Source organism: Marinomonas piezotolerans, from assembly GCF_003362755.1.
Lineage (GTDB): Bacteria > Pseudomonadota > Gammaproteobacteria > Pseudomonadales > Marinomonadaceae > Marinomonas > Marinomonas piezotolerans.
In genome coordinates, this window is sequence record NZ_QKRA01000002.1 from 576,036 (window position 1) to 632,271 (window position 56,236).

Here is a 56,236-nt window from a genome sequence, read left to right on the forward strand (position 1 = left end):
TCGTTACAAAGTCAGGGTGCTCATATCGAAGGGGAAGCGGGAATTGGCTATCAAATGCAGCCTGGGTTTTGGTTGCCACCACTGATGTTTTCTGAACAGGAAATTGAAGCGTTGGTGCTGGGCATGCGTTGGTTGAAGCGTAATACTGACCCAGAGCTGGCTAACAGTGCTTCCTCATGCATGGCAAAGGTACTGGATGCGCTCCCCGCTGAAGTCGTCGATCAAGTGCACCACAATACGCTGTTGGTGGGGAGTAGACAAAACACCGACCCGCAAGCGAGCCATGAATTGCGGCAAGCCATCCGCACAGAGAGCGTGATTGAGTTCGACTATCAAGATGCGCAAGGCGCGCTGACGACCCGCCGCGTATGGCCGTTTGCGATGGGTTACTTTTCTGAGGCAACGGTATTGGTAGCGTGGTGCGAAACCCGCAACGCCAATAGACATTTCCGAGTTGATCGCATGCAAAACCTCATCATCACCGCAGAGCGTTACCCAACCAGCAAGCGTCTGTTAGCTAAGCAATGGCGTGTTGAGGAGGGGATTCCTGAATCATGGCCAATATAACAAGACCAGCCGAGACAATAATCATGACGTGATGCGTCGCTACTGACAAAAGTTGTCAGTACGTGGCGATACACTCCTTGAGTCCATTAATCAAAAGGAGATAGGTCATGAATCTTGCCGGTTCGGTGTTATATGTTGCGGACATCCCAAAAAGCGTCGCGTTTTATCGAGATCTTTTCGAGCGGGAACCTGCCCATTTAGGGGATGTTTTTGCTTTGTTTGAATTGGAAGGGGGCCAATTGCGTCTTTGGCAACAAGAAGACGTCGAGCCTGCGGTACCTGATGCAGGCAAGTTAGGTACAAAAGGCGGCTGTGAATTGGCTTTTGGTACAGGTGGTGAAGAGGCGTTGCAACGCCTATTCGATAAAGTGACCACTATGGCTGATGTGATACAGGCTCCGCGTCAACTGTCGTTTGGTAAAGCCTTCACAGCGCTTGATCCAGATGGTCATCGGTTACGCTTTATGCACGTAGAAAGGTAGACGATTAGGCGTTGCCTGTGGGGAGTATCGCGCTAGCGGTGCTTCCCTAATCTCTTCGCTCTAAGACGGCTTTCTGACGTTTACATCGCTCAGAACAGAACTTAACGTGAGGCCAATCACGCTCCCATTTTTTGCGCCATGCGAAGGTTCGCTCGCAGACTGGGCATATTTTCTCAGGTAAATGGGGTTTCTTATGTGCCATGTCTTCCTCTGCCACAAATCATCGTCTGGATTGCATGCCGTGGCGCTGCAACACGTTTTTGCTGGCGCTGCGCACATCGCTGCGACTGCGGAAGCTCCATAAACGCTCGCGAGCGGCTTTTGCCGCACTGTCTAAATCGACCATAGGGAATGGGTAATCGTCGCCCAGTTTGAAGTCGTTGAAGATGGCTTCCATAGGCGGTTGTTTCCAAGGTTCGTGCAGGTATTCATCGGGTAAGTGCTCTAGCTCGTGACACCAGCGACGAATGAACACGCCGTCAGCGTCTTTTTCCATGGATTGTTTGATTGGGTTGTATAAGCGGATGGTGTTGATCCCTGTGACAGAGGCTTGCATTTGTACCTGTGGATAATGAATACCAGGTTCGAAATCAAGAAAGTACTGCGCTAGGGGTAAGCTGGCTTCTCGCCAGTGAATGTTCATATGGTGCGTCATAAAGCTAATCAGCATCGCCCGCATACGGAAATTGATGTAACCCGTTTCTTTCAGGCAACGCATACACGCGTCGATTAACGGAATGCCTGTTTGGCCGGCCTGAAAGCGTTCAATGTCGTCTGCGACCTGATTATCGGTGCGATAGCCAAAGGCCTGATACGCGCTGTTTTGAGGTAGAAACTCCATTTGGCAGTCACGCTCGAACTTTTGCATAAAGTGACAGTGCCAATGAATACGGGATAAAAAGGCGCGCATTGGTTTCTTCCAGCCATATGGCGCGTCTTGCAGAAAGGCTTTGGTGGCTTGGTATACCTGTCGAACGCTGAGATTCCCCCATGCTAAATAGGGCGATAAACGGGAGCAATGCTCTTGGCTCAAGCTCGGGCTGGAGATGCCTTTTTGATAGCCTTTACCACGGGTACTAAAAAAGCTGCTCATTATTTCTCTGGCGGCTTTTGGACCTCCCTGCTGAAATTCTGCAGTGACGGTCGTATACGCTGGGTCAAGTTCGGGAGGTTGGTAGTCTTCCAGTGCTACCGGCTGCAAACGAGACCAATCTGGTGTTACTTGCTTCCCCTCCATCACGTGATACCAATGTTTACGCCAATCAATAGACTGCGTCGAACCACGGATGACCGCGCCCGTTGCGAATTCGTGCCATGCAATATTCTGTTCTGCTAACCAAGCTTTGACGTCTAAATCGCGATCAAATGTATTTTTCAAGCCGATTTCTTGATGGCTATAGAGTGCTTGAATCTCAAATTGTTGATGCAAAAAAATGAGCAGACGGATCATGTCTTGGTTAAAGATCCAAATGCGAGCATGGAAGCGAACCAGTTGTTGATTAAGATCGTCAAGAGATTGGCACACAAAGCGCCAATGTCTCGCCGTATAGTGTTCATCTGCGAGTAGCATCGGCTCAAAGTTATATAGCATTAACGTGGGATAAGGTGAATCAAACGCTGCCGCTAAGGGCTCGTGGTCCGATAACCGTAAGTCACGTTTGAACCATACCACATTGATTTTTGTGCGCATTCGGATCCTCAATCACTCCTAGCGAGTTTGATTCAATACGTCCGCAATGCTGTCTTGGATTGGTGCTTGATACGCTAATCAAGCAGAGGAGGGAAGTGCGCCAAAAGATGTCGTAATCCTTTGGCGCATCGTATCTCTAAAGCAAATCGGCTTTAATGATATAAAGTTGGTTAGCATCAACTTGGTCTGTACTTAGGTACTTTTGCTCAAGTTGACCATTTGTCGACCACGTAGCAAAGTCGTCGTCGTTAAGGACGCCCAAATGATGGTGGTCAATGACCCATAGACCTTCCATTTTGTCATGTGGGTAAGACACTTCTTTGACCATATCGACGACTAACGATTTACTCACAGGTTGGATGCCATATTGGGCCAAAGCGGACCAGCCATTTTGCTGTGCATATTGCTCTAAGGTTAGGCCCTCAATCATCAAACCATGGTTCGGATCGCGTTTAACGGAATCCGATAGTGCCACCTGAGACAAGGGTGTTCCGGTGCTTAGGTCGATGCGGTATACGTGTTTTTGGGCGTTAGGGTTCGCCTTTTTGGGACCACCGAGCAGAAAGCTGCCATCTCGCTCAATGACTAAAAACTGATCCTGAGTCAACGCGGCGATTTCGGAGTTTGAGTTTTCATTTTTTTCTTGGCGATACAGATATTGTTCGGTGTCGCCAGTTTTCAAATTGACGGTCACAATACGTGTTAAGTTGCCTTTCTGAGCCGCTTTATCCGGGTTCTTCATTGTGGACTGCATGATGCCGACGAGTGTTGTTTCATCGGGTGTAATAGCAAGCCCTTCCATGCCGCGGTTGGCTCGACGATGTTGAAAGACGGCAGGTAAGTAATGGGTGTTACGAGCATCTGCTTGGAACGCATTGATACGGCCGATCTCGATGCCGTTAGCATCATAATGAACGATGTGTGGACCGTATTCGTCGCTGATCCAGAAGCTACCATCTTTCAGCGCGACCAATCCTTCGCCATCTAATCCATAGTCATCCAGTTTAATGGGGTTACTTTGTTGGTTATAAGGTTGGCTATCGTCCATGAGTACTGGCATACCATTAGCGTGATAAGGCGTTTCACCTGTTCCGCCCAATGCTGAAGAATTAGGTAAGCCTGAGATCAAAGTACCATCTGGACGGTGCAGCAAGATCTGCTTCACGAGGGAGACTTGTCCGTCGTCAGCGACCTCAAACAAACCAATACGGGGCGTGTAGTCGGCAACTGGGAAAGTTTTTCCTTTGCCGTAATCACCCGTGTAATTGGCATTTGGGCCGCGGTCCGTTAATGCATAAAACTGATTGGATCGCGTTGGATGAGCGGTCATCGCTGAGCCAAACCCACCATTGCGCACTTCAAAGGTTTCGTTGGTTTTTCCGTCTACTAAATCATCTCGCAAGACAGAGTACGGTAGTGTTGTGCCGCTTTTTGGGAAGTCATCTAAGAAGCTAAGAGGCTGCTCGGAAGAGGTGGTCGTTTGGCTCATACAGCCTGCTAACACGACGGTAGAGACTAGCCCTACTAAAATAACTTTGTTCGTAATCATTATTATTGCCTTTAACAACAGTGTTGGGATGTTTCTATAGCGTAGGGCCCAACCATGACGCTTTCATGACCTTTCGGTCACTTCGCATAAGGCTTTTCATTGATCGATCGGCTTTTGAAGGTAACGAGGAAAGTGGTTTTCTGGAAGCCGTAACGACCCTTTGGGTAGCATGGCATCATTATTGCTTTGAAATAGGCTAGATAAATGAAATCAGTAGGATGACTCCCTACAAGGCAAAGGCGCCTGAATCCGCAGCTTGACTGGTGCAATGGATTCAGGCGCTTTTTTTTGGGAGTGCCGCTAAAGGAGAGATGGATATGAAGTGGCTTAGCTACCCAGCATTTTTGTTGCTGCATACATTGGGCATGACAGGTGTTGTGCGGACCTTGATCGGACTGGTCGTGATGGCCGTGACGATAGAGTGGTGGATGTCATCATGGTTGACGACGGCATGTTGGGCGGTGCTGGCGTATTTTTCGATCGCAAGTTTATGGTTACTGCGCCAAGAGATCGCCCAGCTACAGGCATATTGTGAGCAGGCCGCCGAGCAGAATGATCAAGCGACTGTTAGTGCGAGTCACAGTATCTTGTTACAGCCCCTCAATCGCGGGTTTCAGCAATGGTTGAGCCGCGAACAGCGTCAACAACAGCTGCTACAGCAACGTCTTGATGAAATATCTCATTCGTCCCATGAGCTCAAACAAAGTGCTGCGCTGGTAACCCGTAATGCTGAAGGGCAAAGCGAGTCAGCGACGGTTGCGGCGGCCGCGGTAGAAGAGCTGAATGTGAGCATCGTCGAAGTCGCTAACTTAGCAGAACAGTCGCGGCAAACTGGCGTTGTGGCCAGCGAACAGTTGGACGATGGCATCACCCAACTCACTAATCTGGTGCAACAGGTGTCCGAGATGGCGCAACAGTCTATCGCCACCAATGAACTGATTCGGCAATTAAACAACAACTCACACACGATCAATGAAATGTCGGGCACGATCCGCAGCATTGCGGACCAAACCAATCTTTTGGCGCTGAATGCCGCCATCGAAGCAGCACGTGCTGGCGAGAGTGGTCGAGGCTTTGCGGTCGTGGCTGACGAGGTGCGCCGCTTAGCGCAGCACAGTCAGGAGTCGGCGGGAGAAATTAGCCGCAACATAGATTTGGTGCAAGGGAATATCAGCGAAGCCACGGTTCAAGTATCAGGGTTGACGGACATGGCGCATCAAAGTGCCGAACGTTCCGAAGCGGTTCGAGCGCTGCTCAGCCAAGTGCAAGCCCATACCCAGCAACTGACAGGGCAGGTTGATCAAGTCGCGGTCAGTACGGAGCAGCAAGGCAAAGCGGTGGCAGAAATCGCCGAGCTAGCGGACCAAGTACGTCGTGGGAATGCAGATAACCTGCAAGCAGCCGATCAGGCGCGCACTATCGCTCAACATTTAGCTCAACTAACGGGGTAACTATTATGGATAATATGTATGAACTGTCGATCCTACTTCTAGTTCTGTTGCTTCTGGCTGCAGTGTTTTTCGTCTTGCATCAGCGACTTAAGCGCAAGGCGCGCCGACATATTCAGTCGAACATTCAGCAACTGGCGTTGCTAAGAGGCCTGATTGCCGGATTTCAACGGCACCGAGGGTTGAGTAACGCGTTGCTTTGTGGCGACACCAGTATGGTTAAGGAGCTTGAATCCACAAGACAGACGTTGGATCAGAAGATTAGCGCCGCTCAATCTCAGCAAACGACATTTCGAGACGCATGGAACAGTTTGATTGATCATTGGTCCCGCTTGCGAGAAGGCCATAAAAATGACCCCGCCAACAATTTAAAACAGCATAATTTGATAATCCGTCACTGCATCTTTTTGATGGAAGATGTAGCAGGGGAGATCGATCTAACCCAAGGTCAAACGGAGCTAGAGTATTTGTCATGCATCTGGCACGAAGTGATTCAAGCGGCAGAATGGGCAGGGCAAGCTCGCGCAATGGGCACCGGTATCGCCGCTGCAGGGCATAGCAGCGCAGAGCAACGGGTCAGGATGCAGTTTCTATATCAGAAGATTGAGGGGCTTTCTGGTAAGGCGTTTGCCACCTTGCAACAACATACTACGAATAACCCCCAAGCGACCGCATTTCGACTGCAGCACAGTGAGCAAGTCGTGACAAACTTTTTATGCTGCATCAAACAAGAGTTGCTGGGGTTGGAGTCACCCAAGATTGCCGCGAAAGCCTATTTCCAACAGGCCACCCAATCCATCGATGAACTGCTCGGATTAGTGGATGTTGCGTTGGAGCATTTGCAGTCACGGCAACAAAGGTAAAGCAGTATACCCCGCAATGATATTGGCAGGTTTGTGAACCTATCCCGCGCTAAGGCGCAGGATAGGTTGGTTTGTTGTAACCCCTGCCTGCAATGGCTTCCATAATAGTAGAGTAAGTCGTTGTACCTACGGTTTTGTCCATGAGATCAATTGATACTGACACATCCGATTCATCGGTGAGCGCATCGGTGTCAGGGATGCCGTTGGTTACGTCTATGTCTTTGTCGTATACAAATCCGCTGCCTGCGGCGTATGTACAAGAATTAGTCGGTGCATAGGTAATATTGCTTGAGGCCGCGCTACTGAGTTCATAGCGTTGGTCGGTCGCGTCATAGGTCAGGAATTGGCGCTGGGCGTAGTCATGCCGAGTGGCTGTTTGTCCAGGCCCCGCCCAGTTACAGTAAAAGCCAAGGATGTCCCCTGAGGTCGAATTCTGAACCTGATCGCCGTATCCATAGTAGGCTTCGCCATTGTTGTTATTGCTATTGAGGCCAACAAATAAGATCCGCGCTGCACTATCATTGTCTCCTGCTTGCCAGGTGTACGCATAAGAGCCGCTCATGTCAGATTTGTCGAAATCAGACGTTAGGATGGTGAAGTTGTTTTTCCAAGCGCTGTTCGGCGCGACATGTTTAAGTGTCATGCCTGTGATCGATTCCGATAAGCCATCTTGATCATGGCCACATAAGCCTGCATAGCGGTGCTGAAAGTTGATGTCATCGCCATTACGTTTGTAATGCAACGAGCCATTATTGGTCGTACTAGAGCCCCCATGGGTATCAGCCGTGCAGTTACCGGACGGGTTGAAGTAGTCATCCATTTTGTAATTAATGACGCCTTCATAAGCGGAATTCGAGGTGCCTGGATGATGCTCCATCGACAACGAGATGGTTTGAGGTGTGGTCGCGCCGGTAGGCGGTGTTGGATCTGTGTATTCAAGGACTAATGTGTACGACCAAACCCCCGTAGCGCTTTTGGCCAATGTTGCTGTTGTGACACTGATACTGCTCGGTAGTCGGGCGTCCAACTCAGATGTTAAGGAAATACTATTGCCCGCTGTCGGAAGAGAGATGCCATTTGCTGAGGCCGTTGCCACCATGCCTGCGAAACTGACCATAGACATAAAGACTCGGCTCGCCGCGCCTTTCATTTGAGAGTTCAATTGGGCCGCCGCACATGCTTCGGTGGTTGTACCGTTGGCAGCGGTCCAAATCCCAACATCGCCAGAAGGGAGAGCAGGGAATGATCGATCGGTTAGATCCGCTGCGTCCGTGCCGTCTGGATGGTTGTCGTAAGCCACTGGTGGACCGAAGCATTCGGCATCGACGACGTCACCAAAGAAATAGGCAGGATCAAAGCGACTACTAAAGGTGGCCGCCGCTTCACCTGCGTCTTCCACTGCCTCAGACGCTTCTTTAAAACTGGCTCCATCCGATAGCTTGCTGGCTGAGACACGCTGAGTCGGCGATGTCACCATCATTCCGGTCGGGAAAATACCGTTCAGAGCGTCCTTCGTTGAGCTGGCGCTGGTGTCAGAATCTGAATCGCTGTTACAGCCTGCAATGGCGGCCGTTATCGCGAGGTAAATAACGGTTTTTTTCATCTTTCTCTCCCTTTGTGCACGCTTGGTTTTTTTCTATATTAGTCCCTTTATCGACGAAGATGTGGCTTTCTTCAGTATTATTGATGGTTTTTATAGGATTTTTTGATCTTAGTTTATGGTTTAGATGAGGCTCTTTGTGCACAATTTAGTCTTGGGGTGGCGTTATCAGTACGTTTTGGTACAGAGTCCATTTACGTTCAACGTCCGCCTATGTTCACTGCCATAAAAGCCATTTTCTGAATGATGACGAGTGCTTCAAGTTGGATTTTTATCTGCCAATTAGCTTTTTCTAGTGGTGGTAGGAGGGCTGGTTAAACGGCCTTGGTACTGTTTGGGTGTGGCGGCGGTGAAATGGACAAAGTGCTTGTGAAACTGGCTTTGGTCTTGATAGCCAACCAGTAAGGCGACCTCAATCAGAGGCATACCTTGTGCGATAAACTGTTTGGCCAGCTCGATGCGCTGGTTATGCCGCAGTGCGAGCGGGGATAAGCCTGTCTGACGTTTAATGGCCCGAATAAACCCTTCCTGACTCATGCCTTGTTCCGCGGCCAGAGCCTGAATGCTCTGCTCACTTTGAGTAATCCGGTCTAAATGGCGTGGCGAGGCGGGGGTAAGATCTCCCGCGTGTTGGATGATTGCAGTGAGGGGGGTGAGGTCATCATATTGAGGGTTAGAGAAGTCGTCTAACCATGCTTTGAGCGAGGCAAAAAGCGTTGCATCGCGCAGGACATGCTGTTTGGTTGTAAATACCATCTGGTCCGGATTTGCGTTGAGTACTTCGACACACCACTGTTGATCAATATACAACATGTGATAACTGCGGTGACCCGTTTTAGGATTGCAGGCATGTGCGCAATGCGGTGGGATCAGCACCATGTCGCCCGCCTGTAGGTGGTATTCGCTACCGTTAATGGTGCTCCGAGTAGTCCCCTCTAGCACAACGCCCAATGAAACGGTCTCATGCTGATGCGTTTTATACGCTAAGCCACTGTTGAACGTGGAGCGCAGCGTTAAAAAGGGCAAGCGAGGGTGGTCGATAAAGTGTTGTTCCTGCCGTGAAGGCACCATTCTCTGTTCATCCTCTCTGGGTTATGAATGAGTGACGCATTAAGCAGGGTCAATTTCTGACAATCATTACTGAATGCGATTTCTTATGATGCCGTCTCTGACACGGAGACCGCAAATATGATTGAACAGTTTATTCCGCAAACCTTTTTCGTGCTAGCACTGGCGCATTGGTTAGCGTTGTTGAGCCCTGGCCAAGACTTTGTCCTTCTTATTACCCAGACATTACGCTTTGGTCACCAACGAAGTCGTTACGCAGTCATTGGCATTGCGTTGGGAAATTTACTGTATATCGCCTTGGTGATCGTTGTTGGTGCCACGCTACGAGAATACCCCATGATATTTAATGTGATTCAATGGCTGGGGGTAGTGTATTTGGCATGGATCGGCGTCAATCTATTGCGCGCGCAGCCAGCTTTGATGGAGGTGACGGTAACTCGTACGCGGTTGTCGAATCGTTGGCATACCTTTTTTCTTGGACTGGGGTCGGCGGTTCTGAATCCCAAAAATGCATTGTTCTATTTAAGCTTAATGAGTTCAATCTTAGGAGAGCAGGCAACCGTGCTACAGCAAACCGTCGCGGGTGTATGGATGTTCCTCGTTGTGCTTGTTTGGGATTGGGTGTTGGTGCTTTGGATCGCTCAACCCGCGTTTCGTCAACGTGTACAGCGCTATTTACATTGGCTAGAGCGGGTTTGCGGTGGGATATTTATTGGTTTAGCGGCGGTGTTAGCGGTTTGGCGCTAAGGTGGCGCTAATGGCTTCTTCTAGCGGGGTATGCGGTTCTTCTCCGAGCAGCGACACCAGTTTTTCATTGCTCATTCTTAATGGATACTGCCATAAATAGCGCATCTCAAGAAGCTCCTTAAAGGTCTTGTTAAACGCTGATGCGACGTAAATGCTCCACCAGGGAAAGGCTTGTAGGCGCGGCGTATGGCCTCTTTGGTCCGCAATCACTTTGGCGGCCGTGTTGGCCATTTGTGTGCCGTCATGGTCCCAGTGTCCATTCATATGAAAACGAGCGAAACGAGGGAGCTCTTCGCGGCGTAAGATCAATTGCATCATGGTTTCGGCCACATCTGGAAGATAGGCCCATTGATGTCCCACACCTCGCTTTGCGAGGGTAAACAGTCGTTTACTTGTAATGCCTTTGGGGGCGATGCCTTGTTCAAACCAGCCACTAACGCTGGTCGGCCCAAAAAAATCTCCGCAACGCAGGAGAATGCATTGGCCTCCTTGTTGTGTGAACGCCTCCAATTGCTGCTCCATCGATACTCGTACTTTCCCCTTTTTACTGGTGGGCTGTTGAGGTGCGTCTTCATTGATATGGGTGCCGGCTTGGGCACTAAAGTTGTAAATATTACCCGGTACGACGACACAGGCTTGTTGATGTTGCGCAGCGTGCAAGGTACTGCACAGCATGGGGATGACGAGCGTTTCCCAGTCACGGTAGCCCGCTGGGTTGACGGCATGCACGATTACTTGGCATCCCTGACTGGCATTGAGCACGTCCGCTTGATTAAGGGCGTCCCCTTGTTGCCACTGAATCGGAGAGTTAGAAGGTACATTCGAAAGGTCCCGTTTCAGCGCTGTCACCTGCCAGCCTTGCTGCAGGAGTTGTTGAGTAATGACGGAGCCAATACCTCCCGTTGCACCCAGCACCAAGGCTCTATTTGAGTTTGAGTCTGTGTGGCTGACGGAGGTTGCGGTGGATTGAAAAGCGGATGGAGAAGTCATGATATTGCCCTGTTGTAGTGGTGGTATAGGGATAGATTAGCTATTCTTTTTGTTATATAAAATTGTCTAAAATAGCTTATCGGGTATTCAAAAATTTATGGATGAGTCAATTAACTGGACGCTGTATCACTCCTTTCTGGCGGTTATGGAGCATGGCTCGTTATCGGGCGCAGCGCGTGCCACAGGCTCGACTCAGCCTACCATCGGTCGGCATATTTCGGAGCTAGAGAAAGCATTGGATGTCAGCTTGTTTGTTCGTACGCAAACGGGGTTTGTCGCGACGGATATTGCGCATGAATTATTGCCTCAGGCGCAGCAAATGGCCAGTATGGCTGCTTCAATCATACGCTTGGCACAGCGGGCAGGGGACGCTATCAGTGGCACAGTGCGTATTAGTGCCAGCGAGGTGGTTGGGGTAGAAATTCTGCCAGCAGTGCTTGCAAAACTTAGGCAAGCCTATCCTCAACTCGTTGTAGAATTGGTTATCTCAGATGCGCCCCATGACTTGTTATACCGCGAGGCGGATATTGCGCTGCGTATGTTTCGTCCTACTCAACAAGCGTTAATCACGAGACGGCTAGGGCAACTTGAATTAGGTTTTTTTGCCCATCGCCGCTATCTTGAACAGCACCCTGAACCGCAGACAATTGCAGATCTAAGCCAGCATACGCTGATTGGGTTTGATACGTTGTCAGATTATATTCGCAACCGTGTCGACAAGATGCCATTCAAGATCGACCGCCATGTATTTCAATACCGCTCAGATAACAGCTTGGCGCAGTTGGCGATGTTGCGAGCAGGCGTGGGGATCGGCGCTTGCCAAGCCGCGCTGGTTGCTGATGATCCCGATATCATCTCGGTATTGCCTGGACAGCTCGATCTCAGCCTTGAGATGTGGCTTACAATGCATGAAGACTTGAAACGCAGTCGGGTGTGTAAAGCGGTGTTTGACTTTTTGGGGGCTGAGCTCGTTAACCAAGCGCAGTAATAGACGGCCTTCCAGCGCCGAATTTTAGCTATAGAAATAGGTGTCGATTTTATCCGTCATCAGACGTTTGCATTCAAATTCGTCAGCGCTCACGATGAGGTCATACAAGCGTGGAGCAAGAGTGATAAAGTGATTAATCGTTATTAACGCTCTACGAGTAAAGTCCATTCGCTCTGCCTACATTGAATCAACAACTTGATAAGTCCAGCCTATGCTGACAATACGAATTGGCGCATTGTTAGCATAGGCTGGATTTTTTGGTCTATTGAACAAGGCTAACGGAGAAACCTTATGTTTTGCTTAAGGTATTGGGTTAGACGTTTTACGTTAGTGCTTCATGGTAAAAAAGAGGCCAGCGACTAGCGTCTTGTGCTGTATACGCCGCCCGGTACTTTGTAATCCCAAACGGTCCATTTTTGTTGGGCGACCGTTTCTTTGGCTTGAAATTGGGATACTACCGTCGCTTGAACGCGGCGGTTTCTCTTTCGGTCCGCCTCTGAATCATTTGGTAAAACAGGGCGTGACTCACCGTAACCCAGTGCCACGATGCGTTCGATATCAATTTTAAACTTTTCTGACAATACTTTGGCGATGGATTGAGCGCGCTTTTGCGACAAGAGTTTGTTGGCGGCCGCATCGCCAACATCATCGGTATGGCCTGTAATAATGGCGATGGTGTTTGGGTTTTTCTGTAGGAATTTCCCGAGCCGCAGTAAACCTGAGTAGAAGCTTGGTTTGAGTTCATGCTCTCCTGTACCAAAGTGGACATCAAGCTCCCCAGAGAGGTAGTGAACATCGTGTTCTGGGCACCCGTTATTATCGATGACGCTATTGGGGGCCGTGTCTGGGCAAAGGTCTCTGGCGTTAATCACACCATCTTTATCTTGGTCTTTTAGGCGTAGAGAGATGTCTGGAGCGTTGTATAAACTGCTGGCATTCGCAGCGGTAAGAAAAGGTAACGTGAGTAGAGAAATGCATGTGTGTTTGATCATCCTGTACATTGTTTAGACTCCTGTCAAAAAATAATGCCGGACGATTCTACCAATCCATGATCGAAAAACAACCAAACGAGGAAAAAATAATAAGATTTTGTTATAGAAGGTTAATGACACACAAATCGTCATATGGGTGTGTTAATCAAACTTGCTTATTTCGTAGGTCTTATTGTCGGTTAATGTGATCACCGTTCAACGGCAAAATAAGAGGGTTTGTTTACTCTGGATTTGCGATGCGTGCGGTGTTTACGTTGAGATTAATGCATGTGAGTTGAAGACATTTATAGGCGTGTTTTTGCAGGTATTAGGGTAAACTTGACGCTAACGCCTATTTGGAAAGGGTTGTTTTCAATGTTTTTTAGTTCTTTGCGTCGACCAAACAATCTCTCCCAAAAAGTGATGCGAGTGATTTTCTCCATCTATTTAGTGGTTACTCTGCTCATCACAAGCTTACAGTTTTTGGGAGAATACCTAAAAACTCAAGACGCCATTGTCAGCGAGTTAGAGCAATTAGAGGAAACCATACGCGGTCCGATTGCGACCAGCTTATGGCAGTATAATCAAAGCCAATTGAATGCGCTGGTCTCAGGCGTGATCCAATTACCCATTATCGAAGGGGTGGACGTGTTCGATGAAAATGAGCAATTGGTCACTTCAAAAAGAATTTATGAAAACAACGCAACGCCTATCTCGCTATTTAATTCGACATCTGCATTACATTGGTCGATGAACGACGAAAACATCCCACTAGGGACCTTAGTGCTTTATTCCTCTTCAGACGTTGTATTTGAGCGAGTTTGGTTTGGTTTCACCTTGATAGCCGTGACGGCCTTTATAAAGCTCACGATTTTATTCTGGTTATTTATTTGGGCGTTTGACCGCTACTTGGCGGCGCCGCTTAGGGAGCTGATGTCGCAAGTTGATGAAGTACAAAAAAGCCAAGATGTCAGCAAGCGTATTGAGTTATCCAACACCGAAGCGAATGAACTGAGCCGATTGCAGAGCCATATGAATACGATGCTCAGCACTATTTCGACAGACCGAACGCGCTTGATAAATGATGAGCAAGCTAAGCGAGATTGGCTGGAAGACGCCGTCGCGAAGCGTACCGAAGATCTAGAAACATTGAACGAAAAGTTGAAACACTTAGCGACAAGAGATTCCCTAACACATGTGTTAAATCGCGGCAGTTTTTTTGAAGCAGCACAGCAGCAGCTCGCTCTTTGTCAGCGCCAGCAATCGACCGTGACATTTATCTTAATGGATCTTGATTACTTCAAGCGTATTAATGACACCTATGGGCATTATGTGGGTGATAAAGTGTTGATTCATTTTACCCAAACGCTGCAAACCTTTTTAGGCGAGTCTGATCTTTTGGGAAGAGTTGGTGGAGAAGAGTTTGCCATATTGCTTATCGAGACGGGATTAGACGACGCATTTGAGATCGCTGATAAGATACGCCAAGCGATCAGTGACTCAGTGTTGCACGTCGATGGTCACAATGTGACCTATACTGTGAGCCTTGGCGTTGAGTCTTCAAACCCAGAAGATCAACGCATCGATGAATTGTTTAAACGTGCCGATTTTAAACTCTACGGCGCGAAGGGGAATGGGAGAGATTGTGTTGAGAAATAGTAAACGCAGCATAGTGTCTTTATTTATATACGTTCTTGGGCTTTCTTTTGCGAGTGCGGGCTACACGACAACGCTAAAAGTGTGCTACGACCAATGGCCCCCGATGACCATATTTCCAACCGCAAGTGCACCACAGCGCGGTGTCATCATTGATATGTTGGAGCACATTTATTCTGAACAAGGCTATACACTGGAATACTACGAGGTGCCCCTCGCGCGCGGCTTAGACATGGTCTCTGAAGGAATGTGTGACATGTTGCCAGAGTTTTTATATACCAAAAATCCAGATAATGGCTTTATCTACGCAGATGAGCCTACCTTTGCTTACGACAGTGCGTTTGTCATCAGGCGAGGAGATCCTTGGCGATACGATGGCGTCTCATCATTAACGGGGCGTCGTATAGCGACGGGGCCGGGTTGGGATTACAGCTCTATGAGTGCGGACTATCAAGATTATATTGATGACCCGAAAAACGCTCAGTCTGTGGAGGTCATCGCGGGGGATCATGATGTGATTGACCGTATCCTCGAAATGATTCGTTCCCATCGAGTGGATGTATACGCCGATAACGAGCTGGTCCTTCAGTATGTGCTCAATCAGTTAGATTTACATGATTCGCTGCAAGTGGTCCGCCCAGGACTAGAGAAACCGCTTGTCGAAATGCCAATCTTTTCCAAGCAAATACCCTCAGAGAAAAGGCAAATACTGATCAATATTTGGAATGAAGGCCGCCTAGCGATGAAAGGTGAGCCGCAGCAGATGCTGCTAGATCAGTATCAAATCTCGTTGGGTAATCAATAAGCTTTTAAAGGCCCTTTTCAGCAGAAACAAAAGACGCGATACTCTGCGCCTCGCGATGCTCTCTTTTTAGATCATCTTCACGACGTTACGATTTAAGGCGAATCATTAAATGAGTTCATTGGGCACGGAAGCGGAGCGCACCCTAATAGGTAAAGGTGTGCTGTTATGTTTAGCGGCGATGCTGCTCTTTGCATCACAGGATGCCGTGACGAAAATGCTGGTTCAAGAAATGTCCGTGGCGCAAGTCGTCTTAGTACGTTATTGGGTGTTTGCTGTGTTTGCGATCGTTTGGGTGTCCCGAGCCAGCTCGGTTAGGCGTGCATTACGTTCGGTCCGCCCCAAGCTACAAGTATTACGCTCCCTCTTATCCATCGCTGAAATTGCGATTTTTAATCTGGCGCTACGCTATCTTGGTTTAGCGGAATCGCATTCTTTGATGGCGGTCTTTCCTCTAATGGCGATTGCTCTGGCTGCTCCTATTCTAGGAGAGCGAGTCAGTTTGAAATGTTGGTTTGCGGTGTGTGCGGGGTTTATCGGGACGCTGGTGATCCTGCGTCCTGGGTTGGACGTCTTCAAACCAGAATCTCTGATCCCCCTCAGTGCTGCTTTATGTTTTGCTGGGTACCATGTGGTGACTCGCCAAGTAAGCTCAGCAGGCGATGGGTTTAACACCAACATACTGTACATGGCATTGGTCGGTTGCGTGTGTGCAACACTCTTTGGTTTGACAGTATGGCGCGAGCCAAGCCCGCAAGAGTGGGTCATGTTGGCAGTGATATCTGTGTTAAGTGTCGCGGCGCAAATTCTGTTAGTCAAAGCTCTGGAGTACGCTCCAGCCTCGGTTTTACAGCCCTTCAATTACAGCTTATTAGTATTCGCGACCATTATTGGCTTTTTGGTCTTCAGTGAGCTGCCTGACTTCTGGACCATCGTCGGTGCTGGGATCGTTATCGTTAGCGGTTTGTACGTGATTATTCTACAGCGAGCCCGCCGATGATAGAAACAGGGCGGACGCACCTCAGAGCCGAACCGTTTCTTTCAGATTCCATCAAATACTCTGGTAATACGGTGTATAAATGCCAATGAAGTCTTCGATTGGTCTGAGTTGAAATCGTTCGCCCACGATGCGCGCACTTTTAATTCGGTCAATACGGAACATCCGAGAGGACTGCCTGAGGTGGTCCCAGGATGTGATGTACCAAATTGGCCAATTCAGCAAAATATAGTGTGCTTCAATGACCCGTGTTGTCTGTGCTCCCGTATCGGATTGATAGTCGATTTCTAAGCAGCATTGCTCTAGAAATGCTTCGGCGATGCTTTCTGAAATCGTGTGTTCTGGTGTGATGTATCGAGCGACAGTGTTAGCGCCGGCGTTGCTGCCGATCATAATGCGCTTACGGATATCACTGACGGCGCTGCGCTGTTGTTGAGGGAACGCTTGAAACAGTTTCTGTTTAATGGCTTTTAAGTTATGGGTTAGCAATGGCGATTGTAGGGATTCCATGATCGCCAAAGAAAGCAGCAGCTCAATCACTTCATGGTGGTTCAATTGAAGTCGATCCACTCCCCACCGACCATTTAGACGAATGCCACCCCCGCGGCCTCGTTCTGACTCAATTGGGTAACCAGCTTGTTTTAACTCTGCTAATTCACGCATCAACGTACGCTGACTGATGCCCAATTGGTCACGCAAGTCTGACGTCTTCCAGTATGTTTCCGAACGCAACAAACCAATGAGTCGGCTACGGCGCTCTGTGCGTTGTTCAAAGCTTTTATTGATCATTTAACTAATATGCCATTAAGCGGCATAAATAACCATATAGTTTGAATCAGAGGCAACAAACCCTTGCAGCGTCTACTACATTATTCAACGTCACCATGACGATAAGGAGTATTAACCATGAAGCATTATTTCAACCCTATGAGTCGAGCCATCACGACGGATTGGATGCTTAAAGAACTCGATGTTCAGCATGAGCGCATTCACATCGACTTGGCCGCGAAAGAAAATAACACCCCCGAATTTCGTCGTATCAACCCAATGGGGAAATTGCCGGTGCTGGTGGATGGCGATACGGTGGTGACGGAAGTATTCGCGATCTGCGCCTACTTAGCAGATAAATTCCCTGAAAAACAAATGGCCCCTGCTATCAGTTCGGAGGAACGCGGGGCGTATTACCGCTACCTATTTGTCGCAGGTAACACCATTGAACCTGCTTTCACTCTTGCCGCGTGCGGATACGAACACCCTGAACCTGTAACCGCAGGCTGGGGCGATCTATCTCGCGTACATACGACAATTGAAGAGATGACACCGGAAACAGGTTGGGCGCTTGGCGATGATTTTACCGCGGCCGATGTTGTGTTCGGTGGTCTGCTAGATTTCGCGGCCACATTTAAATGGATGGAGCCTTCGCCTAAGGTTGCGGCCTACATCGAGCGTATTCGACAACGACCCGCCTACCAAGCAAGCCACAGTGCTTTTTCATAAGTGGTCATCTCAAGACTGATTAGGCCCGCATAACAGCGGGCCTTGTTTGAAAAAACAGTGGATAACCCCCAATACGAGCATTGGGGTTTATGAGTAAAGCCAGCTTCCTTGCTTGCTTTTTAACCTTATTTTTTAAGGTTTTTTTGGATGGTATCCGTGTACCACTCTAGGAAGTTCATAATTCCGAACTCGAATGTTTCGGAGTATGGACCTGGTTGATAGCCAACGGAGTTGATGCCTAGTTGGTTTTCCTCACCAAGGATACGGTCTTGGTCATTTGTGGCATCCCATACTTGACGCAGACGAGCAGGGTCGTAATCGACACCTTCTACTGCATCTTTGTGTACGAACCACTTAGTGGTCACCATAGACTCTTGAGCAGAGATCGGTAGCACTCGGAATACGATGAAGTGATCAGACTGCATGTGGTTCCAAGAGTTTGGTAGATGAAGAATACGCATCGAGCCAAGTTCAGGGTTTTTGATATTGCCAAGCATTTTTTTACAGCCAGCTTCCCCATCAATCGTCATCACTTTGGTGCCTTTTTTCAGAGGCATACGGACGATACGGTTACGTTTACCTGGGCCGAAGCTACGGTGCTCGTGCGGGATGCCTTCTTCATCCCATTTAGCGGCTTGCTCAGCGTAATGGTCTAGGAAATCCTGTGGCGCACGCGGATCGTTCGTGTCGTCCCATTCTAAAATGGTATTTAGAAGTTCTGGATGATTCCCTGCACAGTGGTAACACTCACGGTTGTTTTCGATAACCAGCTTCCAGTTCGCTTTTTCGTACATGTTGGACTCTACGGCCAGCTTGGTGTTTTCTACGTCGTAAGGTGCCATGTACTCTTCGAGTGTCGCTAGGAACTCATCGAAATCGCCTTGTGGCTCTTCTTTACCTAGAGAAATGAAGATGAATCCGCCAGCGGTTTTGCAGTGTGCTTTCTTCAAGCCGTGTTGCGATTTGTCGAAGCTATCGCCCATTTCTGTGCCAGCATACAGTAGGTTGCCCTTTAGGTCGTAAGTCCACTGGTGGTAGGGACACACAAGGTTAGCTACTTTACCGCGGTGCTCAAGGCAAACGCGTGAACCACGGTGGCGGCAGGTGTTATGGAATGCGTTTACAGAGCCGTCCGCATCGCGCACGATTAGGACAGGGTTTTGCGCAATTTCAACGGTAAAATAGTCACCACGATTAGGGATTTCACTTGTCATCCCCACGAATAACCATTCTTTCTGGAACACTTCCTCCACATCAACACGGAACATGTGAGGGTCGTTGTACAGTGGTGCGTCCAACGAGTAATTTGCTGGGCGAGCCTCAAGCAATTGAGACATTTCTGTACGAGCTTCTTGAACAGTTGCGTAACGCATATTTAACAAATCGTTTTGATTCATTAGATTGATCCTCTATAACAAGGCTGAGTTGATGTAGATTCTCTCGTCGGATCGATAATGCTAGGTTGGCTTTTAAGCGCGCCCTTTTTTATCGTTATAATTATGAGGCCAACTTTACTTATATTTTGAAAAGGGAAATGATCAATTACGACACTTCAAACGAAAGTTGTGACGGTGATTGTTACGTTTTGCATTCAAAAACTATTCTTTTGATTTAGGTCAATAGTGGTCTGTAGCAACTGGATAATTAGAAAGGGTGTTTTCGAACTACTACATTATTATTCGCGTCTTTCGATTCCCGTATCAGATCATCTCCTGCCATCGCTCGCGAAGATTTCGCTAAACGATCATATAAAACAACGTTTACAGACGCGGCTAAGTTCATGCATCCGATGGTCGGTACAAACACAACATGATCGGCTGCATCCACCACGCTTTGCGCAATGGTTCCGTCTTCTGGGCCGAAGATGTACAGCGCTTTGTCGGGGTGTGAGAATGCAGGAAGTGGCGTGGCGCCCGGTATCAGATCGACACAGATGATTTGGGTCTCGTCATCCACAGCATCGCAAAAATTCATCGCATCTAAATGATCAATGTGCTGTAGCGGGATGGCGCTAGATACCTTTTTTGTATCAGTAGCCATTTTCATGGCGCGGTCATAACGCGTCCCCGAATACAGCACTTGATCCACCTGATAGCAGCCTGCAGCGCGCATAACGGAGCCGACATTCTCGGTGCTCTTGGGGTTGGTGAGCCCGATGGTGACAAATTCGGTTTTCATGATTGTTTTTAAAATCTAGAGAAGAAAGGAGGTGCGCATTATAACATTTTAAATGGGAGGCTGATGAACTTATCGCTGATCTGAAAAAATAGAATACTTTCTGACCAAAAAGTTAACAAAATAGTTGACTGTCGCTTGTTCTATATATAGAACGTTCAATATATAGAACAACTTTAGAGTCGCACAATGGATAATCCAAATCTCAACAGTCTGGGACAAAACCTGAAAACCTTACGTATGGCGCAGGGCATATCTTTGTCTCAGTTAGCAAGCAACGCTGGCATCGCGAAGTCTAATCTCTCTCGGATTGAGCAGGGAGGTGGCAATCCAACCATTGAAACCATTTGGCGTTTAGCAGGACAGTTGAATGTGCCGTTTGGTGACTTGATTGCAGGAAGCCACGAGTTTGTAGGGGAAAACGGCATTCAAGTTAAGTTAGTCGATCAAGGCTCAGATGACCCAAAAGTGGATGTGTATTGGATGTCGTGTGCGGCCAATACGATGAAAGAGTCGGAAGCCCATACTCATGGCACGACGGAGCGGCTGACATTGATTAGCGGCGAGCTGTATATCGGCCCAAAGGATGCTATGCAGCGACTGACGGCGGGCGATACCTATGTTTTAAAAGCAGATCAGCCTCATAGTTACTTCACAAAAGAGAAGCCTGCCACCGCAATACTTGTCATTACTTACCCAAAACAAAAGGACGTACCATGAATACCGCCACAAATACACTGTCCAGCAATCCATGGAAACAAGGTGCGAAGGACGCTCTCCCTTTGCTTGGTGGCTATGTTCCTGTGGCGGTTTCCTTCGGTTTAATCTCGGTGCAGTCCGGATTTGGTGTTTTGGAAACCATCTTGGTGTCCGCGTTTATTTATGCGGGCGCGTCACAATTTCTATTTGTGGCGATGGTGGTCTCTGGTGCGCCATTCTGGCTTGTTATTGTGATGACACTGCTGATCAATTCTCGCCATCTGGTGTATGGGCCTAACATAGCGCCGTACTTAGAAAAAGATATTCGCTGGGTACCGCTGATGCACTTACTAACCGACCAGATCTTTGCTCTGTCGCTTACACGGATGCCGACTATGTCAGCGAAGGAGCGCTTTAGGTGGTACGTCAGTGCGGGGATAATTGCGTGGCTAAGTTGGATTTCAGGAACCGCGTTGGGAGCCATTGTCGGGGATGAGCTGATGCAGCGTTGGCCGCTGATTGGTGAGGTGCTGCCGTTTGCACTGCCAGCTTTATTTTTAGTGATGGTGTTGCCTCGATGCTCGGATCGCCGTTGGACGATCACTATGGTGGTTGCAACCGCGACAGCTATGTTATTGAAACTGTTCGGTTTTCCTAATATTGCCATTCCTGCAGCAGCCATTTGTGGTGCCTTGGCCTATTACGCGATTCAATCCCAACCAACTAATAAAGGAGCGATTTCATGAGTGGTCACACTTGGATGATTCTACTTAGTATTGCGCTGGGCACGTATTTGATCCGCACCTTACCCTATTTATGGATGTCGCGAAAACTGAATAAACAGGCGGCGCAAGGTGGTGTTGGGAGTACACCTGTTTGGTTAACAATACTGGGGCCCACGATGATTGCCGCCATGTTTGGTACCTCCTTAGTGCCGGTTGAACCCTCGTTTTTTTCATGGATTGCCACGGCGGTTGGCTGCGTTGCTACGTATTTAATGTGGCGACGCACCCGCTCCATGGGTTATCCGATTGTGGTTGGCGTGTTGGTATTTGGTGCATTGATTGTCCTCTTTGGTTAATCCGTCAGCGGAGATTGCGAAGAGGCTACGCTTACTTCAGCCACTTCGCTTGATCTATTGGCGCTATGATTTATAGTCAGAGACCGTCATATCAATACGGGTACCAAGGATGAACACGCGTAAAGCAAAGGGATGGATGGTTGGTATTATTTTGTGCTTTGCACTCGGCTTTGGCGTTGTGCAGTGTTCTGGCCTCAAAGATTTTGAAGTGAGTGATGGAGACGTCTTAAACCTTTCATTTACGTCCAATACCAATGTTCTAAAAGGCTCGTTAATTTTGCCAAAGCATGTCAGCACGCCGCCCATCGCTCTCATTGTTCATGGGGATGGCGCACAGACACGCTTTTCGGACGCCAGCTATTTACCCATGGTGAACTCTTTATTAGACGCTGGCATTGGAGTGTTCACTTGGGACAAGCCTGGAGTCGGCGAAAGCACGGGGGATTGGTTACAGCAATCCATGCAAGATCGAAGTGATGAGGTCATTGCCGCTTATCGTAAAATACAATCTCTTCCAGAGTTAACAGGCAGTCCGATAGGTTTTCTAGGCTTTTCCCAAGCGGGTTGGGTCTTGCCGATTACGACAAATGCTATGACACCTGCGTTTACGGTGCTAGTTGGCGGTGCGGTCAATTGGCGTCACCAAGGGGCGTACTTCACCAAACGTCAGTTGGAAGCACAAGGGCTAAGCTCTGAGCAAGTGGCTCAACAAGTGGCGGATAATCTGAGTCAAAACGACGCGCTCTTCGCTTCCTCTGATACCCCGAATCCTAGTCTGCGCCCTGATATGGACCCCAAGCGCTTTGCGTTTGTTGCACGCAATTATATAAATGATGCGACATCTTATTTAGGAACAATGCAGGGGCCCGTTTTAGCGCTTTGGGGAGCCAATGATAAGAATGTCGATCCATTTTTTAATCAAGCCATCTACCAGCATAAACTTCGCCCTGACCAAGCGCAAAGTACGCTCATTGTTCAGCAGGCCACCCACGGATTATTAAACTCAGAAAGGTTCAATTATCAGTTACCGTCCGAATGGCCACTTTGGAACACTGGGATATTTATCTTAATGGGGCGTCACGCCTATGCTCCCAATGCGTTGGATGCCATAGAGGGATGGATACACCAAGTGACCCAAAGCAATTAGCTCATCCCCTTGGTGTTCCCCTTATTCGGAGCCCTTTTTCGAAACGAGCTGGATTTCGCGCGATTGCCACATGTGTTCATGTCACAATCGCCAAGGGACAGCATCTTCAAGCGTATGTAAGGTTCGCCTACATCGCTAGTCTGCCTCTAATTTGTCAATGCTGGTCTGCTGAATAGATGCTTTCAGAAAGTAGTGGCGGTAAAGCTGGTAAAAGCGTGTGATGTGTTGCGGCTTCTCGCCTTTGTATTGATGCAAAAAATAGAAGTGCCAGTCCCTGCCTCGAGCGCTTGGTAAGACTCGTTGTAGATCTCCATTTTCAACGTGAGACATGACTAAGAATTCAGGTAGGAGCGCTATTCCCATATCCAATAATGCAGCCTCAAGCCCTGTCGCTAAGGTGTTTACCTTGGTGCTATGGCGAATAGACATTAATTGCTTGTTTGCCAAATGATTGTCGAATACTTCTATTTTGGCGCGGTGCCATGTTGTAGCGATGTACTTATGATTGGTGAGGTCATCAAGGGTGTTAGGGAGCCCATATTGACCAATGTATCGAGGAGAGGCGCAGAACACTTCGGACACGGTACTGATAGGTAGCGCACGATAGTCGCATGTCTTTAAGTCGCCACCAAAAATGGCCGCGTCGAGATTGTGCTCTATCAGATCTTGCCATTTTTCAGTGACTACCACCTCCGGCGTCAACAGAGGAAACTCAATACACAATTGTCGAATCGCCGGCATTACGATTTCTTTTTCAGAAAAGGGCGGGACAGATACCCTAAACACGCCACTGGGCTGAGCTTTTATTTGGTTCAACTCCTTAAACGCCATCGTGAGCTGTTGGTCTAAAAGCTCACTGCGGGCAAGCAAGGTTTCTCCCGCTGAGGTTAATACCATCCCCCTTGTGCTGCGTATGAGAAGCTGCTGCCCTATGGCTTCCTCTAAGCGTTTAACCTGTTGGCTCACGGCGGATTTACTCATCCCCAGATTTTTGGCAGCAGCGGTGTAAGAGCACTTGGTGGCCACTTCCGAAAACACTAGCAGTAGTGGCGCCAGCTTAATATTGTTCATTTAAATAAACGCTTTGTTAAATTTGCGGGCATTGTTCACTTATAAGATCAAGCATAAGCTAAGTTCATCCCAAAGAACACAAGGAAACAAGCGTATGGCTAGCGTTGTGATGGTTGACTTAACCGTGATGAATCCAGAAAAACGAACGGAATGCTGCGCTCTGGTACTAGAGACACTTGTATCAAAACAAAACGGTACGCGCCCATTTATCTTCGAAGAGGGGGCTTTTCAATGAACGTGATCGCAACTGAATTACCACCCCATAGCGCTCTGCATGAACGTATAAGAGAAAGAGATTTTATTGATTGCTATCGTGTCGCTAGTGCACTTTCTCCGCGACAAGCGGCTGAGATCATTACCTCTTTTCCGTCCTGGGCGGGCTTACTTCTAGCCATTCGAAACGGCATCACCAAGCCATTTGGTCTCTTGAGTGAAGGGCCATCAAGTGACAATAGCGTTGGTATTTTCCCTGTGGAATTGGAGCACGATCGTGAGCTGATAGCGGGGTTTAATGACAAACATTTGGACTTCAGAGTGACGGTCATGTCTGATCAAGGATACATCTACCTCGCGACGTGGGTGCATACTCATAACCTTGCGGGAGCTTTGTACCTGAAAACCATTTTGCCGTTTCATATACTCATTGTTCGGGATGCTTTGAACCGTGTTCGGCTTGAAGGGTGAACGGCTCTGATCACACAGCCAAGGCGTTGATATTAAAGCGCATCCAGTCGATGATGTTTGCGCACTATAAAAAATTAGGAGGAATAGACAATCGCTAACTACAAGTTTAAGGCCTCCTTGTGGAGGTCTTTTGGCCCGAGTGGCTGGTATTTTCTGACCTTGCCGAGCACCATTGCCCATGAAATACGTCTGTTCAATAAGGGGAATGAGTCGGGATGGGGGCGGCTGCGCGTCACGGCTAAGATCAATGCTAATCGCTGGGAAACCTCAATCTGGTTCGATTCCAAAGCAAATAGCTACCTTCTCCCCATTAATGCAAAAGTAAGGAAGTCTGAATCTCTGACGGAAGGCTCGCTTATTGAAGCAAAGGTCATCACGAAATATTGAAACCATACAAAAGGTCTCAAACAGAGTGAATAACTCGCTTCACAAACTAAGCGTACGGAAATGCTCTGACGTCCGCATCAAGTCAAAAATTCACTGCCTAAGTTTACCTGCAACATATGACATTAAAATGTAACCTGAGTAGCCTTTCTAGGATGGTCAATATAAAGCCATTGAATTACTATAAGAAATGGTGATTTTATGCTCATATCTTGAGCTGTAGGTATGTTGTCCATAGGGATGTTATGAAGAGAAATACATTTTTGACTAGAAGCGCGCTCGGCGGGTTGTATCTGCTTCTATTCAGCTTAGCTGGGATGCTGTATGGACAAGACATATTAACGGCTGATGAACGACGCTGGTTGGCAGAACAACCTGTGATTCGTTTTGCTCCTGCACCCAATTATCCCCCGGTTGAGTTTTTCGATGAAAACAATGAATACCAAGGGATCACGGCTGATTTTATTAAGCTCATCGATCAGCAATTTGATTTGGGGCTGAAGCTAGAGATTGTACAGCTTGCGAGCTGGAGTGAAGTGGTGGCTGAAGGGCGCTCTCGAGGCATTGATATGTGGGGCGCTGCTGAGAAAACCGCAGAACGCAGCCAATACATGCAGTTTACTCGACCCTACATACGCCTGCCTGCAGTAATTATCGTGCGCAATGAGTTTGCTGGAGAAGGCATCGATGCGCTCAAAGGCAAAAAAGTCGTCGGTATCGAAAATTACGCATCTTATGAACATCTGCAAGAGAAATACCCGCACCTTAATACGCTGCCTGTTCCAGATATAGAGACCGGATTGCGGATGGTGTCTTATGGGGCGGCGGATGCAATCGTCGCGACCAACGCCGCGGCGATTTACTACATTGAAAAAAATGGCCTGACGAACCTTAAAGTAGCAGGAGAGTCGGGCTTTGAGTGGAATTTACGCTTCGCCGTCCGAGATGATTGGGCACCGCTGTTGTCCATTATGCAAAAAGGCTTAGACAGTATTACCGCGCAGCAAAAGCGGGATATATACCGGTACTGGATCAATTTAGATTCATCATCGGGCAGTGGTCGCTCCACCAAGGACTATCTGCTTATCGCTAGTGTTAGCGGCTTGGTAGTGATTCTATTGGCCCTTTTGGGCTGGGGGTTACGGAGAAGAGCCAGACTGAAAATGCAGCGGCTCACCCAACGCATTGAAGAGCAAAAAAAGAGAGAAGAAGAACTCAAAAATCTCGCGACGACCGATGAATTAACGGGGACATACAACCGTCGTGCTATTTTGGACATGGCGCATACAAATTATCAAACCTGTCTGGATGAAGATCGACCGTTTAGCGTACTGTTGATTGATATCGACCACTTTAAGCAAGTGAATGATCAGTACGGCCATGAGGTCGGAGATAGAGTGATCAGGGCGGTTGTCAATGTTTGCAGCGCTGTGCTGAAGGACAAGAGTATCGGCCATATTGGCCGTCTTGGTGGCGAAGAGTTTGTGATAATCCTGCCGAAAATTGATCAAATGGAGGCGCACTCCGTAGCCGAGCAGCTACGAGAATGTATCGAAAAAGAGCCTATTGAAGTTGTCGGAAACGCTTTGTACTTTGCTACGGTAAGCATCGGTTTGGCGTCTTTGGAGTCCACTGAAAAATTCGATGAGCTGCTTAATAGGGCGGATCTGGCGATGTATCAGGCGAAAAAGGCTGGCCGTAATCGTGTCGCCATTTGGCGCGAGCGAGTTACAGGTTAATTTCTCCAAAGAAGCGCGAAAGAAACCCAGTCAGACAGATCAAATTTTCATTTATCTTGATGGCGAATGACTAGGTGCCATTATCCACTGTCTCTTTTAGTCACGTTATAAAAGAACGCTCGCTTTCTGTTAATATGCTGCGCCGATTCAAAAAATACTCTGGACACGCCGCGCCAGCATGTTGCTTATCAACAGGAATGAGACATGATTCACCTGCAAAACTACTTCAACCGCATCAATTACCAAGGCTCTACGACCCCTGAGCTTGCAACCTTAAAAGCCATTCACGCGCTGCACCCGGCGCATATACCCTTTGAGAATATAGACGTGCTACTTGATCGAGGCATTAGTCTAGAACTCGACAGCATCCAGCAAAAATTAATTGGTCATCGTCGCGGTGGTTACTGTTTTGAGCACAATGCTCTATTTATGGAAGTGCTCCAACAGCTAGGGTTTGAAGTCGAATCCTTAATGGCGCGTACTGTTTGGAGACAACCCGATAATACGCCTCTTGGCCCAAGAACCCATCAGGTACTGCGAGTTAGAATTGACGGCGAATGGTGGCTAGCAGATGTCGGTTTTGGCGGAATGGTACTGACCGATCCAATACGTTTGGAAACGGATGAGGAGCAACAGGGACAACACGAAGCATTTCGTTTTAAGGCTCACGAACACGGCTGGCTGTTGCAGGTTAACATTCAGGAAGAATGGCAAGATCTATACGACATTGGCAACCAGCCTCAGGAGCCGATTGATATGGATGTTGCGAACTGGTTTACCTCAGCAAGCCCCAACTCCAAATTTCGCCACAACTTAATGATGGCACGGGCCACACCAGATACTCGCTACGCACTGCTGAACAATCGCCTAACGGTTCGCCCACGCAACGGTACAGCGGAGCAAAGAGAATTAACCCCTGAGCAACTAGCCGCAGCGTTAGAAGAGTGCTTCGAGCTAACGGTAGAACGCGAATGGATACCACTGCTGGAAAGGATTGTAGAAAAAGGTAATTTGTCATCATAAAGGAAGCAGATGAATGTAGGGCAGAAAGGTGTGAGTTCTCAATTATTCACTTCTAGTAAGGTGCGCAACAGAGAAAGTATTAACTTCTCTTAATCGCTTGCTTATAATCTCACCTGCAACATACATCATTAGACCATTGACGGTCGTTTAGTATAAAGGAGTATAAAATGTCTCGTACATTTCCACTTAAAGCAGCGCTTACCGTAAGTGCTGTCGTGTTTTTATCTGCCTGTTCGAATGTTCAAAAGCAAGGTGTATTCAGCCAAGCAGAGGTTGAACATCATGACATTCGCCCGACTTTCTCTCATGCATTAGAGCGTGAGGAGTGGCTTGCAAACGAATATCGTAAATATCTAGCCACAAAGGGGAATAAAGCCTTTGCTGTGTATTGGGATGGGCTTGGGTATCCTTCCGCGTCAGGCTACAGTGACGACAAATTGTCTATGACGATAGCTCGCAAAGAAGCTCTTCGACTCTGCCAAGCTTATAGTCAATCACAGCGTCAATATTGCGTGATTGAAGATGAAAAAGGCACCGATCGTGAGCCGCTAAGATCTACTGATTTTCCAAAAGAAGTGATTGCTTACCGCGATGCAGACCACTGGCAAGAATATGTGTCCACCCGCGGTCATAAAGCGATTGCCGGTAATCAATCAGGTATTAAAGCTGGATCCAAAGGTGCGTCTCAAGCAGAGGCTGAGCAGAAAGCGCTAGAGCAGTGTCGAGAAAATGCCAGCTACGTTAGCTTAGATTGCTACATCATTGCGTCTGAATAGTGTTTTACTTGCTTAATTAGCCTGCAATAGGCCTTGAGTAGTGAGCGGCATGTCCGATTACTCTTGAAGGCCTTTTATAATGCAGAATGATCTATCAAGTTGGATTACACCGTGGTCAGTTCGAAAGGTCTGCCTTCATCATAGAGATTACTGTAGAGCAAAAAAGGTTCTGCCCCTTTAATCCAAATCCCCAAAGATGAGCGCGTCTTTGCCATGATGGAGACATGCCCAAGGGTGAAGCGTCTAATCACGCTTCGCCCTTGCTTCATCTAGACACATGAAGGTTTAACGCAGGAAGTTGTCTTTTAGCAGATCTTTTACTTCGTCCATGCGCCCATTTAATACCGCTTTAATGCCAAACAGCGCCGTCGACGCCACTTGCCCCGCTTCAATTTTGGGTGGCATGACCAGCTCCATTGGACTGACTTTCACATCTAACAGAGCGGGCTTGTCTGAAGCCAACCACTGCTTCAACGCGTTATCTATTTCATCGGGTGTTTCAACGCGCCAAGCATCTAGCCCCATCGCCTTGGCAACCGCAGAGAAATCCGGATTTTCGAGCTTGGTAAAACCATCTAACTGACCTTCAACACGCTGCTCCATCTCGACAAAAGCAAGAGATTCATTGTTGAAAATAAGCAATTTCACTGGGGCTTTTTCTTGCAGCAAAGTGAGTAAGTCGCCCATCAGCATGGTCATACCCCCATCACCACAAAGCGCAATCACTGGGCGTTCTGGGTAGGCTTTCACAATGCCCATGGCCTGAGGATAGGCATTCGCCATGGTGCCATGAGACAAGCTGGTCAAAAAACGTCGGGATCCTTTTGCTTCTAAATGTCTCAGCAGCCAGACCATAGGTGAGCCACCGTCGGCCGTGAAAATCGCATCATCGCCTGCCAGTTCATTCAGACGTCGGGTGAGAGTTTGTGGGTGAATAAGAGAGTGATCTGAGACTTCTTCTTTGCGATAAGCGTCTAGATCTTTTTGCCATTGTTTCAGTGCTTTATCGAGGTGTGCTTGTTCTTTGCGTTGAGTAAGCTTGGGGAGCAATTGTTGGATCGAAGCTTTTACATCGCCCGTTAGTCCGAGATCGATAGGGCTACGTTTGCCTAAATGCGTGGTGTCTAAATTGATTTGAGCAATTTTGGCATCGGTTGGATAAAACTGAGTATAAGCAAAGTCTGTCCCTAAACAGATGAGCAAATCGCAATCGAGTACGGATTCCATACCCGATTTGTTTCCCAAAATGCCCGTCATACCCACCTGATAAGGGTTATTTGGCTCAACAAACTCCTTCGAACGCGAGCTATGTACAATGGGAGCCTTCAAGTATTCCGCTAGCTCGATTAATTCTTTATGCGCCCCTTTCGCACCAATGCCGACGTAGAGCGTGATTTTCTCTGCATCATTAATCAGCGCAACTAATTTGCTTATTTCATCGGCGTTAGGGTGCGTGACAGGCTGAGTTCGATGCACGGACCAAGACAAATCGCTGTGCACTTTTTCTTTAAACATATCGCCATTCACCACCACAACCGCCACGCCTTGGTGAGCTAGCGCAGCCTGAGCGGCTTGCGTGATAATGCGTTGGGCTTGATCTGGATGAGAGATACGCTCACAAAATACCGAGCATTGTTCATACAGCTTGGTTTGGTCGACTTCTTGAGGGAAATTAAGCCCTTCTTCTTGGCGATCCACATTCGAAGCAATAAAGACCAATGGCGAGCCATTGCGATGAGATTCAAAAATACCATTGATAAAGTGAAGGCTACCAGGGCCACAGGTACCAGCACACAGTGCCAGCTCTTGAGTCATATAGGCCTCGGCACCTGCCGCGAACGCGCCCACCTCTTCGTGCCGCACATGAACCCAATCTATATCAGAGGTACGAATCTTATCGGTTAAATGGTTGATCGTATCGCCCACCACTCCATAGCATCGCTTGGCCCCCGCTTGAGCCAATGTATCTACAATAACCTCAGCAACATCTTTACTCATCTGTGTACTCCATTATTCATAATGCGACCATAAGATACTGACGTAACCATTGGTCAAAGTCTAAACAACGGAGTTACTTCCTTTATATATGCAAAGAAGCATGCCGAGTTCATAATTTGCTGAAAGGTGGGAAGTGAGCCGACAGATAACTCTGTTACGAGTCGCAGATCAAGTCTGGTGGGGGAATTATCACCTGAGTCTCACTGGATTAAAGCAGTGCTGTGAACGACCGTTGCGTACTCCCCATCTAAATTTGCGAGCGACATAGAGTGTACCTCGTCTGTACTGCGTAGAGTGCCGAAGTAGTCGGTCTTGGCAAAAGTGAAGCACGCGTCTTCTACGACAAACACCTCGTAGCCAAGGTTGCCGCCTGTTCTAGCCGTGGCTTCGATGGAATTGTTCGTGGCGACACCGACGAAGACGATTTCATCTGTGCCGAGGCGGTTGAGGACGTTATCAAGTTCATTGTTAATAAACGCACAGGGCACTGATTTCTCGAGCACGATTTCACCTTCTTGGGGGGAAATCTTGCTTTAGAGAGAAGCCAGACTGTTGCGGCCAAAATACCGAATCTGGCTCCGTCGAACGGTGGATAACATGCAGCACTGGCCAGCCCTTACCACGCCACCGCCCTAATAGCCTCAACATCACCGCCTCGGCCAACGGGTTATTTCGTTCACCTAACTTGGGGTGATCGATGCCGTGCTGTTGATCAATGATGATAAGTGTCTGCATAGAGGTTGCCCGTTTGAAAACATCAGTGGATAAATCTAGCGTGTATCCACAGAAGTGTTAAGCATTTTGGGGCGGCATCTTCGCCATTTTAATCCCTCAAAGAGTCAGACGAAGCGTGAAAAGGTCAGCTTTAGATGAAACTGGTCCCTTGATAGAACTGAGTACTGAATCACTTTTTAGGGTGGGTTGCCTGTTAATTAGTGATTTCATAGCGTAAAAAACGGTTCTACCGGCTTCACGATCAGTTAGTAAGAAAAAATACGTCAAATCTGCACTAAAATAGGTGGAGAAGAAATCTAGTTTTATAGAGGCGAGAAAAGATATTTTCGAAGTTGCCGATTTCTCAGCATCTGCACCCAATAATTACGCGCTTCAGATCCCAGTTGCTCGATTTCTATAAAATAAGACCTGACTGTTTAAGGTAATTACTGCCAAAAAAAATAGGTTGATAGGTATACCTACCCAGCTCTCCGTTTTGATTTGGTTTTCCAAATAAAATGTCCCCTTTTCTTCCATGTTTACCATTGCTTGAGATAAAATCCGTGGTAAGAATAGTAAAGTCAATTATATCTCCTGTAGTAAGCGTTAACCAGCAGTGGATTTTTTCTTTTTGAGGGGTTTTGTTAGGTTTCTTTATCTTAGAAATATAATGCTCTTCACTGCTGAAAAATGCTTTTTTCCCTTCTATATATAAATTACCAACGGTCATATTGAATCCAATACTTAAATTATTTTCTCTAAAATGATCTGCTAAAATGTCATAATAAAAGACGTTTTCTGAAATGCAATTTCCATATGAGTTCTCTTTTAGTCTTTCATTATATAAATATGATATCATTTTTATTATATTTATAAGGTCTTGAGTTTTTTTAAAGTTTGCGTTTATTATGGTTGGGTTGTCAAGAATAATATTGTTATTGAGAGAGTTTAAAAAAGCTTTATTTAAGTTGTGAAAATAATTTAAACTTGAGCGGTCATTAATTTTCTTAAATTTATTAATCATACTGTTTACACTCTTATACTTTTCAATGCTTCCATAATACCTTGAACTGGCAGCTCTTTAGTACTGTGAGACCAAGACATGCGAATGGCTTCTGACACTCTATTATCTGCTAACCCCATCGCAGTCAGTACATGTGAAGGCGTATAGCTTGAAGAAGTGCAGGCAGAGCCATTAGATACCGCCGCAATGCCTTTTAAAGTTACCATAGCGGCTTCGGAGCTCACCCCAGGAGCAGAGAAATTAAGTATAAATGGTGAAGTGTTCGCCCCATTTACATGTATATCAAGTGAGCCTAATGAATCCAGCAAGGTTTGCTTTAATGTTTGAGCGTGCTGCTGCCATTCGCTATGATTTTTATACGCTTGTTCACAAGCAAGTCCGAACCCAGCAATCAATGGTACTGGTAAGGTGCCAGGGCGCAGGCCTTTTTCTTGACCACCACCAAACATAATCGGGTTAAGTGGAGGGCGCAAATAGCCTCGTTTTCTGGCAATCAATGCGCCCACACCCATAGGTCCATAAAGCTTATGACTACTGACACTGATAAAGTCTATACGTTCGTTATCTAAGCCTTGGGGCAGTTTGGCATAGCTTTGGGCCGCGTCAATGTGTAGGTATGCATCATGATCTGCCAATACATCACAAATAACTTGAAGAGGTTGTATTGAGCCCGTTTCGTTATTTACGTGCATGATCGACACCAGCAAGGTGTCGCTCCGCAGAGAGTTGGACAACTCATCTGGATCGATAAGGCCAGACTCATCAACGGATAAGTAGGTTACTTCAAATCCTTGCTTAGCCAGCTCTTCTATGGGCTCCAACACGGCTTTGTGCTCTATTGTGCTGGTGATGATGTGTTTTTTGTTCTCATCAATTCCGTAATTTTTGAGACCTAAAATTGCTAAGTTATTACTCTCAGTAGCACCACTAGTGAAGATGACATTTTGTTTATCAGTAGATGCTGCTTCCGCAACTTGCTGGCGTGCTTTTTCGACAGCTTGCTTGGCTCGCACACCGAATTCATGGGTTCGACTGCCAGCGTTACCATACTCCTCAAGGAAGTACTTGTTCATCAACTCAACCACTTCAGTAGAGACCGGAGTCGTTGCGCTCATATCTAAATAAACAGTCATAATTACCAGCTTTGCTAATCAGTATTAGTTGCAGACAAGGATAACCAATTTCGGTAGAATGCGCCGCAATTATGTTCGTACGAACAGAGTAAATTATTCAACGAACAATCGGGGTTGCGTATGAGTAGTATCATATCAGGGCTCTCTTTCCCTGCAATTAAAGGCACTCAAGCGGGAACTGAGTATTACATCGTTATGTGCCCGTTAAAGCGTCTAAGTAAGGTTTTTACCCTAGATGAAGGGCAGTTGCCTGTAAATCAAAGGGCGCAGCGCATCATCAATGAAGAGCGCATTCCTGATATCACCAACTACATATTAGATAATCGCGATAACTACGTTTTCTCGGCGCTCACAGCCTGTATTGATGGCGTAAGTGACTTTGTTCCAGTAGGCGAATCCAAGCAAGAGCAAAAAATTGGCACCTTGATTATTGATGAAGATGCAGAGCTCTACATCACTGATGGACAGCATCGTAATGCCGCGATACTTGAAGCTCTACAGCAAGACCCTACGCTTGGAGACGAAACCATTTCTGTGGTCTTTTTCGCAGATAAGTCGCTTGCTGAGCGGCAAAAAATCTTTAAAGACTTGAACCTTTACCCAGTCAAAGCCGACTCATCTCTCAGTATTACTTATGATGATCGGCCGGATGCGATCTTATCGAAGACTGTTGTCTTTAGTAGTGAGCGCTTATCCAAGTTAATACACATGGAAAAGAGCAATCTTGGACCTAGATCTAAAAAGCTTGTGAGCCACAGTGCTATGAACAAGGCGACCAAAGAGCTTTTAGGCCGTATCACTAAAGACAATTATCAAAGCCTGATACCTATCGCGTCAGAATACTGGCATTGCGTGTTAGATAATGTGCCAGCGTGGCAATTGATTTACGAAGATAAAGCTTCTGGCGGTGATTTAAGAGATGAGTCTGTCCATGCGCACTCAGTGACATTCCAAGCATTGGGGCAAGTCGGAGCGCAGTTGATTAAGCAAGACAATGACTGGAAATCTAAGCTTACAAAGTTGAGCGAGATTGATTGGTCTCGATCTAACCGAGACTGGCATGGCCGTTGTATTGTGAATGGCAGCATGACAAACAATGCAAAATCCGTAGAGCTCACGCGTATACAGATTAAGAAATACCTAGGCTTGGCTCTGACTCCGAAAGAGTTGCAAGCAGAGCAACGCTATAACGAGGCATATCATGTCAATTAATGAAGTGAATCCAAAGCGTTCTGCATTTTCGCAGTACGGCATCAAACAAGTGATTGAGGATTCGATAGCGCACATCAAACACTTATATCTAAGTGACGCCATTCCTTGGGTGATTGGTTACAGTGGTGGTAAAGATTCAACCGCGACACTTCAGCTTGTTTGGTATGCGCTACAACAGCTTGCCGAAGAAGGTAAGGCCACCAAGAAAGTCCACGTTATTAGCACCGATACATTAGTAGAAAATCCGATCGTATCCATGTGGGTAGAAAAGTCTTTGGGAAGAATGGAGCAGGCTGCAGAAGACCAAAACTTGCCTATTACCCCCCATCGACTGACGCCGGATATCAAAGACCGCTTTTGGGTAAACCTAATCGGCAAGGGGTATCCTGCTCCGCGAGCAAAATTTCGTTGGTGTACCGATCGATTAAAGATCAATCCATCTAACAATTTTATTAAAAGCTTGCGTGATAAAAACGGCGAAGCCATTTTAGTGCTGGGTACACGAAAAGCAGAAAGTGCGACGCGTGCGGCCTTGATGGATGAGTATGAAAACTCTGCAACGAATACACGCAAAGCCCAAGGCCTTACCGAAAGTGGTGCGAAAGACTTACAGCGTGTCTGGATCTATGCGCCGATTGGTGAATGGAGCAATGACGATGTTTGGATCTATCTAAACAGCGTGAAAAACCCATGGAATTTCCCTAACCACGACTTGATGGGAATGTACCAAGGGGCGACAGATGGTGGTGAGTGTCCGTTGGTGGTCGATCAATCCACTCAAAGTTGTGGTGATAGCCGTTTCGGCTGTTACGTATGCACCATGGTGTCAGAAGACAAATCCATGAATGCTATGATCGCCAATGACGAAGAAAAAGAATGGATGATGCCACTCGTTTCATTGCGTAATGAAATCGAAGTGAACGACCCAAGCCGTGATAAGAAACTCGATAAACTTCGCCGCGATAAATCAAATCGAGATTTCCGACGCATGGACGGGCGCTTAACCGTACATGTGACAAAAAATGGTGCTGATCTCGTCCCAGGGCCCTATTTGCAGTCGTTTCGTGAGCATTTATTAAAGTGCGTATTAGAAGCACAAGTGGCAGTTCAGCGTATGGGGCCTCCTGAAGTAAAAGGATTAGAGCTACTGCCACTTGAAGAGCTAGAAGCGATTAGAGCAATTTGGCTTAAAGAAAAGCATGAATTAGAAGACAGCGTGCCGACAATCTATGAGAAAGTCATTAAGAAGCCCTATCCAGGCGAGCGCCGTGCTCATCATCCCATACTCAACAAAGAAACACTTGAGCGCTTGAAAACGTATTGTACCCAGCAAGGGGACGAAGAAGGACTGTTGTATCAACAGTTAAGAGCCGTGATGAGTGTAGCCAACAAACATCGCAATCAGCTAAGGCGCGCCAAACTGAAAGATGAATTGTCTGATGTGCTAGATAAAGGTGCCTTTAGCTCAATGTATGAAGCTAAGCAGTTTGCCCTAGAGCGCGAGCGTCATAATTTGCAGATCAAGCTTAACAATGATGTTTCTCTGGAAGACGAAGAGAAAATTGATATTCGAGATAAGATCTCCATCATCACGCAATCCATAAAAGAGCACGGTTACAGCTCATTATTAATAGACACGGTTGAAGTAGAATAATGCTGCTGAAAAAAATCACTCTTACCAACATAGGCATTTATAAAGGTACGCATATTGTCGACCTCGAAACGAGCGTTGATAAGCCTGTTATCTTATTTGGTGCGCTAAACGGTGGTGGAAAAACCACATTTCTAGACTCCCTACAGCTGGTTTTATACGGAAAGTTCGCCAAATGCTCCAATCGAGGCTCACTGTCATATGGAGCCTTTCTTGCGACAACACGCAACCGCTATGCCCAAGAGGATGAAGAAGTCTCCATCGAGCTCGTGTTCAGCCATACCTCAGAGACTCTCACCAATACTTACCGTGTTAAGCGCAGCTGGACCGTTGCAAGATCTGTTGAGCAGACAAAAGATAAAATCGAAGTGTTTACAGACGGCGCCTACGATGCTTTGCTTAGTCAGTATTGGGATGATTTCGTTAATGAGTTTTTGCCTTTATCGTTGTCTGATTTGTTTTTCTTTGACGGTGAAAAGATTGAGAACCTAGCCCATCCTTCGCGAAGTGCAGAGCTGATTCAAACAGGAATAGAAAATCTACTCGGCTTAGACTTGTTTTCACAGCTTCAAATCGATTTAGGCGCCCAAGAGCGTCTGAAAAAAAGTGATACTTTGGATGCCACTATCATTAATAAAGTGTCCCAATGTGAAAATGAAATAGGGGAAGTATCGGCTGAGCTCAGTGCACTACGCAAACACTCAGCGGACTTAGACCAAGAGGCGAGTGATGTTAATATTCAAATTAACAAACAGCGTCAACAAGCCCGTCAGACGGGCGCGCACTTGATTGAAGAGCGAGACAGCATTCAATTTGAACTTGGCAGTGTACGCCAAAAACTGACATTTAATAAGCAACAGCGAGTGCAGCTGGATAGTGGCTGCGGTCCTCTGGCCTTGATAAAACCGTTGCTGGACTCTGTTCAGAAGCAAGCAGAGAAAGAGCAGACGATTCAAAAAGCCCGACAGCTCGATGCTGCTATTCATGACTATGAAGCGTCTCTTTTAAATAGTCTAAGCCTCGTTGGTGTGGATATGCTGGCTAAGCAAGCCGTAGAAGATGCGATGGCAAATCTGGCATCGCAGCGCCAAGCCGTCTCCAGCGAGGAGTGCTATATTGGCTTCCCACCTGAGATCTTTAATGGCCTCAATGACAAGCTAGCCGCTGACGAAGTTGAGCGCGCTAAATTAAACGAAGAGCGTGAATGGCTGCTGGAGCAAGAGTCGTTACTAGAGAAAAAAGAACAAGCGATTCCTGACTATGAGTCAGTTAAACATATCTTGGTTGAGCTGAATATCTTAGAGCAAAAGTTCAATGAAATAGCCGCACGTAAACAGCAAGTCGAGCAAGAAATAGAACGTGCTGAGGCCAAGTATTCAGTACTTAACCAGCGCTATACTCAGCTACTCACGCAGCAAAACAAAGACACTTTTGAGCAAAAGCGCGCCTTACAAATCGCCGATCATATTCAGCATCTTAAGCAAACGATGGATGGCTTTGCGCGGGACCTAATACGTGACAATCTAACGTTGCTTGAAACGAAGATCGCGGAGAAGTTTGCAGCATTAACGCGTAAAAATAAATTGGTAGAGCGTATTACGATTGATCCCTCAACGTTTGATCTGGCGCTGTATTCCGAAGGTGATCAGCGACTGAGTACTAGCCGACTTTCTGCAGGTGAGCGTCAACTGTTGGCCGTAGCGGTAATGTGGGGGCTAGCAGAAGCTTCAGGCCGTGAGCTGCCTATGGTGATTGATACGCCTTTGGGGCGTTTGGACGGCCAGCACCGTAGTCGCTTGATTGACAGCTACTTTCCCTATGCCGCACCGCAAGTCATTTTGCTGTCTACTGATGAAGAAATCTTCGGTCAGTACTATCAATCTTTAGCGCCCTATATCAGTCGTGAATACCATATTCAGTACGATGAAACTGAGCAAACATCACGATTTACCGAAGGTTACTTTTAATGCTACCCACTATCGATACGATCAAACTGTCCGAAAAACAAAAGCAACAACTGATTCGGCTTAAGACCAAGACCGGCATTGAAAACTGGAACGTGCTCTGTCGCTGGGCATTGTGTCTGTCATTAGCAGAGGAGTCCGCGCCACCTTACGAGGAGATTCCATCTAACAGTAATGTGGAAATGAGCTGGAAAGTGTTTGCAGGGGAGTATGCCGATATTTATCTTGCGGTCTTGCGTGAAGCCTATAAAAAACAAAGTGCACAACTAAATGAAGTACACTTTGGGGAGTTTTTGAAGTTGCATATTAATAGGGGGATAAGTCTATTCTAAATAAAACTATTTCGGTTGGTATTTCTGTTTTCAAAGTGTTCCCTGCCTAAAAAGCGATCTCCTCTGTTTTTTAGATGTTTTTTGCATACTACTTTTAGGTTAGTGGGCGTGGCGCTTCCTATATCATTTATTAAATCAACAAAAAGAGCAGTCTTCTCTTTTTTTGCTGTGCAATTAGGCTCCGAACAACCTTCAGCAAGGGCAAGCATTCGAATAGCCCAATATGGCTGTGGGATGCTTGTATTTCCTGTCCTAGGATGAATAAATGTCTTTAAAGATCTATTTGCGTCGTATATGGATATGAATTTCCATTTGTATCTGTTGCAAAAGCCGCAGCAGAGCTCAATATTATCCAAGTCGCTTAGGTCTCCTCCACCAGAGATGAAGGGCATCTTATGCTCAACTTCTATTTTAAGATCTCTTTCTTTCAAACCTTTTTGTAAAAAGTAATCGATTAATTCTGGTAGTTTTATTTCTGCATCTATGTTTGAGAACTTATCAATGCTTTCGTTTGAAAAGCGATGGCCACATATCCAGCAATATGGAGCCCCCTTACTTCTTTCTATAAGATCATACTTTGTTGACCTTGTTAAGTGTTCCCTAGATCTACCACTGGATTTCGAAATTAGTTTATATGTTAGACGAGATATACTTTTCCAAACTTCGTTGAATTTCTGATCGCTTTCATTGAAGCCTGTTTTTAATAGTCCACGTCTCACTGAAGAGACTACCTCTGGGTAGCTAATATCATCAGATGCTTTGTGGTAATCATAAATTGATTCAATAAACCAAGAAAACCAAATGAATTTCATGTCAGCGTTTAATAAAAAGCTGTTTTTGGATAACACTGCTTCTGGAGTATTGAGTATAGCTAGGTCAGAGATTTTTTCTCTATCCCAAGCATCATTTATTCCTGGTATTATTTTCTCTATATATGAAAATAGATTTTCCATGTTTTTATCCTGAAAAACTATTTCTATATTGACTTATTGCTGGAAGTTTCCTAGGATCTTCCCTATAATTCATCCACAGATGAGACCACTGTTTTCTAATTCCTGGTGAGTCCTTTTTGATATCTTTTAGCACCCAATCTCTATCGAAATAACTTCTATCAACATCCTCTAACCAATCATTTATTGAGGCTTCAACATCTGAATTTTCATTAAATTCATATTTTGATCCAGATATATACTTGAAGTAGTCAGCCGCCAGAATGTTTAAAGATACTTTATTGAATAAGTTTGAGTTTGTGTTTCCCCAATAGTTCTTTCTGTCTACGTCACTAGTTGATCCGAATGTATCTCTTATTTTGCTCCAAAATGAAATGAAAAAATCTCTCCAGAGTCCATTTTCAGAGCTCCAGTTTTCGATTTTTTCCTCTATATTATCTCCAGGAATTAAATCGCATTTTTCTAGAACTCGGCGCTTCCATAAGTCTGAGAAGTCTGTTTTTACTGTGTCACTATAGTATTTCGCACCTTTTAAATCTTTAAAAATAGAGACAAGACCTTTCATGACTGTCCAGGGGAGTTTTCCATAGTCTTCCCCGGTAATTCCTGTTTGGACTAAGTTAAAGAAAGGGCTCTCAGGGTCTCTAGTTGCAAATGAAATGGCCTTAGAGTCTTCTAGTGGGATGTCAGCGTTTTTTAGCCTATGAGATACACTTTCAAGCTCTTTTGAGCTAAGTGTAGTAGATACAATTGTGCCAAGAAGAGCAGAGTTAATAGGAGTAGCTTTTTGGTTTACAACTACAAATTGAAAAACGTGTTCAGCTGGATCTTCGCTAAGTATCATGGAAATAGGAAGTTTTCTACAGTACTTCTCAGAAACACGTTTTTCTAGGTCTGTGATAGATAGATCTTCGGAAGTTAATTTCTCAATTATTTCTAGCCCAGTGTTAGAGTCTTTGAAGTTATTGTACTGTTCAATAGCTCCCATGAGACGGTGCTGTCCATCGACCAAAGTTACTGGAAGTAGATAAGATATAATTGATGCTTTGTCAAATCCTAAAATGCTTTCTGGGTTGTCTCTGCCGGACTCTGAAAGTACTATCTCTCTACATTTAATCTCTTGCCATAAATCCTGTATATGGGAATCTTCTACTTCTAAAGCTACATCTGGAGAGGTGTCTTCTGGAGATGATTGCTCAACATAATCACTTCCGTAATAGATTTCTTTTATTTTTGCTAATAGTTCTTGGTCAATATTAGAGTTAACAAGTTCAGGAACTCTTTTTTCAAGAGTTTCTCTGAAAAGAGATAGAAGCTCTTGCAGACTTTTTTTATTGAAGTTCTTTGATCTTATTAATAACTTTCCTTTTTGAGAGTATGAGTCACTGTTTTCATTATCAGGAGTAAAGAAAGAACCGATTTTTCTGGTGTCTGATTTATTTGTTGTTGCACATAGTAAAGGGTTCTGAATAATGTTTTTTGGATCATTAAAAAAGCTTATAAGACTTCCCATTCGTTCTTTTTTTATAGTTCTCTGGAATCCTGAGCTTTCCACATTATCGAAATTTTTCTTTTGTGGAATACCAACCCAATTAATAATCTGATCTGCTGAGGCACAAAATGAAACTGTCCATTCAGATTCTAGCCCTTGTCTAAATGCAATGGCATCATATTCATATTCTATAAAATTGTTCTCTTCCACTGATGCTCTCCTTGTTGGATTTTTCTATATAAAATTAATTGTTACACTGAACTTCTGAGTATACGTCTTCTAACATATCAAACACCTTTTCAGGCACTTCATACTTCAGCTGATCTCTACGCTTCTTAGAGATCTTGCCGTTTTGCTCTAAACAGAAAACTACCAACTTTGAAAGTGTTCTCTCATTAATATCGTACCGTTTATTGATATGGCGTTTTAGGGTGTCGTATTGGTTGAGATACGCCACTTCCTGCTTGATATAGTGTTCCATGGCTTCGTCACAGGCTTCCGCCATCAGCTCGGCACAGGCGGTGCCATCCCAATAGCGGTAGATGGACTCATGGCCTTTGAATTCAAAGGCGAAGTTTTCGGCATCAAGGTAATCCACTTGCCAGAACGGACGAGTCTCAGATGAGTAGGCACTTAGGGCTTCGAGGTATTCTCGCTCTCGGTTGTAGAGTACCGCTGACACGGGCAGTAATAGGCCGTTCGCAAGTTGCCCGCTGTGACATAGTACGTGATGAAACATAAAGCGTGACAAACGGCCATTACCATCCATAAAAGGGTGTAAGAATACAAAGCCAAATGCGATAACCGCGCCAAGCACAATAGGATCTACGTGCTCTGGCAACTTGTTGGTCAGTTGCTCCCACTCTTGCATGAGTTCACGACATAAATTCGGTGAGGGTGGGACATACGTGACGCCGATAGAGCCAGGGCCATTACTTAAGTAGTTCTGCTCATTGCGATAGGACACGGCCCATTCATAGGGATTGTTGATTGTGGCCTTTTGCAATTCTGTTAAATAGTCTTCATCAATTGCACGGGGGATGTGTGCTTGTCTCAATAGGTTGGTATAGCGCTGGATTTTATTGGTATCGGGCTGCTCTTTCTCGATAGCGAAAGAGTCCTTGGTTTCACTCAGATACACCCACGATAAAGCTCGATTGAGCATGGCGTCATCTAACTTATCAGTAAACTCTTTGGCTTTTTGAAGTGTGTTTTGCACTAGAGCCTTTTCCAATCGTTCAGTGCGTCTCACAATGATGCTGTAGTCTAAGGAGCCGATTACATTGACATAGACGCGCCAGCGTTTATTTGCTTGGTTATCTGCGGTGATAAAACGCTTAGGATCTAATAAAGGGATATAGTTACCACGCTTCAACTCAGTGGAGCGTGGTAATAGCTGCTGGTTGAAATGCTCCCAGAGTAAACAGGCTATACGAATATATTTGCCCATAGGGGACGATTCATAGATTGCTAAAAGCTCGCTCTCTTCCACCTGAGGCAGAGCTTGAGAGAGTATTTGTAAATTAAGATCTTCGTATTTCAGAGCAAACAGCACGTGATCGAGAATATTCTCAGCAGACGCTAACGCTGCGGGTATCGCTAAGGTATTCTCAATACGCTGAACCTTGGTTACGGGCATAACACGAGCAGACACCTGTAACGGCATGGCGGCGATGTCGGTGTATTCTAATAAGTGCGCGTAGCCTACGGGTGCATGTTTCATAGTTGGCCTAAAAAATATTTACAAAGCTAAGATTTTCATTACATGGGGTTATTTGCCCGAGAAAATCATTATAGCGTTAATATTTTTATTACAAAGAACGATTTACTCAAGAAAAAAATTACAAAAAGGGCAAATAAATCCTTAAGGACGTGATTTGCCCCCTGAAGCACGAATTTTGAAATCAGAGGCGCCCTAATGCGCCTCATCCCAGTTGTTCCCAACCCCAGCCTCAACCAACAGCGGCACGTCAATCTCGCTGCTATTCTGCATAATCTCGACAATCTTTTCCTGCGCAGCCTCTAAATCTTTCTCGGCGACTTCGAAGATGAGTTCATCGTGTACTTGCATGATCATTTTCACGTCTAGGTCGGTTTCCGCGAGCCATTGGTGCATGTTGATCATGGCGCGTTTGATGATGTCCGCGGCGGAGCCTTGCATCGGGGCGTTGATCGCGGTGCGTTCGGCGGCTTGGCGCATCATGGCGTTTTTCGCTTTGATTTCTGGTAGGTATAAGCGACGGCCAAAGATAGTTTCGACGTAGCCTTTCTCTTTGGCACTTTCACGGGTGTTGTCCATGTAGGTGCGCACGCCCGGGTAGCGTTCGAAGTAGCGCTGTACGTATTTTTGCGCTTCTGGGCGGCCGATGCCGAGTTGCTTCGCAAGGCCAAAGGCCGACATGCCGTAGATTAGACCGAAGTTGATGGCTTTGGCGCGGCGGCGTTGTTCGCTGGTCACTTCGTCTGCCGTGGTGTCGAAGACTTCTGCCGCGGTCGCCTTGTGCACATCTTGGTCGTGCGCAAAGGCGTCTAAGAGCCCTTTATCTTGTGATAGGTGCGCCATGATGCGCAGCTCGATTTGCGAGTAGTCGGCCGCGATCAGTTTATAGCCTTCGGGTGCAACAAACGCTTGGCGAATGCGGCGGCCTTCGGTGGTACGGATCGGAATGTTCTGTAAGTTCGGATCGGTTGAAGACAAGCGTCCCGTCGCGGTGATCGCTTGATGGTAAGACGTATGAATACGGCCAGTCTTTTGCAACATCTCGGGTAGCTTGTCGGTGTAGGTCGACTTGAGCTTGGCGAGGCTGCGGTGTTCCATGATTAAGCGGGGCAGTTCGTATTGCTCTGCCAACTCTTGCAAGATCGGCTCCGCAGTCGAAGGTTGGCCTTTTGGCGTTTTCTTGATCACGGGCAAGCCTTGTTTCTCAAACAAGATCACTTGCAGTTGCTTCGGTGAGCTGAGGTTGAAGCTTTCACCTGCGGCTTCGTGGGCTTTGATCTCGATTTCTTGTAGCTTGCTGGCGATTTCAGCGCTTTGTGCGTGCAGCAGTTCAGGGTCGATCAATGCGCCAGTTTGTTCCATTTTGGCCAGTACTGGGACGAGTGGCAGTTCGATGTCTTTGAGTACGCTGACCAAATCGCCTTCTTTTTCCAGCTTCGGCATGATGGCTTCGTGCAAGCGTAGGGTGATGTCGGCATCCTCGGCTGCATAGAACGCCGCTTGTTCCAGCTCGATTTGGTTAAAGGTTTTTTGCTTCGCGCCTTTGCCTGCGATTTCTTCAAAGCTCACTGTGGTGTGGCCGAGGAACTTGGTCGCAAGGCTGTCCATGTCATGGCGCGTGGCAGTGGAGTTGAAAATGTAGGACTCCAACATGGTGTCATACGCGATGCCACGCAGGGTAATGCCGTAGTTGTTGAGCACGTTGGCGTCGTATTTGAGGTGCTGGCCGACTTTCTTCTGGTTGTCGTCTTCAAGCCAAGGCTTTAATTGCTCAAGTACCCAGTCGCGGTCAAGTTGCTCGGGCGCGCCTTCGTAATCGTGCGCGACGGGAATGTATGCGGCTTTACCGATTTCAACCGAGACACTGACACCGACCAATTCCGCCGCCATGTAGTTGAGCGAGGTGGTTTCCGTGTCGAAGGCAACCAAGTCTGCTTCTTGGATTTTCTTCAGCCACGCATTGAAGCTGTCTTTATCTAAGACGGTGTCGTAGTCCACATCAATGTTGGCAGCTTGTACCGGCTCATCTTCATTGTCGACGGTGTCGTCGGCTTTGCCATGAGCAGGCGCTTTATCGATGTCGCGTAGCCAGGTTTTGAATTCCAGCTTTTGGAACCACTCTCTTAGGGCTTCTTTATTGATCTCTTCGTTTTTCAAGGTGTGCGGATCAAATGGCAGTTCGACGTCGCATTTGATGGTGGCCAAGGTGTAAGACAACTCCGCCATGTCTTGGTTGTCTTCCATCTTTTTCTTCATGGTTTTTGAACCACGGAAGCCCAGTGCGGCGATGTCGTCTAAGCGCTGGTAGATCTCTTTGATGGAGCCAATACCTTGCAGTAGGGCAAGGGCGGTTTTCTCGCCTACACCCGGTACGCCCGGGATGTTATCGACTTTATCGCCCATCAGAGCTAAGTAATCGATGATCAGCTCAGGCGGAATGCCGAATTTGTCTTTGACGCCCGCCACGTCCATCACGGTGTCGGTCATGGTGTTGACCAAGGTGACTTTGTCGGTCACGAGCTGCGCCATGTCTTTGTCGCCCGTTGAAACGATGACTTCACGACCCTCAGCACCCACTTGTTTGGCGATGGTGCCGATCACGTCGTCGGCTTCAACGCCATCGATGACCACAAGTGGTAATCCCATGGCTTCGATCATACGGTGGATCGGTTCGATCTGTACGCGCAGATCGTCTGGCATCGGTGGGCGCTGGGCTTTGTATTCGCTGTAAATCTCATCGCGGAAGGTTTTACCCTTGGCATCAAAGATCACCACGATGGGGGAGTTGGGGTAGCTGTTAATTAGGCTGCGGATCATGCTGATCACACCGCGTGCCGCGTTGGTGGGTTGGCCATCGCTGGTGGTTAACGGTGGAATCGCGTGAAAAGCACGGTATAGGTAAGACGAGCCATCTACCAAAACCATAGGGGAAGTGCTTGTGAGTGTGTCCGTAGCCAAAATAAAACCTCTGTTATAAAACGCCGTAATTGTTGCCTATTCTAGGGCGTTCAACAGAAATTTACAGTGCTCTTTTGCCCTAACCTTGGTTTATTGGCTAATTGTCAGAGGTTCCTGCGGTTGCTTGATGACTACTTGGTTGCGGCCTTGGCGTTTTGCGGTATACAGACAGGCATCAGCATTGCGGATAATCGTGTCAATATCGCTGGATTGTAGGTTCGGTGCAGCGCCGATGCTGCATGTTATGTGACCAACGCTCGGGAAAAGTACCTCACGGATTGAGTTGAGGCAGTCATCCGCTACCTTTTGTACGTCGCTGGCCGACATGTCCTTGAGTAGGATGACAAACTCATCTCCGCCCCAGCGTGCAAGGCAGCTTTGTTCTGGTATATGAGAGCCCAAAACCTGTGATACGTGCTTGAGGACTGCGTCGCCCGTTTCGTGGCCGTGGGTGTCATTGATGTATTTAAAGTGATCAATATCGATAATAAGACCGCTGACATCGGGCGTTTTGCTTTCGTCACGAGACAGCCAAGAAATTAAACCGCGTCGGTTGCAAATGTCTGTCAGCTCATCGTATTCCGCCTGTCGACGCGATCGTTGCAAGTTATCTTGTACTTGTGAGAAGCGTGCGATGAGTTTTCGCTGATAGGTTAAAATGATCAATAGAATGAATCCGCCTGGGCCAAAAAAGATCAACATCTCTCGGCCTCTGGGCGTGTTCAGTTCTACGGAGTGGGTGAGTAAATACACCATAATCGGGGTGCATACTAGTCCCCAAGTGATGAGGACAAAGCGTAACCAAGACCTTGGCGCTTTTACGACCAACGCAGCCGATGCGATGAGCATGATGCCGCTGACCGGTGGAAACTCATCGATGAAGGCCCAGCTACTCCAAACGGCACCAACGGTAAAATACCAAGCGGGGGTTATGAAGGCGTAGGCATTCAATATGACTAAGGCTTTAATGACGTTTGGCTGGTGGTGTTTGGGATCTTGATGAAAATAGATCAGAAAGCTTGTAATGGCGATACCGCTGCTGATGGGGATCACATAGTCTATGATATGGCCGGTTTGGGTAATCATATTGAATACGCCAATCGATACAGTAAAGACACTATAGAAAGACAACGCAATGTAGGTGGCTCTAGTCGAGAAGACCAATTGATACATAAACATTAACCCATTGTGACTGGCTGTGCGTCTCGTATTCATCTTTCGACAAAGACAGGGGCACATCTATCCGTTGATTTTAGTATGCCAGCGTTTACAAGCGATGTCTGCACGTTAAAAATATTACCGCAGTTAGCGCAACGCTTAGGCGAGGTTTTTATCATAACGAATTGACCTTTTTGCTCTTATTGTGGAGCATAAGCGCTCTAAGGCAATTACGCTCGATTTTTCATAATTTAGGTGCATCTCTTGGCGGTTTACACAACTCTCACGGACTCTGACATGCGCGGCCTCGTGGCCGATTATTACTTAGGTGAATTAGTGTCATTCCAAGGCATTTCTGGCGGTGTGGAAAACACCAACTATTTTCTCACGACGACGACAGGCAAGTATGTCTTAACCTTGTTTGAAGAGTTTGAGTTAGAAGAAGTGCCGTATTTTTTAGATGTTGTCGCGCACCTGAAACATAAGGGCTTTAATGTTCCTGCGGCGTTGATCGATAATCATGGTGAACGTTTACGTGTGGTGAAGGGACGCCCTGCGATCATCGTTGATTGCTTCGCTGGTGGGTTGTTAGAAGGGACCACGGTTGAAAGCTGCCGTTTGATGGGGAAAGTGCTGGCGCAGTTGCACAGTGCCGGGATGGATTTTCCTGAACATCGCGAAAGCCACCGCGGTATGGATTGGTGGCGCGCTACGTCCAAATCTTTGGCCCCTGAGTTGCCGCCAGAGCAGTCTCGTTTATTACTGGAGCAAATCGCAGAGTTTGACACCTTCATCGGCGAGTACGACGATCAGTTGGCAAAAGGCACTATTCATGGGGACTTGTTTTACAACAATACCTTGTTTGAAGGCGATCAGCTGTCTGCCATCATCGACTTTTACAATGCCTGTTATTCGTGGTTGATGTACGACTTAGCCATTGTCGTCAATGATTGGTGTACCGACTTCAGTACGGGTGAACTGGATATGGATAAGTACCACGCGTTGATTAATGAGTATGTTCATGAGCGCAAGCCGAGCGCTGCTGAGATTGTGTCTTGGCCGCACATGCTGCGTATTGCAGGCGTGCGTTTTTGGTTGTCTCGCCTCGAAGCATGGCATGGTGCTAAAGATGACCCAGAGCGCCTTGCCCAGCAACATGACCCTGAAGAATTTCAGCGTATCGTAGCCTCTCGGGTACGCTTTGCTCCTAGCTTGATGGAGAACTAGATGATGTGGCGTGGTGTGCTGACTTCTCTACTGGTATCCGGTGTGGCAAGCTTGCCACAGGCGGTCTCTGCGCACCCACATATTTGGATTGATTCGTATTACCAGATTAACCTTGCCCAACCTGTCGTTAAAACGCTTAATGCCCATTGGACATTTGATTTGTTTTCGAGCATGGATATGTTGATCGCGTTTGACACAAATGCCGACGGCAAACTGGAAGGCCAAGAAAAAGCTGAGGCGGCGCAAGCCATGACCAACCTTGCGCAGTATGGCTATTTTCTAAAAATTGAAGTGGATGACGAGCCGATCAAACCGGATCTGGTCACGATCACCGACCTTGATGTGAAAGATCAGCAATTAACCGTCGATTTAGGGATATCGTTGCCCGACGCGGTGGATTTAAGGGACCACCCTCTGCGCTTAGGTTTCGGCGACAGTGAAAATTATTTTGCACTGGTGATCCCTGATGATGGCTTGATTCAGCTAACGGGGATCTTAGCGGAAACCTGTACCCCCACGCCTGCAAAAGCGGATGCCTTCTATATGGAAGGTTGGGTCGACGTAACGTGCGATCCTTAGCGTGTCTCCCATGATTCATTTGAGAACCCAACAATGCTAGAGCACTTTCAATGGCTACCGTTTCTATTGGCGATCTCTGTGCTCACCATGAGTCCTGGAGTCGATACTCTTCTTGTATTGCGTAGTTCTGCGGTCGCGGGGTGGCGCGTGGGGTTCGTTTGCAGTTTAGGCATTTGCTTAGGATTGTTTGCCCATGCGACCATTTCTGCCTTGGGCTTATCGGTTATTTTGCTAGGATCTGCGACCTTATTTACCGCTTTTAAAATGGCTGGCGCCTTGTATTTGGCCTATCTTGGCATTCAAGCGTTACGCAGTGCGTTGCGACCCCAAGGGTTAACGCTAACGCTCCCAAAAGGTCGTGAAATCACTGCGAGCAGCGCGTTTCGTCAAGGCATCTTGTCAAATGTTCTGAATCCTAAGACCATCGTTTTTTACATGGCGTTTTTGCCCCAATTCATTGACCCAGCGTATTCGGCTGTGGCGCAATCCCTATTTATGGCCGCACTTCATTTTATCATAGCGATGGTGTGGCAAACGTTTCTCGCCGTGATGGTTCATCGCGCGCGAGTTTGGCTGGCGCGACCAAAAGTCGCGCAAGTCTTGGACAGCATCACCGGCGTATTGCTGGTGGGCTTTGGCGTAAAACTGGCACTGACTCAGCGCTGATCGCGTTGGTCGTGCATACTGGATATTCCCTTTCATGAGTTTATTGATTTCGACTTGGATTAAGTTCTTTTTCCTTTTTGCCCCGTTTTTTGTGTTATCGATGTTTTTGGCATTGACCCGTGGCGATACGCCGCAGGTTCGTAAAAGTGTCGCCAATAAGGCGATCATTGCTGCCCTGGCCATCGCGTTAGTGTTGATGTTTTTCGGCAGTGCGTTATTCGACGTGCTGGGGATTACATTGGATTCGTTTCGTATTGGGTCTGGCATCTTGCTGTTTATGTCTGCAATCAGTCTCGTTCGAGACGGCACTCGCAATCATGCCACGGGCATGCCCAGCGAAGAGCGTGACGATGTATCGGTCGTGCCGCTGGCGGTGCCGACGATTATTGGCCCAGCAACCATAGGTACGATCCTCGTTTACGGGGCGGAATTTCAAGGCTGGGATTTAGTGATCGGCGTCCTAGGGTTGGTTGGCGCGTTGTTGACCTTGGGCATCATTTTGTATTCTGGCTCGCTGATCGAGAAACTATTGGGGCGTACGGGACTGAATATCCTATCTAAGATTACTGGCTTGATTTTGGCCGCGATGGCCGCGCAGATCTTTATGGGCGGTGTCATGGGGTTTTTAACGCCGGCCTCCTAATCGGTTTTGTTGGCTGGGCGTCGTTAGACGCCCAGTCATCCCTCTCTATTTCCTCTATTGACGTGTGAAACGTCTTCAAGCTAGGTTTTGGTTGTTATAACATAACAACACGATAATACTTTATGAAACGGGAGTACAATGTGCGCTTTCTCCAATGGCTGAGTATCGGCGTGTTGCTTGCCTCAAGTAGCGCTTGGGCGGCTGATCAAGTCGCCGTGTTTGAAATGGGGCGTTGGGTAATGGAGCAGCAGCGTGACTTCCATCGTGAGCTGGCGCGTCTAATTCAATCTTTGGCACGCCAAGAAGATCCGTTACTGATCGGCAGCTTGATGGTTGCGAGCTTTTTGTATGGCGTGTTTCATGCGGCGGGGCCGGGTCACGGTAAAGCTGTGATTGCGTCGTATATGTTGGCTACGAAAGCACCATTTCGAAAAGGCGTACAGTTGGCGTTTAGCTCGGCGTTATTACAAGGTATTGTGGCCATTGCCTTGGTCTTTATGTTGTCGCAAGTATTTGCCTTAGCGGGCATGGTGACCGAGACCACCCGTGTGCTCGAAATGGCATCCTACATTGCGATTGGCGCGATAGGTGTGTGGATGCTTTGGCGTATAGCGCGGGGCAAATCTAGCTGTGGTCATGACCATAGCCATGATGCCGACGCGCATTGCGAACACGATCATCATCATGACTCTTCTTGTCACCATGGATCTAAAGTCGATAAAACAGCCCAGCGCAGTACATGGGCGATGGTCACCGCGATTGGTATTCGCCCGTGCACGGGGGCGGTGTTAGTGTTGTTGTTTTCCAGCAGCACAGACATTTTGCATTGGGGGATGGTTGCGACCATGGTGATGGCGTTAGGAACGGCGATTACGGTGTCAGCATTAGCGCTAATTAGTGTGGCGTTGCGGGATGCGAGTATTGGTTTAACGCCCTCTGTATGGCGAACGCGTTTAACCCAGATATTGGGTGTGATTGCCGCGTTACTCTTAATTTTTATCAGTGTCACGATGATCTACAGTGACTTACAAATAGCAGGGCGGGCATTTTAATGACCGAAGAACACCACTCTCACGAGCACAACCATAATCATAATGTGTGTATCGAACAGGCATTAGAAACGGCGGAAACGGTTTGCGCCGAGCAAGGTCAACGGCTGACCAAAGTGCGCCGCCGCGCGCTGGAATTGATTTGGCAAAGTCATCGCCCTCTGGGGGCTTATCAGTTGTTGGCAAAACTCGCGGAAGAGGGCTTTAACTCAGCGCCTCCTACCGTCTATCGAGCGCTCGATTTTCTTTTGTCAGCGGGGTTGATCCACAAAGTAGAGTCCATGAACGCTTATTTAGGCTGTGCTCACGCAGATAAACCTCATAAGGGTTATTTTTTGATATGTGACGAATGCCAAAATGTCGCCGAGTTTGACTATCAAGATATCCATCGTTCGCTGATCGATAAAGCGGCAGAGCAGGGCTTTCAATTACGCGCAGAAACCATTGAATTGACCGGGCTGTGTGCCAATTGCAAAGAGGATGCTGAGTAATGAGTACCCGCTTGGCTGAATTAAAAGACATTAGTATCCAGTTTGGTGATCGTCCCTTGCTGGAGCACATTAATATGTCGCTGCATCAGGGAGAAATCGTCACCTTGATTGGCCCGAATGGCAGCGGTAAGAGTACTTTGATTCGGACGTTATTGGGATTGCAGTCTCCAACAACGGGTGACGTAATCCGTCATGCCACGTTGCGAATTGGCTATATGCCACAGAAGTTGCATATTGATCCGACCCTTCCTTTAACCGTTAGGCATTTTCTGGGATTGGTTCGTGGTGTTGACAAACGTGATATTCGTCCAGCCTTGGAAAAAGTAGGCATCCCGCATTTGGAACAAGCGCAAGTTCAAGTGTTGTCTGGTGGCGAAACGCAACGCTTATTGCTTGCCCGTGCGCTGCTTAATAAGCCCAATTTATTAGTGCTGGATGAGCCCGTTCAAGGGGTGGATGTAAACGGACAGGTGGAGCTTTATCACCTGATTGCGAGCATCCGTGATGAACTCAATTGCGGTGTCTTGATGATCTCTCATGATCTGCATCTCGTGATGGCTCAGACGGACACTGTGGTGTGTATTAACCAGCATGTGTGTTGTTCTGGCTCACCCCAGCACGTGAAGGGGCATCCAGCGTATCAAGCCTTGTTTGGCGTGCCAGGTGCGGAAGATTCCATCGCGATTTACGCCCACTCCCATGATCATGTCCATGATGACAGTGGTGAAGTCGTGGAAGAGGGTCACGTTCACAGTGCAAGTTGCCAGCATCATCATTAAATCCGGAGAGTGTAGAAAATGTTAGAACTATTGATGCGTGCACTGATGGGTGGTTTAGGCGTTGCTGCGGTCGCAGGGCCATTAGGTGCGTTTGTGGTGTGGCGACGCATGGCGTACTTTGGAGATACCTTAGCGCATTCGGCGTTGCTTGGGGTGGCGCTAGGCTTTTTGTTTGATATCAATTTGAATTTGGCGATTATCGCTTTGTGTATCGGTTTAGCGCTGGTGTTGGTGACGCTGCAAAAAAAGCACATTATCGCGACGGATACGCTGCTTGGCATTTTGGCCCACTCGGCGTTGTCCCTTGGCATGGTGGCAGTGAGTTTCTTGGACCATGTACGCATCGATTTGATGGCGTATTTATTTGGCGATTTGCTGGCGATTGGTCAAGGTGATTTGTACTGGATATTTGGGGGGGGCGCGCTGGTACTGCTGCTGTTGGTGGTATTTTGGAAGCCTTTGTTGGCGGTCACGGTAAATGAGGAGTTGGCGAAAGTCGAAGGCTATCCTGTTGAAGCGATTCGCTTGCTTTTGATGCTCTTGGTGGCCTTGGTAATTGCTGTGGCGATGAAAATCGTGGGTGTGCTGTTGATCACCTCATTGATGATTATCCCTGCTGCGACCTCTCGTCGTTTGTCTCGAACACCAGTGCAAATGGCTTGTTTGGCGGGTGTGATTGGGTGTTTGTCAGTCTGCGGCGGGCTTTGGGCATCGTATCAATGGGATACGCCTACCGGCCCAAGTGTTGTAGTGTGCGCAGCAATGTTGTTTTTAATGGCTTATACATGGCCATTTCGAAAGACAGCCTAAGGCCTGTGAATGAAGCAAAAAACGCGACCTAAGGTCGCGTTTTTTATGATCTGGAGGTCTGGTTATTTTAGTAACTGCTGGTCGATTGATACGGCGCCGCCACCGCGATACATCAATAGCAGTGCTAAAGCGCCCCATGTGGCGTGGGTTGCGTAAGCGCTAGGGTAGACGAACAGCTGAATGACTAAGGTCATCATCAAGATGCCAAATGCTGATAGGCGAGTTAACAAGCCTGTCAGCAATAGAATCGGCAAGATATGCTCGGCAGTAGTTGCCATGTACGCAGCAATATTTGCAGGGATGAGGGGAAGAGCATATTCGTATTCAAACAGGAAAAAGGTACTTTCTTTTAGACTCGGCCAGCCAAACTCATAGGTGCCCGAGAACGGATTCAGAGCAAAACCTTCGATTTTAGTTTGACCCGACATCCAAAAAACCGCCGCTAAGGCAAAGCGAGCAAGCAGCAATATTAGTGATTCAGGAATGGCTGAAAACACTCGCTCAGTGGTGCGTTGAAGAGGGATTAACATCATGATTCTCCATGTGTATTGGCCGATGATTCAATGATGGACGTAAATACTTGCCATGTCATGAGTTTCGCTAAGGTTTGTCCGAGGTCAAACGCTTCCATATCGGGTATCGCGTTAGGCAATAAAGGGTCTGCTTTGATGCCGCGAAGGAAAACAAACTCAGCTTCCGTAAGTGTGTAGCAGCGTCCGTACCAGCCCGACTTGGCTAGCAACAGGTACTCGGTTTGTTGTAAATCAATATCATCGAGGTTGGGGTTGGTTTGCTGGTGCGCTAAATACAAAGCGCCAATCGCTAACGGCGCTTTCAACAGTTGAATGTTTGGGTCTAAGTGTAATTCAAGCTGCTCAGGATTTTGGATTTGGCTCAGTTGTTGTTGTGCCATATCAAGGCTTAACGTGGGCGTTTCGGCCTGATGAGTTAATTGCAGCAAGCGATACTCTAAATCGCATAGTAGCGGCAGATAGGGTAATGATTGTGCGGGCGTGAATTGCGCGACAAAAGCGCTAAACTGGTCACCATAGTGAGATAAAATCGGAGAATTCGGTGGGCACTGCATAATGTACTGATGCGCCATGGCATTGAAAAAAGTCTCTCCGACTAATTGCTTGCATACAGGGAAAATATCCGCCAGCGCAGTTTGTAATGAGCTAAAAACATTGTTGCGATACACGTTGAGGCGCTGATTACGCTCGTGTGCATGGGGTGCTTTGATGTCCTTTAGCAACGCGTCATTTTGCGAAAAAACGGCCGCTTTAAACTGCGCTTGCATGGTGAGCCTCGCGAGTGTTTTGTCGAATGTCATCCGCTTGATGAGCTTCTTGCAGAAGGGTGGTCAGCTCAGGCAGGTTACCATCGCGTTCTATTAAAGTCGGACAATCGCCAATTTGCTCCAGTAAGTATCGGTAAAGTTGCCAGACCTCGTGGGCAACGGGCTGGTCATGGGAGTCGATTTTCAATGCTGGCTGATCTTGTTCGTCCAGTACGTAACCAGCGAGGTGAATTTGCTGCGTCGCTTGTAACGGTAGGCTTTGTAGGTATTGGTAAGGGCTGCACCCATGATTAAAGCAAGAGACTTCGACATTATTCACATCCAACAACAAACCACAGCCAGTGCGTGCAACCATTTGTCCGATAAAGTCTGTCTCGGTCATCGCGCTGCTGTTGAACTCGACATAAGTCGAAGGGTTTTCAATGAGAATCTGACGCTTTAGGCGATTCTGTACTTGGTCAATGTGATCACATAAAAGCGTTAAGCGCTCTTGCGTGTAGGGCGCGGGCAACAAATCATTGAGGAAGTGTTGCTGATGGCTGGACCACGCCAAGTGCTCTGAAAATATGACCGGCTCAATGCGCTCGACCAATTGTGCGACACGTTCTAAATGCTCTGTGTTGAGAGGATCTTCTCCGCCCAATGATAACCCCACGCCATGTACAGTGATGTCATAGTGCTCACGAATGCGCGCTAGGTAATGACGCGCAGGCCCACCTAGACTGAGGTAATTTTCAGCGTGTACTTCAAAGAACCCGACATCAGGTAGCTCAGCGAGGATTTGCTCGTAATAACAGGGCTTGAGGCTGATGCCAGAATACTGCGCAAAGCGCGAGGGTATGGATCTACCCTCGGCCTGCTGATCAGACTTGGTCAACATGGAGCGCCTTAGAATGCTTCCAGTTGGCCATGGCCTGTTGGTGATGTTTTGGACATCGTATCGGTGCAAGTGCCTTTAGGAACCAGTTTCCAAGCATTGCTCTGGTAATCTTTAGTTGAAGTACCCGCGCAAGAGGTACCTGGGCCGGCCGCGCAATCATTTTGACCAGCTAGCGCAACGCCATAACACTTTTCTTTGCTTGCCGCAGAGGCAGGAACAGCGACCGCAGAAAGAGCTACAGCAGTACCAAGAGCGAGAGCAAGAGATGTTTTAGATGCAGACATATGGGTATCCTCCAAAGGATGTGTTTTATGAGTTACAGTCCTTTGACGGGCACTGCGAGTGGCTTATTACACAAAAAAATAAAATTTTTATTTAAGGCCGGAATGAGCGATGAAATCTGCTCCGTTTCGGTCTTTCAACATTGTGGCGTAATAAAAGTGGCTTGATGGACGTCTAATAACAATACAAATCTTTGATGGAGTAATGTAATGGTCCGGCTACTGACTTCTCTCTGGGTACTCGTGTGTCTCTATGCACCGGTTACAATGGCGAATACAACTTTGACACACGAGACATGGAGTCAATTGTTGCAAGCGCATGTGGTAGCAACAGATGACGGTGCGTCGACGGCAGTTGACTACGCTGGGTTTGCGCAAGATCAAGCGACGTTCCAGTCATATCTAACGCAACTTTCGAGCGTCTCTAACGCGCAATTTGAAGAGTGGTCTGAGGCCGATCAGTTGGCGTTCTTAATCAACGCATACAATGCCTTTACTGTGGCGCTGATATTGACGAAGTGGCCAGATTTA

Annotated in this window: 58 protein-coding genes (2 of these 58 only partly in view); 33 read left to right on the forward strand and 25 right to left on the reverse strand. The window is 47.2% G+C overall.

Features of this window, described 5'->3' with window-relative positions; translation table 11 throughout:
• Positions 1–567, forward strand: the 3' portion of a protein-coding gene (locus DN730_RS06695) for a helix-turn-helix transcriptional regulator (RefSeq protein ID WP_245957907.1). The gene continues 141 nt to the left of window position 1, outside the view; only the last 567 of its 708 coding nucleotides appear in the window; its start codon lies beyond the left edge, outside the window; the stop codon is at positions 565–567.
• A gap of 107 nt (positions 568–674) precedes the next feature.
• Positions 675–1,049 (forward strand): VOC family protein, encoded by a 375-nt coding sequence (locus DN730_RS06700; protein ID WP_115467327.1) that lies wholly within the window; start codon positions 675–677, stop codon positions 1,047–1,049.
• Between the two features lie 46 nt (positions 1,050–1,095).
• Here DN730_RS06700 and DN730_RS06705 read toward each other — a convergent pair whose 3' ends face one another.
• The 3 genes from DN730_RS06705 to DN730_RS06715 form a co-directional block, all read right to left on the reverse strand.
• Entirely contained in the window at positions 1,096–1,251 is a 156-nt protein-coding gene (locus tag DN730_RS06705; protein WP_115467328.1) for a DUF2256 domain-containing protein, read from the reverse strand.
• Positions 1,252–1,269: 18 nt separating this feature from the next.
• Complete coding sequence (locus DN730_RS06710; protein WP_115467329.1) at positions 1,270–2,739, reverse strand: cryptochrome/deoxyribodipyrimidine photo-lyase family protein; 1,470 nt, start codon at positions 2,737–2,739, stop codon at positions 1,270–1,272.
• A gap of 136 nt (positions 2,740–2,875) precedes the next feature.
• Entirely contained in the window at positions 2,876–4,288 is a 1,413-nt protein-coding gene (locus tag DN730_RS06715) for an esterase-like activity of phytase family protein (RefSeq protein WP_170139009.1), read from the reverse strand.
• A 317-nt stretch (positions 4,289–4,605) separates the two neighbouring features.
• Here DN730_RS06715 and DN730_RS06720 point away from each other — a divergent pair, with 317 nt between their 5' ends.
• Together DN730_RS06720 and DN730_RS06725 are read left to right on the forward strand one after the other, a co-directional pair.
• Positions 4,606–5,739, forward strand: a complete 1,134-nt coding sequence (locus DN730_RS06720) for a methyl-accepting chemotaxis protein (protein WP_115467330.1) — start codon at positions 4,606–4,608, stop codon at positions 5,737–5,739.
• A 5-nt stretch (positions 5,740–5,744) separates the two neighbouring features.
• Complete coding sequence (locus DN730_RS06725; protein ID WP_115467331.1) at positions 5,745–6,599, forward strand: nitrate- and nitrite sensing domain-containing protein; 855 nt, start codon at positions 5,745–5,747, stop codon at positions 6,597–6,599.
• A 49-nt stretch (positions 6,600–6,648) separates the two neighbouring features.
• Here DN730_RS06725 and DN730_RS06730 read toward each other — a convergent pair whose 3' ends face one another.
• Both DN730_RS06730 and DN730_RS06740 read right to left on the reverse strand, forming a co-directional pair.
• Positions 6,649–8,202, reverse strand: a complete 1,554-nt coding sequence (locus tag DN730_RS06730; RefSeq protein WP_115467332.1) for a hypothetical protein — start codon at positions 8,200–8,202, stop codon at positions 6,649–6,651.
• 279 nt (positions 8,203–8,481) lie between these two features.
• Positions 8,482–9,270 carry a helix-turn-helix domain-containing protein gene (locus DN730_RS06740; protein WP_115467333.1) on the reverse strand — a complete coding sequence of 263 codons (789 nt, stop codon included), beginning with the start codon at positions 9,268–9,270 and terminating at the stop codon, positions 8,482–8,484.
• 117 nt (positions 9,271–9,387) lie between these two features.
• Between DN730_RS06740 and DN730_RS06745 the strand changes: the two genes are divergently transcribed.
• On the forward strand, positions 9,388–10,014 hold the full coding sequence (locus DN730_RS06745) for a LysE family translocator (protein WP_115467334.1): 627 nt from the start codon (positions 9,388–9,390) through the stop codon (positions 10,012–10,014).
• Here DN730_RS06745 and DN730_RS06750 read toward each other — a convergent pair.
• A complete protein-coding gene (locus DN730_RS06750) occupies positions 9,997–11,004 on the reverse strand; it encodes an NAD-dependent epimerase/dehydratase family protein (protein WP_115467335.1) in 1,008 nt (335 codons plus the stop codon). The genes DN730_RS06745 and DN730_RS06750 overlap by 18 nt on opposite strands.
• A 97-nt stretch (positions 11,005–11,101) precedes the next feature.
• Here DN730_RS06750 and DN730_RS06755 point away from each other — a divergent pair, with 97 nt between their 5' ends.
• A complete protein-coding gene (locus DN730_RS06755; RefSeq protein WP_115467336.1) occupies positions 11,102–11,992 on the forward strand; it encodes a LysR family transcriptional regulator in 891 nt (296 codons plus the stop codon).
• A gap of 359 nt (positions 11,993–12,351) precedes the next feature.
• Here the strand turns inward: DN730_RS06755 and DN730_RS06760 are convergent, their stop codons facing one another.
• The gene (locus tag DN730_RS06760) at positions 12,352–12,993 is read right to left on the reverse strand and encodes an OmpA family protein (protein ID WP_115467337.1); all 642 of its coding nucleotides are present in this window, start codon (positions 12,991–12,993) and stop codon (positions 12,352–12,354) included.
• A 345-nt stretch (positions 12,994–13,338) separates the two neighbouring features.
• Here DN730_RS06760 and DN730_RS06765 point away from each other — a divergent pair, with 345 nt between their 5' ends.
• From DN730_RS06765 to DN730_RS06775, 3 genes are all read left to right on the forward strand, one after another.
• A complete protein-coding gene (locus tag DN730_RS06765) occupies positions 13,339–14,622 on the forward strand; it encodes a sensor domain-containing diguanylate cyclase (RefSeq protein WP_115467338.1) in 1,284 nt (427 codons plus the stop codon).
• Entirely contained in the window at positions 14,612–15,424 is an 813-nt protein-coding gene (locus DN730_RS06770) for a substrate-binding periplasmic protein (RefSeq protein WP_425452711.1), read from the forward strand. Before DN730_RS06765 ends, DN730_RS06770 begins: the two co-directional genes overlap by 11 nt.
• A 109-nt stretch (positions 15,425–15,533) precedes the next feature.
• Positions 15,534–16,421: a DMT family transporter gene (locus tag DN730_RS06775; RefSeq protein WP_115467340.1), complete on the forward strand. Its 888-nt coding sequence runs from the start codon at positions 15,534–15,536 to the stop codon at positions 16,419–16,421.
• A 51-nt stretch (positions 16,422–16,472) separates the two neighbouring features.
• Here DN730_RS06775 and DN730_RS06780 read toward each other — a convergent pair whose 3' ends face one another.
• A complete protein-coding gene (locus DN730_RS06780; protein WP_115467341.1) occupies positions 16,473–17,207 on the reverse strand; it encodes a helix-turn-helix transcriptional regulator in 735 nt (244 codons plus the stop codon).
• A 117-nt stretch (positions 17,208–17,324) separates the two neighbouring features.
• Here DN730_RS06780 and DN730_RS06785 point away from each other — a divergent pair, with 117 nt between their 5' ends.
• Positions 17,325–17,915, forward strand: coding sequence for a glutathione S-transferase family protein (locus DN730_RS06785; RefSeq protein ID WP_115467342.1), 591 nt, complete (start codon positions 17,325–17,327; stop codon positions 17,913–17,915).
• 125 nt (positions 17,916–18,040) lie between these two features.
• Here DN730_RS06785 and DN730_RS06790 read toward each other — a convergent pair whose 3' ends face one another.
• Together DN730_RS06790 and DN730_RS06795 are read right to left on the reverse strand one after the other, a co-directional pair.
• Positions 18,041–19,312 carry an aromatic ring-hydroxylating oxygenase subunit alpha gene (locus DN730_RS06790; RefSeq protein WP_115467343.1) on the reverse strand — a complete coding sequence of 424 codons (1,272 nt, stop codon included), beginning with the start codon at positions 19,310–19,312 and terminating at the stop codon, positions 18,041–18,043.
• A 247-nt stretch (positions 19,313–19,559) separates the two neighbouring features.
• Complete coding sequence (locus DN730_RS06795) at positions 19,560–20,093, reverse strand: RNA methyltransferase (protein WP_115467344.1); 534 nt, start codon at positions 20,091–20,093, stop codon at positions 19,560–19,562.
• Positions 20,094–20,279: 186 nt separating this feature from the next.
• Here DN730_RS06795 and DN730_RS06800 point away from each other — a divergent pair, with 186 nt between their 5' ends.
• From DN730_RS06800 to DN730_RS06815, 4 genes are all read left to right on the forward strand, one after another.
• Positions 20,280–20,810, forward strand: a complete 531-nt coding sequence (locus DN730_RS06800) for a helix-turn-helix domain-containing protein (protein ID WP_115467345.1) — start codon at positions 20,280–20,282, stop codon at positions 20,808–20,810.
• On the forward strand, positions 20,807–21,535 hold the full coding sequence (locus DN730_RS06805; RefSeq protein WP_115467346.1) for an AzlC family ABC transporter permease: 729 nt from the start codon (positions 20,807–20,809) through the stop codon (positions 21,533–21,535). The genes DN730_RS06800 and DN730_RS06805 overlap by 4 nt, the downstream gene beginning before the upstream one ends.
• Positions 21,532–21,870 carry an AzlD domain-containing protein gene (locus DN730_RS06810; protein ID WP_115467347.1) on the forward strand — a complete coding sequence of 113 codons (339 nt, stop codon included), beginning with the start codon at positions 21,532–21,534 and terminating at the stop codon, positions 21,868–21,870. Before DN730_RS06805 ends, DN730_RS06810 begins: the two co-directional genes overlap by 4 nt.
• A gap of 109 nt (positions 21,871–21,979) precedes the next feature.
• The gene (locus DN730_RS06815; protein WP_211313838.1) at positions 21,980–23,017 is read left to right on the forward strand and encodes an alpha/beta hydrolase family protein; all 1,038 of its coding nucleotides are present in this window, start codon (positions 21,980–21,982) and stop codon (positions 23,015–23,017) included.
• 135 nt (positions 23,018–23,152) lie between these two features.
• Here DN730_RS06815 and DN730_RS06820 read toward each other — a convergent pair whose 3' ends face one another.
• Entirely contained in the window at positions 23,153–24,088 is a 936-nt protein-coding gene (locus DN730_RS06820; RefSeq protein ID WP_115467348.1) for a LysR family transcriptional regulator, read from the reverse strand.
• 94 nt (positions 24,089–24,182) lie between these two features.
• Here DN730_RS06820 and DN730_RS19055 point away from each other — a divergent pair, with 94 nt between their 5' ends.
• The 6 genes from DN730_RS19055 to DN730_RS06845 all read left to right on the forward strand — a co-directional run bounded on the left by DN730_RS19055 (position 24,183) and on the right by DN730_RS06845 (position 28,694).
• Positions 24,183–24,323 carry a hypothetical protein gene (locus DN730_RS19055; protein ID WP_158541183.1) on the forward strand — a complete coding sequence of 47 codons (141 nt, stop codon included), beginning with the start codon at positions 24,183–24,185 and terminating at the stop codon, positions 24,321–24,323.
• Positions 24,320–24,772 (forward strand): DUF2867 domain-containing protein, encoded by a 453-nt coding sequence (locus DN730_RS06825; RefSeq protein WP_115467349.1) that lies wholly within the window; start codon positions 24,320–24,322, stop codon positions 24,770–24,772. The genes DN730_RS19055 and DN730_RS06825 overlap by 4 nt, the downstream gene beginning before the upstream one ends.
• A 117-nt stretch (positions 24,773–24,889) precedes the next feature.
• On the forward strand, positions 24,890–25,159 hold the full coding sequence (locus DN730_RS19425; RefSeq protein ID WP_115467350.1) for a DUF1905 domain-containing protein: 270 nt from the start codon (positions 24,890–24,892) through the stop codon (positions 25,157–25,159).
• 242 nt (positions 25,160–25,401) lie between these two features.
• The gene (locus tag DN730_RS06835; RefSeq protein WP_115467351.1) at positions 25,402–26,895 is read left to right on the forward strand and encodes a transporter substrate-binding domain-containing diguanylate cyclase; all 1,494 of its coding nucleotides are present in this window, start codon (positions 25,402–25,404) and stop codon (positions 26,893–26,895) included.
• A gap of 204 nt (positions 26,896–27,099) precedes the next feature.
• The gene (locus DN730_RS06840; RefSeq protein ID WP_115467352.1) at positions 27,100–27,918 is read left to right on the forward strand and encodes an arylamine N-acetyltransferase family protein; all 819 of its coding nucleotides are present in this window, start codon (positions 27,100–27,102) and stop codon (positions 27,916–27,918) included.
• 167 nt (positions 27,919–28,085) lie between these two features.
• A complete protein-coding gene (locus tag DN730_RS06845) occupies positions 28,086–28,694 on the forward strand; it encodes a hypothetical protein (protein ID WP_115467353.1) in 609 nt (202 codons plus the stop codon).
• Positions 28,695–28,979: 285 nt separating this feature from the next.
• On the opposite strand, the gene DN730_RS06850 is transcribed toward DN730_RS06845, so the two are convergent.
• From DN730_RS06850 to dndA, 5 genes are all read right to left on the reverse strand, one after another.
• Positions 28,980–30,692 carry a thiamine pyrophosphate-dependent enzyme gene (locus tag DN730_RS06850; protein ID WP_115467354.1) on the reverse strand — a complete coding sequence of 571 codons (1,713 nt, stop codon included), beginning with the start codon at positions 30,690–30,692 and terminating at the stop codon, positions 28,980–28,982.
• A gap of 200 nt (positions 30,693–30,892) precedes the next feature.
• Positions 30,893–31,180 carry an isochorismatase family protein gene (locus DN730_RS19240; RefSeq protein WP_245957908.1) on the reverse strand — a complete coding sequence of 96 codons (288 nt, stop codon included), beginning with the start codon at positions 31,178–31,180 and terminating at the stop codon, positions 30,893–30,895.
• A gap of 19 nt (positions 31,181–31,199) precedes the next feature.
• Positions 31,200–31,427, reverse strand: a complete 228-nt coding sequence (locus tag DN730_RS19245; RefSeq protein WP_245957909.1) for a cysteine hydrolase family protein — start codon at positions 31,425–31,427, stop codon at positions 31,200–31,202.
• Positions 31,428–31,821: 394 nt separating this feature from the next.
• The gene (locus DN730_RS06860; RefSeq protein WP_115467355.1) at positions 31,822–32,430 is read right to left on the reverse strand and encodes a hypothetical protein; all 609 of its coding nucleotides are present in this window, start codon (positions 32,428–32,430) and stop codon (positions 31,822–31,824) included.
• Positions 32,431–32,435: 5 nt separating this feature from the next.
• The gene (dndA, locus tag DN730_RS06865; RefSeq protein ID WP_115467356.1) at positions 32,436–33,563 is read right to left on the reverse strand and encodes a cysteine desulfurase DndA; all 1,128 of its coding nucleotides are present in this window, start codon (positions 33,561–33,563) and stop codon (positions 32,436–32,438) included.
• 120 nt (positions 33,564–33,683) lie between these two features.
• Here dndA and dndB point away from each other — a divergent pair, with 120 nt between their 5' ends.
• From dndB to dndE, 4 genes are read left to right on the forward strand one after another with little or no spacing between them, the layout of a single operon-like run.
• Positions 33,684–34,775, forward strand: a complete 1,092-nt coding sequence (gene dndB, locus DN730_RS06870) for a DNA sulfur modification protein DndB (RefSeq protein ID WP_115467357.1) — start codon at positions 33,684–33,686, stop codon at positions 34,773–34,775.
• Complete coding sequence (gene dndC, locus DN730_RS06875) at positions 34,765–36,429, forward strand: DNA phosphorothioation system sulfurtransferase DndC (protein WP_115467358.1); 1,665 nt, start codon at positions 34,765–34,767, stop codon at positions 36,427–36,429. The genes dndB and dndC overlap by 11 nt, the downstream gene beginning before the upstream one ends.
• Positions 36,429–38,393, forward strand: coding sequence for a DNA sulfur modification protein DndD (gene dndD / locus DN730_RS06880; protein WP_115467359.1), 1,965 nt, complete (start codon positions 36,429–36,431; stop codon positions 38,391–38,393). The genes dndC and dndD overlap by 1 nt, the downstream gene beginning before the upstream one ends.
• Positions 38,393–38,722 (forward strand): DNA sulfur modification protein DndE, encoded by a 330-nt coding sequence (gene dndE / locus DN730_RS06885; RefSeq protein WP_115467360.1) that lies wholly within the window; start codon positions 38,393–38,395, stop codon positions 38,720–38,722. The genes dndD and dndE overlap by 1 nt, the downstream gene beginning before the upstream one ends.
• On the opposite strand, the gene DN730_RS06890 is transcribed toward dndE, so the two are convergent.
• The 5 genes from DN730_RS06890 to DN730_RS06910 form a co-directional block, all read right to left on the reverse strand.
• On the reverse strand, positions 38,719–39,675 hold the full coding sequence (locus DN730_RS06890; protein WP_115467361.1) for an HNH endonuclease: 957 nt from the start codon (positions 39,673–39,675) through the stop codon (positions 38,719–38,721). The two genes, dndE and DN730_RS06890, sit on opposite strands and share 4 nt — an antisense overlap.
• Positions 39,676–39,679: 4 nt before the next feature.
• Entirely contained in the window at positions 39,680–41,374 is a 1,695-nt protein-coding gene (locus DN730_RS06895) for a ParB N-terminal domain-containing protein (protein WP_115467362.1), read from the reverse strand.
• 34 nt (positions 41,375–41,408) lie between these two features.
• The gene (locus DN730_RS06900; RefSeq protein WP_115467363.1) at positions 41,409–42,887 is read right to left on the reverse strand and encodes a Fic family protein; all 1,479 of its coding nucleotides are present in this window, start codon (positions 42,885–42,887) and stop codon (positions 41,409–41,411) included.
• Between the two features lie 192 nt (positions 42,888–43,079).
• Entirely contained in the window at positions 43,080–45,809 is a 2,730-nt protein-coding gene (gene polA, locus DN730_RS06905; RefSeq protein WP_115467364.1) for a DNA polymerase I, read from the reverse strand.
• Between the two features lie 123 nt (positions 45,810–45,932).
• Positions 45,933–47,015 carry a sensor domain-containing diguanylate cyclase gene (locus DN730_RS06910; RefSeq protein ID WP_158541184.1) on the reverse strand — a complete coding sequence of 361 codons (1,083 nt, stop codon included), beginning with the start codon at positions 47,013–47,015 and terminating at the stop codon, positions 45,933–45,935.
• Positions 47,016–47,264: 249 nt separating this feature from the next.
• Here DN730_RS06910 and DN730_RS06915 point away from each other — a divergent pair, with 249 nt between their 5' ends.
• The 8 genes from DN730_RS06915 (at position 47,265) to znuB (ending at position 53,244) form a co-directional block, all read left to right on the forward strand.
• Positions 47,265–48,227, forward strand: a complete 963-nt coding sequence (locus DN730_RS06915; protein WP_115467366.1) for a homoserine kinase — start codon at positions 47,265–47,267, stop codon at positions 48,225–48,227.
• Positions 48,228–48,806 carry a DUF1007 family protein gene (locus DN730_RS06920; protein ID WP_115467367.1) on the forward strand — a complete coding sequence of 193 codons (579 nt, stop codon included), beginning with the start codon at positions 48,228–48,230 and terminating at the stop codon, positions 48,804–48,806.
• A gap of 33 nt (positions 48,807–48,839) precedes the next feature.
• Positions 48,840–49,472: a LysE family translocator gene (locus DN730_RS06925; protein WP_115467368.1), complete on the forward strand. Its 633-nt coding sequence runs from the start codon at positions 48,840–48,842 to the stop codon at positions 49,470–49,472.
• Positions 49,473–49,506: 34 nt separating this feature from the next.
• Complete coding sequence (locus DN730_RS06930) at positions 49,507–50,115, forward strand: MarC family protein (protein ID WP_115467369.1); 609 nt, start codon at positions 49,507–49,509, stop codon at positions 50,113–50,115.
• 140 nt (positions 50,116–50,255) lie between these two features.
• Positions 50,256–51,167: a nickel/cobalt transporter gene (locus tag DN730_RS06935; protein WP_245957910.1), complete on the forward strand. Its 912-nt coding sequence runs from the start codon at positions 50,256–50,258 to the stop codon at positions 51,165–51,167.
• On the forward strand, positions 51,167–51,655 hold the full coding sequence (locus DN730_RS06940) for a Fur family transcriptional regulator (protein WP_115467371.1): 489 nt from the start codon (positions 51,167–51,169) through the stop codon (positions 51,653–51,655). Before DN730_RS06935 ends, DN730_RS06940 begins: the two co-directional genes overlap by 1 nt.
• Positions 51,655–52,434, forward strand: coding sequence for a zinc ABC transporter ATP-binding protein ZnuC (gene znuC, locus DN730_RS06945; protein ID WP_115467372.1), 780 nt, complete (start codon positions 51,655–51,657; stop codon positions 52,432–52,434). The genes DN730_RS06940 and znuC overlap by 1 nt, the downstream gene beginning before the upstream one ends.
• 18 nt (positions 52,435–52,452) lie before the next feature.
• On the forward strand, positions 52,453–53,244 hold the full coding sequence (gene znuB, locus DN730_RS06950) for a zinc ABC transporter permease subunit ZnuB (RefSeq protein WP_115467373.1): 792 nt from the start codon (positions 52,453–52,455) through the stop codon (positions 53,242–53,244).
• Between the two features lie 62 nt (positions 53,245–53,306).
• On the opposite strand, the gene DN730_RS06955 is transcribed toward znuB, so the two are convergent.
• The 4 genes from DN730_RS06955 to DN730_RS06970 are packed head-to-tail and all read right to left on the reverse strand — an operon-like array spanning position 53,307 to position 55,708.
• Entirely contained in the window at positions 53,307–53,777 is a 471-nt protein-coding gene (locus DN730_RS06955) for a DoxX family membrane protein (protein WP_245957911.1), read from the reverse strand.
• Positions 53,774–54,544 carry an HvfC/BufC N-terminal domain-containing protein gene (locus tag DN730_RS06960; RefSeq protein ID WP_158541185.1) on the reverse strand — a complete coding sequence of 257 codons (771 nt, stop codon included), beginning with the start codon at positions 54,542–54,544 and terminating at the stop codon, positions 53,774–53,776. The genes DN730_RS06955 and DN730_RS06960 overlap by 4 nt, the downstream gene beginning before the upstream one ends.
• On the reverse strand, positions 54,528–55,424 hold the full coding sequence (gene bufB, locus DN730_RS06965; protein WP_115467376.1) for an MNIO family bufferin maturase: 897 nt from the start codon (positions 55,422–55,424) through the stop codon (positions 54,528–54,530). Before bufB ends, DN730_RS06960 begins: the two co-directional genes overlap by 17 nt.
• An 8-nt stretch (positions 55,425–55,432) precedes the next feature.
• On the reverse strand, positions 55,433–55,708 hold the full coding sequence (locus DN730_RS06970; RefSeq protein ID WP_115467377.1) for a BufA1 family periplasmic bufferin-type metallophore: 276 nt from the start codon (positions 55,706–55,708) through the stop codon (positions 55,433–55,435).
• Positions 55,709–55,987: 279 nt separating this feature from the next.
• Here DN730_RS06970 and DN730_RS06975 point away from each other — a divergent pair, with 279 nt between their 5' ends.
• On the forward strand, positions 55,988–56,236 hold the 5' portion of the coding sequence (locus DN730_RS06975) for a DUF547 domain-containing protein (RefSeq protein ID WP_245957912.1). It continues 483 nt past the right edge of the window; 249 of the gene's 732 nt are visible here — the first part of the coding sequence; it begins with the start codon at positions 55,988–55,990; the stop codon falls past the right edge of the window.

Coding starts and splice junctions, on each gene's coding strand:
- DN730_RS06700 (WP_115467327.1), top strand. CDS start 675: ATGAATCTTGCCGGTTCGGTGTTATATGTTGCGGACATCCCAAAAAGC.
- DN730_RS06920 (WP_115467367.1), top strand. CDS start 48,228: ATGATGTGGCGTGGTGTGCTGACTTCTCTACTGGTATCCGGTGTGGCA.
- DN730_RS06775 (WP_115467340.1), top strand. CDS start 15,534: ATGAGTTCATTGGGCACGGAAGCGGAGCGCACCCTAATAGGTAAAGGT.
- dndC (WP_115467358.1), top strand. CDS start 34,765: ATGTCAATTAATGAAGTGAATCCAAAGCGTTCTGCATTTTCGCAGTAC.
- polA (WP_115467364.1), bottom strand. CDS start 45,809: ATGGTTTTGGTAGATGGCTCGTCTTACCTATACCGTGCTTTTCACGCG.
- DN730_RS06800 (WP_115467345.1), top strand. CDS start 20,280: ATGGATAATCCAAATCTCAACAGTCTGGGACAAAACCTGAAAACCTTA.
- DN730_RS06860 (WP_115467355.1), bottom strand. CDS start 32,430: ATGATTAATAAATTTAAGAAAATTAATGACCGCTCAAGTTTAAATTAT.
- DN730_RS06720 (WP_115467330.1), top strand. CDS start 4,606: ATGAAGTGGCTTAGCTACCCAGCATTTTTGTTGCTGCATACATTGGGC.
- DN730_RS06850 (WP_115467354.1), bottom strand. CDS start 30,692: ATGAGTAAAGATGTTGCTGAGGTTATTGTAGATACATTGGCTCAAGCG.
- DN730_RS06925 (WP_115467368.1), top strand. CDS start 48,840: ATGCTAGAGCACTTTCAATGGCTACCGTTTCTATTGGCGATCTCTGTG.
- znuC (WP_115467372.1), top strand. CDS start 51,655: ATGAGTACCCGCTTGGCTGAATTAAAAGACATTAGTATCCAGTTTGGT.
- dndA (WP_115467356.1), bottom strand. CDS start 33,563: ATGACTGTTTATTTAGATATGAGCGCAACGACTCCGGTCTCTACTGAA.
- DN730_RS06835 (WP_115467351.1), top strand. CDS start 25,402: ATGAAGAGAAATACATTTTTGACTAGAAGCGCGCTCGGCGGGTTGTAT.
- znuB (WP_115467373.1), top strand. CDS start 52,453: ATGTTAGAACTATTGATGCGTGCACTGATGGGTGGTTTAGGCGTTGCT.
- DN730_RS06910 (WP_158541184.1), bottom strand. CDS start 47,015: ATGTATCAATTGGTCTTCTCGACTAGAGCCACCTACATTGCGTTGTCT.
- DN730_RS06705 (WP_115467328.1), bottom strand. CDS start 1,251: ATGGCACATAAGAAACCCCATTTACCTGAGAAAATATGCCCAGTCTGC.
- DN730_RS06805 (WP_115467346.1), top strand. CDS start 20,807: ATGAATACCGCCACAAATACACTGTCCAGCAATCCATGGAAACAAGGT.
- DN730_RS06780 (WP_115467341.1), bottom strand. CDS start 17,207: ATGATCAATAAAAGCTTTGAACAACGCACAGAGCGCCGTAGCCGACTC.
- dndD (WP_115467359.1), top strand. CDS start 36,429: ATGCTGCTGAAAAAAATCACTCTTACCAACATAGGCATTTATAAAGGT.
- DN730_RS06890 (WP_115467361.1), bottom strand. CDS start 39,675: ATGGAAAATCTATTTTCATATATAGAGAAAATAATACCAGGAATAAAT.
- DN730_RS06795 (WP_115467344.1), bottom strand. CDS start 20,093: ATGAAAACCGAATTTGTCACCATCGGGCTCACCAACCCCAAGAGCACC.
- DN730_RS06825 (WP_115467349.1), top strand. CDS start 24,320: ATGAACGTGATCGCAACTGAATTACCACCCCATAGCGCTCTGCATGAA.
- DN730_RS06755 (WP_115467336.1), top strand. CDS start 11,102: ATGGATGAGTCAATTAACTGGACGCTGTATCACTCCTTTCTGGCGGTT.
- DN730_RS19055 (WP_158541183.1), top strand. CDS start 24,183: ATGGCTAGCGTTGTGATGGTTGACTTAACCGTGATGAATCCAGAAAAA.
- DN730_RS19245 (WP_245957909.1), bottom strand. CDS start 31,427: ATGCAGACACTTATCATCATTGATCAACAGCACGGCATCGATCACCCC.
- DN730_RS06745 (WP_115467334.1), top strand. CDS start 9,388: ATGATTGAACAGTTTATTCCGCAAACCTTTTTCGTGCTAGCACTGGCG.
- DN730_RS06900 (WP_115467363.1), bottom strand. CDS start 42,887: ATGAAACATGCACCCGTAGGCTACGCGCACTTATTAGAATACACCGAC.
- DN730_RS06765 (WP_115467338.1), top strand. CDS start 13,339: ATGTTTTTTAGTTCTTTGCGTCGACCAAACAATCTCTCCCAAAAAGTG.
- dndB (WP_115467357.1), top strand. CDS start 33,684: ATGAGTAGTATCATATCAGGGCTCTCTTTCCCTGCAATTAAAGGCACT.
- DN730_RS06960 (WP_158541185.1), bottom strand. CDS start 54,544: ATGCAAGCGCAGTTTAAAGCGGCCGTTTTTTCGCAAAATGACGCGTTG.
- DN730_RS06930 (WP_115467369.1), top strand. CDS start 49,507: ATGAGTTTATTGATTTCGACTTGGATTAAGTTCTTTTTCCTTTTTGCC.
- DN730_RS06710 (WP_115467329.1), bottom strand. CDS start 2,739: ATGCGCACAAAAATCAATGTGGTATGGTTCAAACGTGACTTACGGTTA.
- DN730_RS06785 (WP_115467342.1), top strand. CDS start 17,325: ATGAAGCATTATTTCAACCCTATGAGTCGAGCCATCACGACGGATTGG.
- dndE (WP_115467360.1), top strand. CDS start 38,393: ATGCTACCCACTATCGATACGATCAAACTGTCCGAAAAACAAAAGCAA.
- DN730_RS06730 (WP_115467332.1), bottom strand. CDS start 8,202: ATGAAAAAAACCGTTATTTACCTCGCGATAACGGCCGCCATTGCAGGC.
- DN730_RS06970 (WP_115467377.1), bottom strand. CDS start 55,708: ATGTCTGCATCTAAAACATCTCTTGCTCTCGCTCTTGGTACTGCTGTA.
- DN730_RS06815 (WP_211313838.1), top strand. CDS start 21,980: ATGAACACGCGTAAAGCAAAGGGATGGATGGTTGGTATTATTTTGTGC.
- DN730_RS06760 (WP_115467337.1), bottom strand. CDS start 12,993: ATGTACAGGATGATCAAACACACATGCATTTCTCTACTCACGTTACCT.
- DN730_RS06740 (WP_115467333.1), bottom strand. CDS start 9,270: ATGGTGCCTTCACGGCAGGAACAACACTTTATCGACCACCCTCGCTTG.
- DN730_RS06750 (WP_115467335.1), bottom strand. CDS start 11,004: ATGACTTCTCCATCCGCTTTTCAATCCACCGCAACCTCCGTCAGCCAC.
- DN730_RS06715 (WP_170139009.1), bottom strand. CDS start 4,288: ATGATTACGAACAAAGTTATTTTAGTAGGGCTAGTCTCTACCGTCGTG.
- DN730_RS06845 (WP_115467353.1), top strand. CDS start 28,086: ATGTCTCGTACATTTCCACTTAAAGCAGCGCTTACCGTAAGTGCTGTC.
- DN730_RS06840 (WP_115467352.1), top strand. CDS start 27,100: ATGATTCACCTGCAAAACTACTTCAACCGCATCAATTACCAAGGCTCT.
- DN730_RS06820 (WP_115467348.1), bottom strand. CDS start 24,088: ATGAACAATATTAAGCTGGCGCCACTACTGCTAGTGTTTTCGGAAGTG.
- DN730_RS06810 (WP_115467347.1), top strand. CDS start 21,532: ATGAGTGGTCACACTTGGATGATTCTACTTAGTATTGCGCTGGGCACG.
- bufB (WP_115467376.1), bottom strand. CDS start 55,424: ATGTTGACCAAGTCTGATCAGCAGGCCGAGGGTAGATCCATACCCTCG.
- DN730_RS06940 (WP_115467371.1), top strand. CDS start 51,167: ATGACCGAAGAACACCACTCTCACGAGCACAACCATAATCATAATGTG.
- DN730_RS06790 (WP_115467343.1), bottom strand. CDS start 19,312: ATGAATCAAAACGATTTGTTAAATATGCGTTACGCAACTGTTCAAGAA.
- DN730_RS06725 (WP_115467331.1), top strand. CDS start 5,745: ATGGATAATATGTATGAACTGTCGATCCTACTTCTAGTTCTGTTGCTT.
- DN730_RS06955 (WP_245957911.1), bottom strand. CDS start 53,777: ATGATGTTAATCCCTCTTCAACGCACCACTGAGCGAGTGTTTTCAGCC.